The organism is Xylanibacter caecicola (assembly GCF_013166515.1).
Taxonomy (GTDB): Bacteria; Bacteroidota; Bacteroidia; order Bacteroidales; family Bacteroidaceae; genus Prevotella; species Prevotella caecicola.
Genome location: NZ_JABKKJ010000014.1, coordinates 1 through 57671, shown reverse-complemented (window position 1 = coordinate 57671; position 57671 = coordinate 1). Strand labels below are relative to the sequence as shown.

At 44.1% G+C, this 57671-nt stretch carries 47 protein-coding genes, 2 tRNA genes and 1 pseudogene (1 of these 50 running past the window's edge); 24 read left to right on the top strand and 26 right to left on the bottom strand.

The features are described from left to right. Nucleotides 1-846 carry the 5' portion of a 2-isopropylmalate synthase gene (locus HPS54_RS08890; protein ID WP_172345092.1) on the bottom strand. Its footprint begins 648 nt before the window's first position, so 846 of the gene's 1494 nt are visible here — the first part of the coding sequence; the start codon lies at nucleotides 844-846; its stop codon lies beyond the left edge, outside the window. 1019 nt (nucleotides 847-1865) lie between these two features. On the opposite strand from HPS54_RS08890, the gene HPS54_RS08885 reads away from it, so the two are divergent. Beyond that, on the top strand, nucleotides 1866-2435 hold the full coding sequence (locus HPS54_RS08885) for an HU family DNA-binding protein (RefSeq protein WP_172345091.1): 570 nt from the start codon (nucleotides 1866-1868) through the stop codon (nucleotides 2433-2435). 133 nt (nucleotides 2436-2568) lie between these two features. On the opposite strand, the gene dnaB is transcribed toward HPS54_RS08885, so the two are convergent. Then, on the bottom strand, nucleotides 2569-4050 hold the full coding sequence (gene dnaB, locus HPS54_RS08880; protein WP_172345090.1) for a replicative DNA helicase: 1482 nt from the start codon (nucleotides 4048-4050) through the stop codon (nucleotides 2569-2571). A 100-nt stretch (nucleotides 4051-4150) separates the two neighbouring features. On the opposite strand from dnaB, the gene ispE reads away from it, so the two are divergent. The 16 genes from ispE (at nucleotide 4151) to HPS54_RS08800 (ending at nucleotide 17663) form a co-directional block, all read left to right on the top strand. Then, nucleotides 4151-4975 carry a 4-(cytidine 5'-diphospho)-2-C-methyl-D-erythritol kinase gene (gene ispE, locus HPS54_RS08875; RefSeq protein ID WP_172345089.1) on the top strand — a complete coding sequence of 275 codons (825 nt, stop codon included), beginning with the start codon at nucleotides 4151-4153 and terminating at the stop codon, nucleotides 4973-4975. 30 nt (nucleotides 4976-5005) lie between these two features. Then, nucleotides 5006-5521, top strand: a complete 516-nt coding sequence (locus HPS54_RS08870; protein WP_172345088.1) for an NUDIX hydrolase — start codon at nucleotides 5006-5008, stop codon at nucleotides 5519-5521. A 226-nt stretch (nucleotides 5522-5747) separates the two neighbouring features. Continuing rightward, nucleotides 5748-6338 carry a 50S ribosomal protein L25/general stress protein Ctc gene (locus HPS54_RS08865; protein ID WP_172345087.1) on the top strand — a complete coding sequence of 197 codons (591 nt, stop codon included), beginning with the start codon at nucleotides 5748-5750 and terminating at the stop codon, nucleotides 6336-6338. Between the two features lie 43 nt (nucleotides 6339-6381). Beyond that, nucleotides 6382-6975, top strand: coding sequence for an aminoacyl-tRNA hydrolase (gene pth / locus HPS54_RS08860; protein ID WP_172345086.1), 594 nt, complete (start codon nucleotides 6382-6384; stop codon nucleotides 6973-6975). Continuing rightward, nucleotides 6972-7391 (top strand): RNA-binding S4 domain-containing protein, encoded by a 420-nt coding sequence (locus HPS54_RS08855; RefSeq protein WP_172345085.1) that lies wholly within the window; start codon nucleotides 6972-6974, stop codon nucleotides 7389-7391. Before pth ends, HPS54_RS08855 begins: the two co-directional genes overlap by 4 nt. A gap of 32 nt (nucleotides 7392-7423) precedes the next feature. Beyond that, a complete protein-coding gene (purN, locus tag HPS54_RS08850; RefSeq protein WP_172345084.1) occupies nucleotides 7424-7999 on the top strand; it encodes a phosphoribosylglycinamide formyltransferase in 576 nt (191 codons plus the stop codon). 24 nt (nucleotides 8000-8023) lie between these two features. Next, the gene (gene mltG, locus HPS54_RS08845; RefSeq protein ID WP_172345083.1) at nucleotides 8024-9052 is read left to right on the top strand and encodes an endolytic transglycosylase MltG; all 1029 of its coding nucleotides are present in this window, start codon (nucleotides 8024-8026) and stop codon (nucleotides 9050-9052) included. Nucleotides 9053-9401: 349 nt separating this feature from the next. After that, nucleotides 9402-11117: a glutamine--tRNA ligase/YqeY domain fusion protein gene (locus HPS54_RS08840; RefSeq protein ID WP_172345082.1), complete on the top strand. Its 1716-nt coding sequence runs from the start codon at nucleotides 9402-9404 to the stop codon at nucleotides 11115-11117. 46 nt (nucleotides 11118-11163) lie between these two features. Further along, nucleotides 11164-11811 (top strand): DedA family protein, encoded by a 648-nt coding sequence (locus tag HPS54_RS08835; RefSeq protein WP_172345081.1) that lies wholly within the window; start codon nucleotides 11164-11166, stop codon nucleotides 11809-11811. Between the two features lie 651 nt (nucleotides 11812-12462). Beyond that, on the top strand, nucleotides 12463-13818 hold the full coding sequence (ffh, locus tag HPS54_RS08830) for a signal recognition particle protein (RefSeq protein ID WP_172345080.1): 1356 nt from the start codon (nucleotides 12463-12465) through the stop codon (nucleotides 13816-13818). Between the two features lie 67 nt (nucleotides 13819-13885). Continuing rightward, a complete protein-coding gene (gene folD, locus HPS54_RS08825) occupies nucleotides 13886-14764 on the top strand; it encodes a bifunctional methylenetetrahydrofolate dehydrogenase/methenyltetrahydrofolate cyclohydrolase FolD (RefSeq protein WP_172345079.1) in 879 nt (292 codons plus the stop codon). Next, entirely contained in the window at nucleotides 14764-14943 is a 180-nt protein-coding gene (locus tag HPS54_RS08820; RefSeq protein ID WP_172345078.1) for a tetratricopeptide repeat protein, read from the top strand. The genes folD and HPS54_RS08820 overlap by 1 nt, the downstream gene beginning before the upstream one ends. 60 nt (nucleotides 14944-15003) lie before the next feature. Continuing rightward, nucleotides 15004-15237, top strand: a complete 234-nt coding sequence (locus HPS54_RS08815) for a 4Fe-4S dicluster domain-containing protein (protein ID WP_172345077.1) — start codon at nucleotides 15004-15006, stop codon at nucleotides 15235-15237. 4 nt (nucleotides 15238-15241) lie between these two features. Then, nucleotides 15242-16321, top strand: a complete 1080-nt coding sequence (locus HPS54_RS08810; protein WP_172345076.1) for a 3-methyl-2-oxobutanoate dehydrogenase subunit VorB — start codon at nucleotides 15242-15244, stop codon at nucleotides 16319-16321. An 11-nt stretch (nucleotides 16322-16332) separates the two neighbouring features. Further along, nucleotides 16333-17112: a thiamine pyrophosphate-dependent enzyme gene (locus tag HPS54_RS08805; RefSeq protein ID WP_172345075.1), complete on the top strand. Its 780-nt coding sequence runs from the start codon at nucleotides 16333-16335 to the stop codon at nucleotides 17110-17112. Nucleotides 17113-17120: 8 nt separating this feature from the next. Continuing rightward, the gene (locus HPS54_RS08800) at nucleotides 17121-17663 is read left to right on the top strand and encodes a 2-oxoacid:acceptor oxidoreductase family protein (protein ID WP_172345074.1); all 543 of its coding nucleotides are present in this window, start codon (nucleotides 17121-17123) and stop codon (nucleotides 17661-17663) included. A gap of 86 nt (nucleotides 17664-17749) precedes the next feature. Here HPS54_RS08800 and HPS54_RS08795 read toward each other — a convergent pair whose 3' ends face one another. The 8 genes from HPS54_RS08795 to HPS54_RS08760 form a co-directional block, all read right to left on the bottom strand. Further along, nucleotides 17750-18838 carry a UDP-N-acetyl glucosamine 2-epimerase gene (locus HPS54_RS08795; RefSeq protein WP_172345104.1) on the bottom strand — a complete coding sequence of 363 codons (1089 nt, stop codon included), beginning with the start codon at nucleotides 18836-18838 and terminating at the stop codon, nucleotides 17750-17752. 66 nt (nucleotides 18839-18904) lie between these two features. Further along, on the bottom strand, nucleotides 18905-19858 hold the full coding sequence (locus tag HPS54_RS08790; RefSeq protein ID WP_172345073.1) for an SPFH domain-containing protein: 954 nt from the start codon (nucleotides 19856-19858) through the stop codon (nucleotides 18905-18907). A gap of 25 nt (nucleotides 19859-19883) precedes the next feature. Continuing rightward, on the bottom strand, nucleotides 19884-20336 hold the full coding sequence (locus tag HPS54_RS08785) for an NfeD family protein (protein ID WP_172345072.1): 453 nt from the start codon (nucleotides 20334-20336) through the stop codon (nucleotides 19884-19886). Between the two features lie 128 nt (nucleotides 20337-20464). Continuing rightward, the gene (locus HPS54_RS08780) at nucleotides 20465-21325 is read right to left on the bottom strand and encodes a M48 family metallopeptidase (protein ID WP_172345071.1); all 861 of its coding nucleotides are present in this window, start codon (nucleotides 21323-21325) and stop codon (nucleotides 20465-20467) included. A gap of 449 nt (nucleotides 21326-21774) precedes the next feature. Next, nucleotides 21775-23970, bottom strand: a complete 2196-nt coding sequence (locus HPS54_RS08775) for a S8 family serine peptidase (protein ID WP_172345070.1) — start codon at nucleotides 23968-23970, stop codon at nucleotides 21775-21777. Nucleotides 23971-24195: 225 nt separating this feature from the next. Beyond that, nucleotides 24196-24558 (bottom strand): hypothetical protein, encoded by a 363-nt coding sequence (locus HPS54_RS08770; RefSeq protein WP_172345069.1) that lies wholly within the window; start codon nucleotides 24556-24558, stop codon nucleotides 24196-24198. A gap of 381 nt (nucleotides 24559-24939) precedes the next feature. Next, nucleotides 24940-25012 (bottom strand) — tRNA-Gly (locus HPS54_RS08765). A 23-nt stretch (nucleotides 25013-25035) separates the two neighbouring features. Beyond that, a tRNA-Thr gene (locus tag HPS54_RS08760) sits at nucleotides 25036-25111 on the bottom strand. Nucleotides 25112-25438: 327 nt separating this feature from the next. Here HPS54_RS08760 and HPS54_RS08755 point away from each other — a divergent pair. Then, nucleotides 25439-26155, top strand: coding sequence for an SH3 domain-containing protein (locus HPS54_RS08755; protein WP_172345068.1), 717 nt, complete (start codon nucleotides 25439-25441; stop codon nucleotides 26153-26155). Between the two features lie 126 nt (nucleotides 26156-26281). Here the strand turns inward: HPS54_RS08755 and mnmA are convergent, their stop codons facing one another. The 4 genes from mnmA to frr form a co-directional block, all read right to left on the bottom strand. Further along, nucleotides 26282-27358, bottom strand: coding sequence for a tRNA 2-thiouridine(34) synthase MnmA (gene mnmA / locus HPS54_RS08750; RefSeq protein WP_172345103.1), 1077 nt, complete (start codon nucleotides 27356-27358; stop codon nucleotides 26282-26284). Nucleotides 27359-27375: 17 nt separating this feature from the next. Further along, on the bottom strand, nucleotides 27376-28743 hold the full coding sequence (locus HPS54_RS08745; RefSeq protein WP_172345067.1) for an alpha/beta hydrolase family protein: 1368 nt from the start codon (nucleotides 28741-28743) through the stop codon (nucleotides 27376-27378). Nucleotides 28744-28765: 22 nt separating this feature from the next. After that, nucleotides 28766-29698: a ribosome small subunit-dependent GTPase A gene (gene rsgA / locus HPS54_RS08740; RefSeq protein WP_172345066.1), complete on the bottom strand. Its 933-nt coding sequence runs from the start codon at nucleotides 29696-29698 to the stop codon at nucleotides 28766-28768. Nucleotides 29699-29826: 128 nt separating this feature from the next. After that, complete coding sequence (frr, locus tag HPS54_RS08735; protein WP_172345065.1) at nucleotides 29827-30387, bottom strand: ribosome recycling factor; 561 nt, start codon at nucleotides 30385-30387, stop codon at nucleotides 29827-29829. A gap of 205 nt (nucleotides 30388-30592) precedes the next feature. Between frr and HPS54_RS08730 the strand changes: the two genes are divergently transcribed. Continuing rightward, on the top strand, nucleotides 30593-31372 hold the full coding sequence (locus HPS54_RS08730) for a ZIP family metal transporter (protein ID WP_172345064.1): 780 nt from the start codon (nucleotides 30593-30595) through the stop codon (nucleotides 31370-31372). 7 nt (nucleotides 31373-31379) lie between these two features. On the opposite strand, the gene HPS54_RS08725 is transcribed toward HPS54_RS08730, so the two are convergent. The 3 genes from HPS54_RS08725 to gyrA form a co-directional block, all read right to left on the bottom strand. Beyond that, nucleotides 31380-32552, bottom strand: a complete 1173-nt coding sequence (locus HPS54_RS08725) for a tetratricopeptide repeat protein (protein ID WP_172345063.1) — start codon at nucleotides 32550-32552, stop codon at nucleotides 31380-31382. Nucleotides 32553-32779: 227 nt separating this feature from the next. Then, entirely contained in the window at nucleotides 32780-34012 is a 1233-nt protein-coding gene (locus HPS54_RS08720) for a tetratricopeptide repeat protein (RefSeq protein WP_172345062.1), read from the bottom strand. A 33-nt stretch (nucleotides 34013-34045) separates the two neighbouring features. Beyond that, nucleotides 34046-36676 (bottom strand): DNA gyrase subunit A, encoded by a 2631-nt coding sequence (gyrA, locus tag HPS54_RS08715; RefSeq protein WP_172345061.1) that lies wholly within the window; start codon nucleotides 36674-36676, stop codon nucleotides 34046-34048. A 356-nt stretch (nucleotides 36677-37032) separates the two neighbouring features. Between gyrA and HPS54_RS12855 the strand changes: the two genes are divergently transcribed. Continuing rightward, nucleotides 37033-37173, top strand: a complete 141-nt coding sequence (locus HPS54_RS12855) for a hypothetical protein (protein ID WP_216653061.1) — start codon at nucleotides 37033-37035, stop codon at nucleotides 37171-37173. A gap of 152 nt (nucleotides 37174-37325) precedes the next feature. Here HPS54_RS12855 and HPS54_RS08710 read toward each other — a convergent pair whose 3' ends face one another. The 4 genes from HPS54_RS08710 to HPS54_RS08695 form a co-directional block, all read right to left on the bottom strand. Next, nucleotides 37326-38780: a glycoside hydrolase family 32 protein gene (locus HPS54_RS08710; protein ID WP_172345060.1), complete on the bottom strand. Its 1455-nt coding sequence runs from the start codon at nucleotides 38778-38780 to the stop codon at nucleotides 37326-37328. Between the two features lie 83 nt (nucleotides 38781-38863). After that, the gene (locus HPS54_RS08705; RefSeq protein WP_172345059.1) at nucleotides 38864-40636 is read right to left on the bottom strand and encodes a RagB/SusD family nutrient uptake outer membrane protein; all 1773 of its coding nucleotides are present in this window, start codon (nucleotides 40634-40636) and stop codon (nucleotides 38864-38866) included. Between the two features lie 38 nt (nucleotides 40637-40674). Further along, the gene (locus tag HPS54_RS08700) at nucleotides 40675-43731 is read right to left on the bottom strand and encodes a SusC/RagA family TonB-linked outer membrane protein (protein WP_172345058.1); all 3057 of its coding nucleotides are present in this window, start codon (nucleotides 43729-43731) and stop codon (nucleotides 40675-40677) included. Between the two features lie 229 nt (nucleotides 43732-43960). Beyond that, nucleotides 43961-46639, bottom strand: a complete 2679-nt coding sequence (locus tag HPS54_RS08695) for a hybrid sensor histidine kinase/response regulator transcription factor (RefSeq protein WP_338142813.1) — start codon at nucleotides 46637-46639, stop codon at nucleotides 43961-43963. Between the two features lie 280 nt (nucleotides 46640-46919). Between HPS54_RS08695 and HPS54_RS08690 the strand changes: the two genes are divergently transcribed. From HPS54_RS08690 to HPS54_RS08680, 3 genes are all read left to right on the top strand, one after another. After that, entirely contained in the window at nucleotides 46920-48767 is a 1848-nt protein-coding gene (locus tag HPS54_RS08690; protein ID WP_172345056.1) for a glycoside hydrolase family 32 protein, read from the top strand. A 210-nt stretch (nucleotides 48768-48977) separates the two neighbouring features. Then, nucleotides 48978-50159, top strand: a complete 1182-nt coding sequence (locus HPS54_RS08685; RefSeq protein WP_253951977.1) for an MFS transporter — start codon at nucleotides 48978-48980, stop codon at nucleotides 50157-50159. Between the two features lie 20 nt (nucleotides 50160-50179). Further along, entirely contained in the window at nucleotides 50180-51058 is an 879-nt protein-coding gene (locus HPS54_RS08680; protein WP_172345055.1) for a carbohydrate kinase family protein, read from the top strand. 163 nt (nucleotides 51059-51221) lie between these two features. Here HPS54_RS08680 and HPS54_RS08675 read toward each other — a convergent pair whose 3' ends face one another. Both HPS54_RS08675 and HPS54_RS08670 read right to left on the bottom strand, forming a co-directional pair. After that, complete coding sequence (locus HPS54_RS08675) at nucleotides 51222-52823, bottom strand: hemin receptor (protein ID WP_172345054.1); 1602 nt, start codon at nucleotides 52821-52823, stop codon at nucleotides 51222-51224. Between the two features lie 69 nt (nucleotides 52824-52892). Further along, complete coding sequence (locus tag HPS54_RS08670; RefSeq protein WP_172345053.1) at nucleotides 52893-53750, bottom strand: hypothetical protein; 858 nt, start codon at nucleotides 53748-53750, stop codon at nucleotides 52893-52895. 159 nt (nucleotides 53751-53909) lie between these two features. Here HPS54_RS08670 and prmA point away from each other — a divergent pair, with 159 nt between their 5' ends. Further along, the gene (gene prmA, locus HPS54_RS08665; RefSeq protein ID WP_172345052.1) at nucleotides 53910-54791 is read left to right on the top strand and encodes a 50S ribosomal protein L11 methyltransferase; all 882 of its coding nucleotides are present in this window, start codon (nucleotides 53910-53912) and stop codon (nucleotides 54789-54791) included. Here prmA and HPS54_RS08660 read toward each other — a convergent pair. From HPS54_RS08660 to HPS54_RS13105, 3 genes and pseudogenes are all read right to left on the bottom strand, one after another. Beyond that, nucleotides 54778-55551: a glycoside hydrolase family 25 protein gene (locus HPS54_RS08660; protein ID WP_253951979.1), complete on the bottom strand. Its 774-nt coding sequence runs from the start codon at nucleotides 55549-55551 to the stop codon at nucleotides 54778-54780. The genes prmA and HPS54_RS08660 overlap by 14 nt on opposite strands. Nucleotides 55552-55716: 165 nt before the next feature. Then, complete coding sequence (locus HPS54_RS08655) at nucleotides 55717-57357, bottom strand: diphosphate--fructose-6-phosphate 1-phosphotransferase (protein WP_172345050.1); 1641 nt, start codon at nucleotides 57355-57357, stop codon at nucleotides 55717-55719. A gap of 194 nt (nucleotides 57358-57551) precedes the next feature. Then, nucleotides 57552-57671 (bottom strand): annotated as a pseudogene (locus HPS54_RS13105) (IS30 family transposase); the annotation flags it as partial.

The window sequence follows — 57671 nt, the reverse complement described above, 5'->3', positions numbered from 1 at the left end:
GGGCTGCACGGGCATGTTCATGAGGCTGCTTATCATGCGGCTTGTGGGATATATCTTTGAAGTGTTTATGTTGGTCTCTATGTCGATGTCCCTGTGGCATTTCAATATCATCGCTATTTCTTCCAGCGACGTGTTGCCCGCCCTCTCTCCTATTCCGTTTACCGTAACCTCTACCTGGCGCGCGCCGTTCAACACGCCGCTCAGCGTGTTTGCCGTGGCCATTCCCAGGTCGTTGTGACAATGGGTGGAGATTATCGCCTTGTCTATGCCGTCCACATGCTCCATCAGATACTTTATTTTCTCGCCATATTCCGACGGAAGGCAATACCCCGTGGTGTCGGGGATGTTCACTACGGTGGCACCGGCCTTGATTACCGCTTCTACGACGCGCGCGAGATATTCGTTCTCCGTGCGTCCCGCGTCTTCGGCATAGAACTCCACGTCCTCGACATGGCGCTTTGCATACTTCACGGCTGCCACCGCCCGTTCGATTATCTCTTCCCTCGTGGCGTTGAACTTGTATTTTATATGGCTGTCGCTCGTTCCTATTCCTGTGTGGATGCGCTTGTGTCTTGCATACTGCAACGACTCCACTGCCACGTCGATGTCTTTCTCCACGGCGCGCGTCAGAGCGCATATCGTGGGCCATGTCACGGCTTTGGATATCTCAATCACCGAGTTGAAATCGCCCGGACTTGACACGGGGAAACCCGCCTCTATGACGTCCACGCCCAGCTTTTCCAACTGTTTTGCCACTTCAATCTTTTCTACCGTATTCAACTGACAGCCGGGTACCTGCTCGCCGTCTCTCAGTGTCGTATCGAAAATATACAATTTGTCGCTCATACCATTTTTTTCTTTATATTTTTATCAAAAAAAGCCTTTCGCACCATGAAAGTGGGAAAGGCTCCTTGTTTTCTATAGCAAGACTATACGCACACTTTTCCACTTCCGCCCGCTGTACGTAGTCGTAGAATAATGTGCAATATGTTGATGTTTGTCATCATCGCTTGTGTATCTTTGTTTTTATTAATATGCTGCAAAGTTAACAATTATAATCCATATAAACAAATAAACTGTAATTTTTATTACATAAAACGTTGCAGTTTGTAATTTCAAACCGTATAAATGTTTCTTTTGTGTAACATTGGCGGGCAAAGGGACGCACGACGGAGGATAATGAAAGGTGTCTGCAAGCCGTAAGAAAGTTGGTTAAGAAATCTGTAGCATATAGTAGAGAAAGCTGTACTATATAGTAGAGAAAGCTGTACTATATAGTAGAGAAAGCTGTAGCATATAGTAGAGAAAGCTGTACTATATAGTAGAGAAATCTGTAGCATATAGTAGAGAAAGCTGTACTATATAGTAGAGAAATCTGTAGCATATAGTAGAGAAAGCTGTACTATATAGTAGAGAAAGCTGTAGCATATAGCATGGAAATCTCATATATATGATATAGGTGCCTATATATATAATAAGGTGTATGTATATATATATAATAAGGTGTATATAGCCCGGATGGAAGCGTGAAGAGGCGGTATGCCGGATGCAGGAAGGTGCTTCATGATGTACAAATAGGCGGTATGGCATTTGTATTTCACGTTTAGAAAGGTATTTTACACGTTCGATACGATATTTTTCACTATATAAAACAAATTTTCCGAATGCGGTGTAAACAATGTTAACCTGCTGAAAATAAGACGGATAAATGTGCGCGCGTGTTGATAAATAGCCTATATTTGCATCGTGACACAACAAAATACAACGACAATCCTATCAGACGGAAAACCACAAGCGGACCATGACAGGAAAACAAGGGGGAGAGAGAATTTCATTTAAAGTCAAACCTTTTAAATTTTAAAGTTATGGTAGAGCTTACATGGTATCAGAACAACAACAGTTCAAGTACAGGTTACAAGAAATGGTACGTACGCCCGGTGCTTAAAGACATGCTCGGCATCCACGAGATGGCGCAGCACATGGCAGAACACAACACGCCGTTCTCGGCAGGTACGATCGAGGGAATTCTGACAGACTTCTCGAAGTGCATACGCGAGCAGCTTCTCAACGGAAATTCGGTGAAAATCGACAATCTGGCGATATTCAAGATTACGGTGCACAGCCGCGGTTTCAAAAGCATCGCCGGTCTCGACGACAAGACCGGACAGACATCGGTGTCGGCAAAGAATGGCTCGGCGGTCAGGAGAACAAGGATGCTTGCATCGGCAACGGGCGACATGATGAGCGAACAGCTCGGACTGGACGTGACATTCGGTTGGGACACCGAATCGAAAGCCAAGATTGAGGCTGCCAAGGCTGAAATCAAGGAGAACATTGCCCACCTTGAACAGTTGGGCGAGGAGGTTGAGAAAGAGCAGCAGGCGAACGACGGCGACAATGGCGCGAATGACGAAGCCGGAGACGCCGGGAAGTGACGAATAAGGTATAAGGAAAAAGGCTGAAGAGCCGTGCCGGACCAAAACTGGAGGTCCGACACGGCTCTTTGCCGTATTTATGGATTACGTTATTAGTGTGGGCAGGGCGGCAGATGCGCCTTGCTCACGTTGTTTAGAACGGCATGTCCGCCGGTGGAGGCGGTGGCGGAGGCATCATATCGCCGCCGTTGAGTTTCGAACCGATAATCTCTCCGTCCGGTCCGGAGTGTCTGAACGATGAGTCGGGGTTCTGGAAACGCGTGAACTCGCCGCGGAAATCGAGAAGCACGTCGCCCGTTCCGCCCTTACGGTGCTTCGCAATGATAATCTGAGCCTTGCCGTGCAGGTCGTTTCCCTTTTCGTCTTCAAATATCCGATAGTATTCCGGACGGTGTACAAACAGCACCATGTCCGCATCCTGCTCTATGGCTCCCGACTCGCGGAGGTCGCTGAGCTGCGGGCGCTTGCCTTCCAATCCCTCGCGCCCCTCTACGGTACGGTTCAGCTGCGACAGCGCAAGTATAGGTATGTCAAGCTCCTTTGCAAGCCCTTTCAACGAGCGGCTGATAGTAGAGACCTCCTCCTGACGGCTGCCGAAGCGCGCGCCGTTGGCGTTCATAAGCTGCAGATAGTCTATCATTATTATCTCAACCTTCTTCTCGCGCACCAGTCTTCGAGCCTTTGTACGCAGCTCGAAGATGGACATGCCGGGAGTATCGTCCACGTAGATGGGCGCCGACTGCAGCTTTCCGATATTAATATCAAGCCTTTTCCACTCCTCATCGTCCAGCTGTCCGTTAAGAATCTTCTTTCCTTCAATCTCACATACGTTCGATATAAGTCGGTTTACCAGCTGGACGTTGTTCATTTCGAGCGAGAAGAAAGCTATGGGGCGTTGATAGTCCACGGCGATGTTCTTGGCGAGAGACAGCGCGAACGACGTTTTTCCCATGGCAGGGCGTCCGGCAATGATAACAAGGTCGCTCGCCTGCCAGCCCGCCGTCATGTCGTCGAGCTTGTTATATCCGGTGGGAATACCTGTAAGCTCTCCCTTGTTTGCGGCGGCTTTCTGCAATATCTTTATAGCCTGGTCTACAACCGGTTCCACCTGCGTATAGTCCTGACGCATGTTCTTCTGCGACAGTTCGAACAGCGACGACTCCGCTTCCTGCATCAGTTCGTCCACATCCGTCGTCTCGTCGAACGCCTTCGTCTCTATTACTCCGGCGAAAGATATCAGCTGGCGCGCCATGAACTTATGCGCCAGTATGCGGGCGTGATACTCTATGTTGGCTGACGACGCCACATGCGAGCTGAGATCGACGATGTATGTGGGACCTCCCACATCTTCGAGCGTGCCCTCGTGCTTCAATTCCTCGATCACCGTCATTATATCGACGGGATTCTCGTTCATGCTGAGCGTCTGTATGGCTCTGTATATCTTCTGGTTACGCGGCTCGTAAAACGTCTCGGGCTTCAGTATCTCGCTGACAATGGAGAATGCGTCTTTGTCTATCATCAGCGCACCGAGAACCACGCGCTCTATGTCCGTAGCCTGCGGCTGTATGTGTCCGTATGATGTGTCTATGGTTGTTTTGGCTTTTCTTTCCGGCATGTCTTTGGTATTTATGTGAGATGCAAAAATACAAAAAACTTCATACCGTCCGTTAATTACTTGTCAAGTTTTTCGTATTTTTGTACGAAAAAAGATACAGATGATAACATTTCCATGCGCCAAAATCAATCTCGGACTTAACGTTGTAAGCCGCAGAGCGGACGGATATCATAATCTCGAGACCGTGTTTTACCCTGTAAACATATCGGACAGGATTGAGATAACAGTCGCAGACGGGCGTATGCCGGAGGGAAAGGCGTGCGCTCTTACAGTTGAAGGCATGCCTGTGACCGGCAATGCGGACGACAATCTGGTGGTGAAGGCATACAACATGCTGGCAAAAGACTACAGTCTGCCCGATGTGCACATAAATCTTTGCAAGAAAATACCCATGCAGGCAGGAATGGGAGGCGGCTCGTCCGACTGTGCATATACGATACGCCTGCTCAACGACATGTTCGGTCTTGACATTCCGTTGGAAAGGATGATTGGATATGCTGCAAGTCTCGGCGCCGACTGTGCATTCTTCATCAATCCCGTACCATCGTATGCCGAGGGCATAGGCGACGTGCTGCAACCGGTGGACATAGACTTGTCGGGATATAGGATTGTGATAGTAAAGCCCGACATACCCGTAAGCACTCGCGAGGCTTTCTCTCTCATAACGCCCGCAAAGCCCTTCAAATGCTGCCGCGATATAGTGCGACAGCCGATAGACACATGGCGTGACGAACTTGTCAATGATTTCGAGAAGAGCATCTTTGCCTTGCACCCGGAAATAGCAGCCATCAAGCAACGGCTTTACGATACCGGTGCCATATATGCGGCAATGAGCGGAAGCGGAAGCGCGCTGTTCGGAATATTCAAAGACGTGCCGATGGATATCAGGGATATGTTCAAGGACTGTTTCGTTGCTATATTATAAATAAGGTGTTATATTAAAGGATATCGAAGAATGAAAGATAACAATGAGGAGATGTTCCCGGAAGTGGACGAAAACGGCAATATCATAGGCGGCATGACGCGCGAAACGGCACATGGCGGTTCTAAGAGACTTCACCCCGTGGTGCATCTGCACGTATTCAACAGAGACGGCGCACTATATCTGCAGAAGCGTCCGGAATGGAAAGACATACAGCCGGGCAAGTGGGATACGGCGGTTGGAGGACATATAGCATTGGGCGAGAGTGTGGACACGGCATTATTGCGCGAGGCAAAGGAAGAACTTGGAATCTCCCGTTTCTCCCACGTGCGGCTTGGAAGCTATGTCTTTGAAAGCAGTCGCGAGCGTGAATTGGTATATGTTTATAAGACAGTATATGACAAAGAGATAACACCTGATGCAGAGGAACTTGACGGCGGACGCTTCTGGACGTTGGATGAAATAAGGGAGAATATAGGCAAAGATGTCTTTACACCTAATTTTGAAAGGGAAATAATGAGGGAAGAGCTGCATCTGTTTATTGCATAAGACACTCCATTCCAATGATATGAAGCGGCATTATCAATGCGTCAATATCGGCGTTTTATTTTGTAATATAAGGCTTCTATGCTAAAAACTTATTATTTTATTTGTGTTTATTAATAAAAAACAGTACTTTTGCACCGCTTTTTCAGGCAAATCATGAATGATATTTCGTGTGATGGTGGATTAAGCAACTAATTTTAGTAACACTTAATTTTAGAGTAACACAATTATGAAGGAAATTAAAGTTGAAGGTCAGAAAAGAAATGGCCTCGGTAAGAAAGCTGCAAAGCTGTTGAGAAAAGAAGGTCTTGTACCCTGCAACCTCTATGGTGAGGCTAAAGGAGAGAACGGTCTGCCGGTTGCAATGGCATTCACGTCTTCTGCAAAAGAACTGCGCAAGATCGTATACACACCGCATGTTTATGTAATAAAGCTCGTCATCGACGGCGAAGAGCATACTGCTATCATGAAAGAACTGCAGTTCCACCCGGTAACAGACGCGCTGCTTCATGTCGATTTCTATGAGATCAACGAAGAGAAGCCTATTACAATCGGTATTCCTGTAAAACTCAACGGTCTGGCACAGGGTATCCGCGACGGTGGACGTATGAACCTCTCTGTACGCAAAATCAACGTTAAGGCTAAATATCAGGATATACCGGAACATCTTGACATCGATGTTACAAACCTGAATATCGGCAAGAGCATCAAGGTTGGCGAGCTTAGCTTTGACGGTCTGGAGATGGTTACAAGCAAGGAAGTCGTTGTCTGCTCAATCAAGGCAACACGTAAGAGCCAGCAGGCTGCTGCCGAGCAATAATCTGATTTTATTACAGGCATGAACATGCCTATAATACATGAACATGGAGAAATATTTAATTGTAGGTTTGGGCAATCCCGGCAACGAATATGCGGATACCCGCCACAATACAGGCTTTATGGTATTGGACGCTTTTGCAAAGGCGTCCAATATTGTTTTTGAAGATTGCCGATACGGATTTGTCGGAACAACAAGCATTAAAGGAAGGAAAATAATACTTCTAAAGCCCACTACATTCATGAATCTAAGCGGAAACGCCGTAAGATATTGGATGAACAAAGAGAATATCCGCCAGGAGAACCTGCTTGTTATCGTAGACGACCTGTCGCTTCCGTTAGGCACACTCAGGCTTAAAGGCAACGGCAGCAACGGCGGACACAACGGTCTCGGTCACATACAACAGCTGATAGGTCAGCAGTATGCACGACTCAAGGTTGGTATAGGCAATGATTTTCCGCGCGGAATGCAGGTTGAATGGGTGTTGGGCAAATACAGCGAAGAGGACATGCAGGTGCTTTCTCCTCGCATAGAAACAGCATGCGACATTATAAAAAGTTTCGTACTGTCCGGTATCAACATTACAATGAACCTTTATAACGGAAACAAGAAACCGACGGACAAAACAAAAGCACAATGAACGAGGCAAGAATAGACAAATGGCTGTGGGCTGCACGCATATTCAAGACACGCTCTGTGGCTGCAAATGCATGCAAAAACGGTCGCGTTACAATAAACGGCAGCAACGTCAAGCCTGCACGCATAATCAAGACTAATGAGATTATAAACGTAAAAAAGCCACCGATAACTTATTCTTTCAAGGTATTGCAGTGTATAGAGCAGCGTGTCGGAGCCAAACTGATACCGCAAATATACGAGAACGTAACAGATGCAAAACAATACGAACTGCTGGAGATGAGCAGAATAAGCGGATTTGTAGACAGGGCACGCGGTACGGGACGTCCTACCAAGAAAGAACGAAGAAGTCTTGACTCGTTTATAGATCCGACACTATTCGGAATTGATGATGACTGGGACGAAGGCTGGGACGAATAACAAGTGCATATCCATATATCAACATACCATTTATGAAAAATATAGCAGTCTTTGTTTCGGGCAATGGGAGTAATTGCGAAAACATTATCAGGCACTTTGCACATTCCGAGGATGCAAGGGTGTCACTGATATTGAGCAACAGACAAGACGCATACGCACTGACGCGTGCCCAAAAGCACGGTATCAGTACGGAAGTGGTGTCAAAGGAATTTTTCTCAACCCACGACAAGATAATCCCCTTGCTCGAAAAATACGATACGGATTTCATCATACTTGCCGGATTTCTTCTTATCATTCCCGATTTTCTCATAAAAAAATACAACCGCCATATAATAAACATACACCCATCATTGTTACCGAAGTTCGGCGGTAAAGGGATGTATGGCATGAATGTACACCGAGCCGTAAAGGAAGCGGATGAAAAAGAAACCGGCATAACCGTACACTATGTAAACGAAGAGTGCGACGGAGGAGAGATAATAGCACAGTTCAAGACACCTCTTACCGGTAGTGAAAGTGCGGAGGATATTGCTGAAATGATACATAAACTGGAAAAGACGCACTACCCCACCGTTATAGAAAACATAATAAAGAACACTCAATATTAACCCATACCAATAAAGAATATCTATATGAAACGTCCCAAAATCCACAATAAATACATAATGCCGATATTCGGATGCCTGCTGGCAGTATTATGTATAATATATTATTACTTCTTTTCATCAATGTCTGTAGATTCAGATACACATTATATATATATAGACAATGATGACACAGTTGATTCGGTATATACAAAACTGTCCTCCGTATCAAACAGTCATGCCATGACAGGGTTCAGGATACTGTCCGAAATGTCTTCATACAGCAACAACATACGCAGCGGATGTTATGAAATCAAGGGCAGTAACGGTTCTTTAAGCGTATTCAGAAAATTGAAGAACGGTTTGCAGACACCGATAAGGCTTACCGTTCCTTCCGTACGCACAGTAGAACGGCTTGCAGGTTCCATTGCAAAAAAGATGATGACAGACAGCATAACGCTTCTAAAGGCAATGACCGACACTGCCACATGCCGAAAATACGGATACACTCCTGAAACGATAGTATGTATGTTCATACCGAATACATACGATATTTATTGGAACGCGTCGACAGAAAACATCATGGAGCGCATGAAAAAAGAAAGTGACAAATTCTGGAACAGCGAACGAACAGGCAAGGCTGCAGCCATGGGACTAAGCAAAAATCAGGTTATCACGCTCGCAAGCATCGTCGATGAAGAGACAAGCAACAATGGTGAAAAGCCCATGATAGCAGGAATGTATTACAACAGGCTGAAAAAAGACATGCCGTTACAGGCAGACCCCACGATAAAGTTCGCCCTTAAACAATTCGGGCTTAAACGTATATACAACAACATGTTGCATACCGACAGTCCGTATAACACTTACAAAAACACAGGACTGCCTCCGGGACCGATACGCATACCGTCGGTTGAAGGAATAGATGCGGTACTTGACTATGTACATCACGACTACCTGTATATGTGTGCAAAAGAAGATTTCAGCGGTACGCACAACTTTGCCGTAACATATGCGGAACATCTGCAAAACGCCGGTAAATACACGGAGGCGCTTAACAGACGGGGCATAAAATAATCCGGCTCTAAGACTGGCAACAGGTCAACAACAACAGCACAGAATGAATATTATGACTACATCACAGGTACATATAACAAAAAATGCCCGTCTCTTCACAGAGGTGGACATTTATCTCAATAGGTATTAGCTTTTTTAAGGTAAAAAGATTGTATTCAGGATAACGTTTGCAAAGATATGTGTATTTTTTATTAAAAACAAATATTTTTTTATGTTACAAAACATCTTTTTGGGCGTTTATATATAAGGCTCATACTCAAAAACATACAAACGACATACAAAATTAATTGTTTTTTTGCTCATAAAATCGGATTATCGTATCTTTGCATAAATTATTATTTTATTTGTCATGACAAAGAACGAATACGAAAAAAGCGAAGAAAAGAAGAGTCTTAGCTTCGTAGAACAGCTTGTTGAAAAGGATATCAGCGAAGGTAAAAACGCAGGAAAAATACAGACACGCTTCCCGCCGGAACCCAACGGTTACCTGCATATCGGACACGCCAAGGCGATCTGCATGGACTTTGGTATAGCCGAAAAGTACAACGGCACGTGCAATCTGCGTTTTGACGACACCAATCCGAGCAAGGAAAACAATGAGTATGTGGAAAACATACAAAGCGACATAGAGTGGCTTGGCTTCCATTGGGCAAACATATACTATGCCTCAGACTATTTCCAGAAACTTTGGGACTTTGCCGTATGGATGATTAAAAAAGGCATGGCATACGTAGACGAACAGACATCGGAACAAATAGCTGCACAGAAAGGCACTCCCACCGAAGCCGGAAAGCCCTCTCCATTCCGCGACAGACCGATAGAAGAAAGCCTTGAGCTTTTCTATAAGATGAATACAGCAGAGGCTGTCGAAGGTTCAATGGTGCTTCGTGCCAAGCTGGACATGGCAAATCCTAACATGCACTTCCGCGATCCGATAATGTATCGCATTATTCATACGCCGCACCACCGCACCGGAACGACGTGGCATGCTTATCCCATGTATGACTTTGCACATGGACAGAGCGATTATTTTGAAGGTGTAACCCACTCTATATGTACACTTGAGTTTGTCCCCCACCGCCCTTTGTACGACAAATTCATAGATTTCCTTAAAGAAATGAACGGTGAAGGAGACAACCTTAACGACTTCCGCCCGCGCCAGATAGAGTTCAACCGTCTCAACATGACATACACCGTGATGAGCAAACGCAAGTTGCACGCCCTGGTAACCGAAGGCAAGGTGAACGGCTGGGACGACCCGCGCATGCCTACAATATGCGGTATGCGCCGCAGAGGCTATTCTCCGCAGAGCATAAGAAAGTTCATTGACAGCATCGGTTATACAAAGTTCGATGCGCTGAACGACGTTGCATTGCTCGAAGCAGCCGTGCGCGAAGACCTCAACATGCGCTCAACACGTGTTTCGGCTGTACTTAATCCGGTGAAACTTGTCATCACAAACTACCCCGAAGGACAAACGGAAGAAATGGTTTCAGTAAACAATCCAGAAAACGAGGCAGACGGTACACATACCATTACATTCTCAAAGAACCTTTGGATTGAGCGTGACGACTTTATGGAAGATGCTCCGAAGAAGTTCTTCCGCATGACTCCGGGTAAGGAAGTACGTCTGAAAAACGCATACATTGTGAAGTGTACAGGCTGCACAAAGGATGCGGACGGAAACATTACGGAGATACAGGCGGAGTACGACCCGATAAGCAAGAGTGGCATGGAGGGTGCAAACCGCAAGGTAAAAGGCACACTGCACTGGGTTTCTGCCGACCATTGCAAGAAAGCCGAGGTGAGAGTTTACGACCGCCTTTTCAATGTAGAAAACCCCTCAGCCGAAGCTGCCGACTTCCGCGAGCTTCTAAATCCCGACTCTCTTCAGGTAATAAGCAACTGCTATATAGAAGAGTATGCCGCCCAAAAGCAGCCCGGAGACTATCTGCAGTTCCAGCGTATAGGATACTTTATGGCAGACAAAGACTCTACAAACGAGCATCCTGTGTTCAACAAGACTGTAGGTCTGAAAGATACATGGGCTAAAATAAAGCAGTAAACGGATATGCCGAGAGCGAGGCATGCCATAAAGCAAACATAATACAATGAATTGGATATCAACCTTACTGGGCAATCTCAACTACGGTACTATATTTTTCCTTATGATGCTCGAAAGCACCGTAATCCCTGTACCGTCCGAACTCGTAGTGTCTCCTGCTGCATATCACGCGGCAGGAGGCAATCTTAACATTTTTCTCGTAATAGTTTTTGCCACACTGGGTGCAGATCTGGGTGCCACGATAAACTATGTCGTTGCCCTATATGTGGGTCGTCCCGTTATATATAGGTTTACCGAAAGTCGCTGGGGGCGCATGTGTCTCCTCAACAGACAGAAAGTTGAAAAAAGCGAAAAATACTTTTACGACCACGGAGTGGCGGCTACACTCACCGGAAGACTTCTTCCAGGCATACGTCACCTTATCTCAATACCGGCAGGATTGTCGCGCATGCACTTCGGAAAATTCCTACTTTACACCACGATTGGTGCCGGAGCATGGAACTGCATACTTGCCGCCTTGGGCTGGTATCTTCACTCTATTGTTCCGGAAGACCGTCTCAACGACACCATCCTCGAGTATGGAGAATATATAAAGTATGGCATTATTGTCATTGTCGGTCTTGCCTTGCTGTATTTCATCATCAGAAAAATGCTGAAAAAGCAAAGTGGCAGTAAAGCCGAAGAACAGAATTAAATACAACATATATGTGAATTCGGAATAAAAACTTATTCATTATTCCGAATTCGCATAGATAATCGAATGAACATAGTAATTGGTTTCAGACATTCGATTATTCGTTTTTATTTTCCAAGAAAACACGTCTGAAATAAACAAAGCATATCTTTCGCCTTCAAAAAGCTATGCTTTAGCACTCGAAAAGCATAGCTTTAGTACCCTTAAAGCATAGCTTTTTGAAAGCAAAAGGTATCATCTTGACTTTCAGTACTTTACATGACACCTAAAAACGATGCCGATATACTGTAAAAAACAGTTTTCCGATGGCATGAAACACACATGTACACACCAATGTCAGGACGTTATATAATGAATAATATAAACGAAAAACAGGACAAATTATGCACACTCGCAAATAAAATGTGCATATTTAAAATACCATTGAAAATCAAACGTTTAGCGATAAACATACATTCATGATTGCACACGCACCCACCGATGTGCGCATTTTTGATAAAAAGTGTTTTAAAATAGCTTAAATACAATCCGGATTTTTACGTTTTTTATATCTTAATTATTATCTTTGCATAAACGGGGTTGCCCTGTATATGCAGGCATGCAGACTGCATTCACAATGATTGTAAATAATAATGAAACAAAAATAAGGATATGTTTGAAAATTTAAGTGACAGACTTGAACGTTCTTTTAAAATACTTAAAGGCGAAGGAAAAATAACCGAGATTAACGTTGCAGAAACTCTGAAAGACGTACGCAGAGCTTTACTCGATGCAGACGTTAACTACAAGGTAGCTAAGACGTTCACCGACACCGTTAAACAAAAGGCTCTCGGCATGAATGTACTTAATGCCGTGAAGCCAGGACAGCTAATGGTGAAGCTTGTGCATGATGAACTTGCCGAGCTTATGGGCGGTGAGACTGCCGAACTTAAACTTGACGGACGCCCCGCAATCATTCTCATGTCGGGTTTGCAAGGTTCCGGTAAGACAACATTCAGTGGAAAACTTGCAAACATGCTGAAAAACAAGCAGCACAAGAACCCTCTGCTCGTGGCATGCGACGTATATCGTCCTGCTGCCATAGAACAGTTGAAGGTTGTAGGCACGCAAACAGGAGTTCCGGTATATTCGGAACCGGACAACAAGAACGTTGTTGAAATTGCCGGCAATGCCATAAAAGAGGCTAAGGCAAAAGGGCACGACGTTGTGATAATAGATACCGCCGGTCGACTTGCCGTTGACGAGGAGATGATGAACGAAATCGAGACGCTGAAAAACGCTGTCAATCCTTCCGAAACCCTGTTTGTAGTAGACTCGATGACAGGTCAGGACGCCGTAAACACAGCAAAGGAGTTTAACGACAGACTCGACTTCAACGGCGTTGTCCTTACAAAACTCGACGGAGACACGCGTGGTGGTGCCGCACTGAGCATACGCACAGTCGTTACAAAACCTATTAAATTTGTAGGTACCGGCGAGAAAATGGAAGCAATAGACGTCTTCCACCCGTCACGAATGGCAGACCGTATATTGGGAATGGGCGACATCGTCAGCCTTGTGGAGCGTGCCCAGGAACAGTTTGACGAAGAAGAGGCTAAACGTCTGCAAAAGAAAATACAGAAAAACAAGTTCGATTTCAACGACTTCCTCGGACAGATACAGCAGATAAAGAAAATGGGCAACCTCAAAGATTTGGCATCCATGATACCGGGAGTAGGCAAAGCCATAAAGGATGTGGACATAGACGATGACGCATTCAAGGGCATAGAGGCAATAATCCTGAGCATGACACCGAAAGAGCGCACTCATCCCGAGATTTTAAATACAAGCCGCAGACAGCGCATAGCAAAAGGTTCGGGCACGAACATACAAGAAGTGAACAGGCTGATAAAGCAGTTTGACCAGACACGCAAGATGATGAAACTTGTAACAGGCTCGAAGATGAGCCAGATGATGGGTGCGATGAAAGGCATGAAAGGCGGACTGCCGGGAATGCCGAAACTGTAAGCCACACACGGCATCGATGTATAATTGACAGCATAAAAAGACAATTAAACCGGTAAACATACATAATATGCAACTTATAGACGGAAAAGCAACCGCAGCAAAGATAAAGGAAGAAATCGCCGAAGAAGTGAGAAGAATTGTGACAGAAGGAGGAAAAAGACCTCATCTGGCAGCAATTCTTGTTGGTCACGACGGTGGCAGCGAAACGTATGTCAAGAATAAGGTGATTGCCTGTGAGGCATGCGGCTTCACCAGTTCGCTGATACGTTTCGAAGATGATGTGACGGAAGAAGAGCTGCTTGCAAAGGTAGACGAACTGAACCGCAACGATGATGTAGACGGCTTCATTGTGCAACTGCCCCTTCCCAAGCACATTGACGAACAGAAAGTCATAATGGCAATAGACTACCGCAAGGATGTGGACGGCTTCCACCCCATAAACGTGGGACGTATGGCTATCGGACTGCCATGTTTCATATCTGCCACCCCGTTGGGAATAATAACACTTCTCAAGCGATATGGCATAGAAACATCCGGCAAGAAATGTGTAATACTGGGACGCAGCAACATTGTCGGAAAGCCTATGGCACAACTGATGATGCAGAAGCAGTATGGCGATGCGACGGTAACCGTGTGTCACAGCCGCTCTAAGACACTGAAGAAAGAATGTCGCGAAGCCGATATCATTATCGCAGCGATAGGAAATCCGGACTTTGTCAAGGCAGATATGGTCAAAGAGGGAGCGGTAATCGTCGACGTAGGTACAACCCGCGTGCCCGATGCCACACGCAAAAGCGGCTTCCGTCTTAACGGCGACGTCAAGTTTGATGAGGTTGCGCCCAAATGTTCGTTCATTACTCCTGTTCCGGGCGGCGTAGGTCCTATGACAATATGCTCGCTTATGAAAAATACTCTTGCTGCCGGCAAGAAAGAATATTACAGGTAATGACAGCCGAAGATTATTATAATAGAGGTAACGAGTTCAGAAAACGGGGAAACTGGCAAGAGGCGCTCAACAATTATCTTGAAGCCATAGCCTTAGACCCCGACAGTTCTGCTGCCGAGGCAAAGAAAATGGTGGAAAATATCCTTGGCTATTACTGCCGGGATATGTACAACCCTTGAACGGACTATACATAAACAGTTTTTAGTTTCCTGAAAATCAATAACGAAAAACATCAATTTATGAGCAAAATTAAAGGAGCCATTGTTGTCGATACCAACCGCTGCAAGGGATGCGCATTGTGTATCGAAGCTTGCCCAAAGGACGTCATAGCCCTTACGGCAAAGCGAGTAAATGTCAACGGCTATCCATACGCCGCGGCCGAACGTCCCGATGACTGCATCGGATGTGCATCGTGTGCGGTGGTATGTCCTGACGGTTGTATTGAAGTCTATAAGAAAAAAATGGAGGAATAACACTATGGCAGAACAGGATATTGTATTGCTAAAGGGCAACGAGGCTATAGCACATGCTGCCATACGTTGCGGTGCGGACGCTTTCTTCGGTTATCCGATTACCCCGCAGAGTGAGATAATCGAAACACTGTCGCAACTGAAGCCATGGGAAACCACGGGTATGGTGGTGCTGCAGGCAGAAAGTGAGGTCGCGTCGATAAACATGGTATATGGCGGCGCTGGCGCTGGCAAGAGGGTTTTCACATCTTCTTCAAGTCCGGGCGTGGCACTGATGCAGGAAGGAATATCATACATGGCGGGTGCAGAGATACCGGGCGTGGTGATAAACGTACAGCGCGGAGGACCGGGACTGGGCACCATACAACCGTCGCAGAGCGACTATTATCAGGCTACACGCGGCGGAGGTAACGGCGACTATTATACAATAGTGCTTGCACCTGCATCTGTACAGGAAATGGCAGACTTCATGGATCTGTCGTTTGAACTTGCTTTCAAATACCGTATACCGGTAATGATACTCAGCGACGGTGTAATCGGACAAATGATGGAACGTGTGGTGCTTCCGCCATACAAGCCGCGCCGCACAGAGGAAGAGATAAAGAAAGAATGTCCGTGGGCAACATTGGGACGCACAAAGGGGCGCAATCCCAATATTCTTACATCGCTTGAATTGCAGCCGGAGGTAATGGAAAAGCGCAATCTGCGCCTGCAGGAAAAGTACAAGACAATCAAAGACAATGAAGTAAGATACGAGACTCATTTCTGTGAAGATGCCGATTATATAATCGTAGCGTTCGGAAGTGCCGCAAGAATATCGGAGAAAGCCATAGAAATGGCACGCGAGGAAGGTTTGAAAGTAGGTCTTTTCAGACCAATAACCTTGTGGCCCTTCCCGTCGGATGAAATTGCAGAGATTTCAAAGGGCAAGAAAGGGGTGCTCGTAACGGAGATCAATGCCGGGCAAATGGTAGACGACGTACGTCTTGCTACACTCGGCAGTGTGGATGTCGAGTCGTTCGGACGACTGGGAGGCATAGTTCCCGAACCGGAAGAGATTGTCAATGCCCTTAAAACAAAGTTCTAAAAGATACAGCTATGAGTAACGAAATAATATCCAAGGAGAATCAGGTTTACCGCAAACCGGCACTCATGAACGACACTCCAATGCACTATTGCCCGGGCTGCTCGCACGGTGTGGTACATAAGTTGGTGGCAGAAGTTATAGAAGAGATGGGTATGGAAGACAAGAGCGTGGGCGTATGTCCTGTGGGATGTGCCGTTTTTGCATACCGTTATCTTGACATAGACTGGCAGGAGGCAGCCCACGGACGTGCTCCGGCTGTGGCATCGGCGATAAAGAGATGCTGGAACGACCGTCTGGTATTTACATATCAGGGCGACGGAGACCTTGCCTGCATAGGTACATGTGAAACCATACATGCCTTGAACCGTGGTGAAAACATAACAATAATATTCATCAACAATGCCATATACGGCATGACCGGCGGACAGATGGCACCGACTACTCTCATCGGACAAAAGACATCCACATGCCCATACGGCAGAACGCCCGAAATTCACGGCTATCCTCTGAAGGTGACAGAAATAGCTGCCACGCTTGAAGGCACTTGCTATGTGACACGCCAAAGCGTTGAAACCGTGGCGGCAATACGCTCTGCAAAGAAAGCGATACGCAAAGCTTTCGAGGCATCGATGGCAGGAAAAGGTTCCAGTCTCGTGGAAATAGTGAGCACATGCAACAGCGGTTGGAAGATGTCGCCCGTAAAGGCAAACAAGTGGATGCAGGAGAATATGTTCAAATTCTATCCTAAAGGCGACCTGAAAGATAACACAAACGAGTCTCAAATTAAATAGCAACAGTCATGAAAAAGGAAATAATAATATCCGGATTTGGCGGACAGGGTGTATTGTCAATGGGCAAAATACTTGCATACTCAGGACTCATGGAGGACAAAGAGGTGACATGGATGCCTGCCTATGGACCGGAACAGCGTGGCGGAACAGCCAATGTGACTGTTATTGTGAGCGATGAGCGCATCTCATCTCCAATACTTAGCCGATACGATGTTGCCATTGTCCTTAACCAACCGTCGCTTGACAAGTTCGAACCAAAGCTCAAACCGGGCGGAATACTTATATATGACAGCTACGGAATTATCAATCCTCCGAAGCGAAGCGACATAAAAGTGTATTCCATAGACGCCATGGATAAGGCGGCAGAGATGAAAAACTCGAAAGTATTCAACATGATTGTACTTGGCGGACTGCTCAAGGTGTGTTCCATTGTCAGCGAAAACGGAGTGGAAAAGGCTTTATACAAGACATTGCCCGAACGCCACCACAGTCTTATTCCGCTGAATATGGAGGCGATAAAGACCGGCAAGGAGATTATAAAAGAAATGTAAATACTATATGATGCAAAACCAACAAGCCCCGGAATGTATGAAATTACATTCCGGGGCTTGTTGGTTTTGCATATCATAAAGACTGTCTATATACTCTCGGTCAGTATCTGTACAATGCGTTCTGCCGTGCGTCCGTCCCATCGTTCGGGCAAAGCACACTTTTTCCACTTGCCGGAAACCATGTCTGAAACGGCATTTCCCAAACGCCCGGCATCCTCACCGACAAGTACGTTCGACCCTGTCTTGACCGTCTCGATGTGCTCGGTGTAACTGTTAAGCGTTATACACGGAACGCCGTTGAACGTCGCTTCCTCGGCAACATTGCCCGAATCGGTTATCACACCTTTGGCATTTGCCGTGACATAACCGAATTCAAGATACGAAAGAGGCGGCACTATACGTATGTTTTTCAGCTCGCCTGACATGCTTTCAACAACATCACGCGCCATATTGCGCAATGGAGCTATGACCGGAACATCACCTGCCGACGCATCGACAGACCTTATCATGGCACGTATATTGTCGATATCTGCCAGCAATGCCTTGCGATTGAGGGTAAAGACAAGATAATTTCCGACAGACAATCCCATATCGTCAAAAAACGAAGGTCTCACCAAACGCGAACGATTAAAGCGCAAAGTGTCCATAAGTATGTTGCCCACCATATATACATGAGATATTTCGGCGCCTTCACGGCTCACATTACTGTTGCTGCCCATGCCTGCCGTGAAGAGCAAATCGGACAGTCCGTCGATGACAAGGCGGTTTATCTCCTTCGGCATCTTTATATCAAAAGAGCGTGTTCCGGCAACAAGATGTGCAAGAGTGACACCCTGCTTCTTGGTAACAATGGCAGCCGCCATGGTCGAAGCGAGGTCGTCGACGACAATAACCACATCAGTCGGATTGGTTTCAAGATACTTTTCAAACTCCTGCATCACTCTTCCGGTTATCTCATTAAGGCTTATACTGTCTATTCCGAGAAATATATCCGGACGCGATATCATAAGGTCGTCAAACAAAGAAGGTTCTAATGTAGGGTCATTCTCAGATCCCGCATACACGAGTTTATATCCAATCTCCCTGCCGGATGCCTGCGCCTTGTTGACAGCCCATATTATCGGAGCCACTTTCATGAAATTAGGACGGGCGCCGACAACAATACATATATTCAGCATATTACAATATATAAATTAAAAAGGGCGACACACAGAGCCGCCCCTTACGAAAATATTTTAGTTTTACTCTGACTTGAACAAATCCTTTATACCACCGATGCTGCCCATAAGGTTTGTAGCCTCGTATGGCAGATATACAGTCTTGGTCTTGTCGCCCTGTGCAATCTCTTCCAGTGCTTGAATGTATTTCTGTGCAAGAAGATAGTTTGCGGGATTGGTGCTCTTACCTACCGCCTCGGTTATCTTCTCTATTGCTACCGCCTCGGCCTCTGCCTTACGTATGCGTGCCTGTGCTTCTCCCTCGGCACGTAGTATCTCCTGCTGTTTGGCAGCCTCTGCCCTGTTTATCATAGCTTCCTTCTCTCCCTCTGACTGAAGTATCTGAGACTGCTTGTTACCCTCGGATGTAAGGATTGCCGCACGCTTGTTACGTTCAGCCTGCATCTGCTTCTCCATTGCCTGAAGCACACTTTCCGGAGGTGTGATATCCTGAAGCTCAACGCGGTTTACTTTGATACCCCACTTGTTTGTGGCATCATCAAGTACGGCGCGTAGCTTTGTGTTGATTGTATCACGTGATGTCAGGGTCTGGTCAAGTTCAAGTTCGCCAATGATATTACGCAATGTCGTCTGCGTTAATTTCTCAATGGCATTGGGCAGATTGTTGATTTCGTATACGGCCTTGAACGGATCGACAATCTGAAAATAAAGCAAGGCGTTGATCTGTGTCTGCACATTGTCTTTGGTAATAACATTCTGCTTGTCAAAATCATAAACCTGCTCGCGCAAATCTATATTGTCTGAATAGACGTAACGTCCGCGATGAAGGGTAATCATCACTTTGGCACGGTCGATAAACGGAATTATCACGTTGATGCCGGGCTGCAATGTGGCATAATACTTGCCGAGTCTTTCTATGATTTTTGTTTCTGACTGCGGTATGATAACCAGACTCTTTTTCACCAATATCAGTGCGCAAACAACTATTGCGATTAGAAAATAAGATAGAATACTCATGATGTTTTATTTTAAAAATTACTTGTCAGTCAACGGTTTCAACTGTTATTATTATGCTTTCACGCCCAATAACCTTTACTTTTGCATTCAACGGTATTGCCTGACCATCGGCAGAAACGGCTTTCCAATCATCCCCGTCAATGGCAATACGCCCATATCCGCCCGCCTCGACCGGCTCACTTACACGCCCGATACGTCCTATCAGTGCATCGGCATTGCTTACTCTGGCGTCATCATTGCGGTGGAGATACCGAAGTGCAAACGGGCGTACAAAGAATATACACAGCACCGAACATACAGCAAAGACCAAAAGTCCGCCATAAAATCCAAGACCTAAAGCGGATGAAACAGCTGCACATACAGCACCGATAGAAAAACACATGATAAAGAAATCACCGTTGGTAAGTTCGAGTATAAGACAAACAATGGCTACCAACGCCCACATCTGCCACAAATTGGCTGCAAAATAGTCTATCATAACATTATGATTTAATTATTAATGCGAAGATAGTGAAATTATCCGATATATCCAAACATTATATCAAATAACCACAGCCATATCCCGCCAAATTAAAATCCGGCGGGCATAACATTATGGCTGTCACGTTATTTCTGCTTCTTTCCGGATATTCTTATGGTGCCTTGAGACGGCTTTACATTAGCATTATAATACTTCTGAGCTTCAGGAAGCCACTTCTTTATATCTGCAATGCGCTTGGCATCGGACGGATGGCTGCTCATAAAAGCCGGTGTACTGCTCTGGGTTCCGCCAGACATGCGCTGCCAAAAGTCTACGGCAACCGCAGGATTATATCCCGCCATTGCTGCAAAGATCAGTCCCATATAGTCTGCCTCACTCTCATTGCTGCGCGAATAATGCAATCCGGACATCTTGCTTCCCAATCCAAAAACGCCCTGTGCCAGCTCGGTTGTGCCTGAAGACACACCGGCACCGCTAAGAACAGCGCCAAGAAGTTGAGAGCCGTATTGTGCTTTCATCTCCTTGCTAAGCCTTTCTGCCGAATGTTTTGCCACGGCATGTGCAATCTCATGCCCAAGAACTACCGCTAAGGCTGCTTCTGTCTGCGTATAAGGTAACAGTCCTTCATATACAACAATTTTACCTCCCGGCAGGCAGAAAGCATTGGCTGCATTGTCTTGAACAAGGTTGAACTCCCATTGATAATTGCTTGCCTCCGATGCAAGACCATTGTTTTTCAGATATAAAACAACCGCATCGGCAAGTCTCTGCCCCACCTTTTTCACCATAGCCGTATTGGCTACGCTTGAAGAAAGCTTTGCCGACTTCATATATGTTGTGTATTCTTTGTTGCTAAGACTCATGACCTGTTCGTCCGAAACAAGCAGACGCTGTTTGCGACCGGTCAAAGGAACGGTGGATGTGGTTCCGCAAGAAACAAAAACAGACAATACTGCCAAGAGAATTGCAAATCTTATTGTTTTCATTTTATTCATGTATAACTTTAATATCATTATTCAACATCATATAGTCTTGAGACTATAAGAATATTACCTTATGCAAAGATAATGCAAGCCGAGTGCAATGAAACTTGTTTGAAATTGCCGAGGCGAAGCTTATCTTATGCAAAGGTAGTGCAAAAATAGTCTCCCTGCAAAATTAAGCATTCTTTTTACGTATGTTTTATAAGATATTTAATATTTTCAACGGACGCTCAATCAAGGTGGAGTGAAACAACTAATAATATAAAGACATGTTTATATAAAGACAGAAGACCGTCTTCAAAGACGGTCCTGCACTATATACAAAAACATTATGAATTTTATTAAACTTCCGGTCACCTTTTATATCAATGCAAAGGTAATGGAAACCGATGTCAAATACAATACCTAAAAATAATGTTTTCGCCAATACCCACATGTAGGTATTGAACGATCTATTTGCGTATAAGCACCGAACCGGAGAGGGAGGGCTGTGTCGACGAAATCTGCAATACATATACTCCGGAGTTCAACCGGCTTATATCAACCGTGGCATCCGACTGTCTCGAAGGCAGAACGTATCTGCCGCAAATCAATCCCGCAACAGAATATATCTTGACTTCTACTGCTGATAACGGGACAGAGTCAAAACTGAACGACAGTTGTCCGCCTTCATGCAATCTGATGCTTACGCCCGACGGAGCAGAAGATGATATTCCGGATATGCCACTTACGCCAAGTATGTCGAGCAATCCTTTATAAGCATCAATCTCACCATATCCGCAATAATTGTCAGGAGCATGTCCTTTACTGTTCATACGACTGCAAGTACGGGCAAGTATGCCACGGATATCGTCCGGAGCAAGCTGAGGATTTGCTTCAAGCCACAGGGCTATAATACCGCCAACGACAGGTGTGGACATTGAAGTGCCACTTGCAACATTCCATGTATATTCTGTTCCGTTGAACACGGACTTAGCCACTTCACTATGAATATCATATCCCGATGTTTCATTTGCCGTATAGAAATGGCTGAAAGAAGAAACCACATTGGTTCCGGGTGCCATAACCTCGGGTTTCATACGCCCGTCAAAAGACGGACCAACACTTGAATATCCACTACGTACACCGTTCTTTCCCCAATCTAACGCTACCCACTCGCCATGGCTATTCACAAATCCCGTACGATATGACGTGGCACCGGCACATATAACAGCAGGTGCACTGCCGGGAGAATATATACTGTAGCGACTCTCGCCGGCACACAAATCCGGACGTATGGCATTTGTCGTGAGTTCACCGGAACCATAAAAGAGTTCGACATCGGCATCATTGCCAATGAGTTCTGCAGAGAAAGGAAGAGCAAATCCGAACGGTACATCAGACTCTGCCAACACCTCGTATGCCATAACGGTTGCATCATAGCACGACGGATAGCCTTCTACGGTGAACTTTACATCAACCCCGTTGAATGTAAATGTGTGTTCATACTTGCCGTCGGGAGCGGAAAGAACATCGGCTGAGTTCAACGTTACGACGTTCGTACTGCCGTTATCACCGTAAACAGTAAGACGAAGAATAAAGTCATCTGCCGACCTCAATTTAAAATATACACATCTGTCACTGTATCCGAAGAATGTTCCGGCTGCCTCCTGCCCTATCGGCTTACGGAAATAAGTCTTTATATGCCCTTCATTTCCTGCAGAGGCAACAAGGATACGTCCCGGTCCTACAAGCTGTTCAAGTGCTTCATAGAACAGCACATCCTCACCTGAGAAATCCTGATGTGAGCCTTCACTGAATGATATTACACAAGGCTTTCCTGCTTCTTCTGCATAATCGAAGATATATTTGAAACCAAGCGCATCGGTTGCAGACGTGTATTTGTAAAGATCTTCGTCTGCAATGAATATCGTATCCTGCGTCACGGCATTGCTTACAAGACAGATATCACTGTCGTATGCGATGCCTTGAAAATCCTTGTCATAACCACTTCCGGCAGCAATGCCTAAAGTATGTGTGCCGTGTGTCTGTACCAGTCCGTCGCGCGAGCGGGCATATCGCAGTATATCTGCCTCCGTTCTGTAATCGGCACCTACATAAAGTCCGTTGCCGGAATTCCCGTCGGAAAGCTGGTCCCAAAATCTTTTTATACGATATGTACCTGTTGCCATATCATAGAAATTAGGATGCGTCAGGTCAAAACCTATGTCCTGAACGCCCATGACAACCCCCTTACCCGTATAAGCCTGCGGCAACGACTGTCCACGATATGCAGCCGGAGTGCCCACAACAATGCCGGTGGTATCCATAAGCACCGTACACCTGCCTCCTGCTTCTATTCTCTGCACCGCGCGTTCGCATGCAAGAGCATGGAGATTGGCAAGAGGAATGTCGGCTATATAGATATCGCCGAAACGTGCAAGCTGCGTGCATCCGTTGGTAGCAAACACTTGTTCAGCATCCCCTTCCACACGTACAAAGGCACAGATATTGCGTACATGCTGCAACGGAGCACGGTGGTGTGCGCTCACAGCTACATCATTGAGTGCCCGACGCACAAGTGGAGACAACTTTGCAATGTAGTCGCCATCTGCAAGAATACATTGTACAATGAACAAAAACAAGAGAAGAAAGGTCTTTCTTTTCATAAGGAGAGTATTTTTTATATTGTAAAGATCAGGCATAAACAGTATTACCGTATTAGCATTGCAAATGTAAGTCAAAAAAACGGCACATACAAGAAATACGTATAGTTTTATAGCATAATGCCGGAAGGAATAAAGATGAATAAAAAGAGGAACATATCATTTGCGAAAAACAAAAGCCGTCCATCGGAAAATCCGGTGGACGGCAACAATTCTATTTACCTTAAATTACTTATTCAAACCACGGTTGTTAACAGTTGCATTCAGTATCATAAGATACTTGCGGTACTGTTCTCTCGTAAGAACATAGTGCATATAGCGAATGTCTTTATTTATAGCCTTGCTGACCATTTCCTTACGCTCATCAGCATTTGCACTATAGGCATTGAGCATGTCTGCACAAAACTCTGCATGAATGTCCTGTACGCTCTCAAGCTGATCCTGTGTCAGTCCTAAACTCTCAGCCAACTTAGAGTAGTTTACAGTCATGTTGTAGATGTTTGTCTTGTCTACACTGTTAAGATTTTCGTTCTCTGCAAATGTCACAGCCATGCTAAGCACTGCCATAACAGTTAAAAACAATCTTTTCATAATCCTTAATTTTACTTTTTACCTTTGGGCTTCAGTTCTTTCATCACGAATAGCATCCGCCCGTTATCCTTAATTTAATACTAACCTTTTGTCTTTCGACGATGCAAAGGTATATACTTTTCAAGTTACAACATGTCATTTTGTAAAAGTGTTTGCGTAAACAGTATGATAATTTTGATACAAATCAAAGTTTTAACTTTCATTTATCATTCACATTGAGAATGTATGCTTACATTATGTCATAGTTTTATGACACGTAACCCATAGCTTTACGACACATAACCCATAGCTTTACGACACATAACCCATAGCTTTATGATATGTAAAACTATGGAATAGATGAAGAAATAAAACGTTTTGCTTAAAAAAAGTTTCAAGAAGAGCGGTAAACGGGGCTCGAACCCGCGACCCCCAGCTTGGGAAGCTAGTGCTCTACCAACTGAGCTATTACCGCAAAGAAACAAAATCCATGTGATATGGAGCCGATACCGGGACTCGAACCCGGGACCTATTCATTACGAATGAATTGCTCTACCAACTGAGCCATATCGGCAAAGAACACATAAAGCAAAGTGTGCTTTATTCAAATGCGATGCAAAGGTAATATTTATATTTCAAATAACCAATTATAAAGCAGCAAAAACTCTGTTTTAACTTATTTTAAATACCTATAGCAGGTTAGGCAAACAACAAATAAATTTGTTGTTTGTTCTCGACTTATCCGTATATTTAACTCACAAAATTGGCATTGCCACCGCGAACCGGGCTAAAGCCCGACTTTCACTATTTTGTTTTTATCGAATATTCTGAGTATATTTGTACTGATAATATCTAAAGTATAAATTATTTGAACATAAACGCCTTAAACTAAAAACAAAAGATGAAAAGACAGTTTCGTTTACTGCTGACCATGGCAGTATTACTTATTATAATTTCCGGATATGCCTGTGCACAAGGTGAAAAGGCACTCATAATCAAGAATAAGGTAAACCTGAGAGCCGCACCGAGTATCAAAGGAAAAATACAATGCCATGTATATAAAGGCATAATGCTGGAAGTTATAGGGAGAGAAAAAGACTGGATAAAAGTAAAAAACTTCCAAGGCGAAAGTGCATACGTAAATGCAAGTCTTGTAAAAGTACTTAAACCGTCTCCCATACCAAGCCATTTATTCAAAGACAATTCAGATTATTCTCCATACGGAGACATACGTGATGACAGGTATTGCTGCGGGAATTTGACTATTTATGTAAAAGGCAACTACATTATTTTCTCAACAATGTGGATGCGCTATGACTATGACTCCAAATGTGATAGAATACTTCCAGCAGAATATAATGATATAATTGCCGTGAAAAGCGGAGGACAGGTAATATTTAAATACTTCTTGGGGTATACTGAGACTTCTTTCAACGCCTATGAATGGGATCCTGCAACTGTAAGTGCAAGAGAACTGTTGAAAAACGGTGACATCCATCCTATCGGAAAGGACGAATGTCAAGGTATAAAAGAAGATGACGTGGTGTTCTACAATGAAGAGATGAAAGTCCTATGCATAGGTCATGTTGCTTACAGCATGGATAAACCAAAAATGTAATGAAACCGGAAGATGTTATATTTTAAATGTCAAATGTCTGCATGCTGCCACTTGTACAGGCGGACATACAATATTTGACATCTGACATTTAAAATATAACATCTAAAACCTGACGTCTGAAACCCCTCATACGGTAATCTCCGCAGAACCGAAACACCGGTGATGCGCCTCGTCATACACAACACAGAACTGTCCGGGAGCCACTCCCTGTATAAAATCACCGGCATGCACTATATAAGACTTGTCGCCTGTCTTCTCTAAATATGCACGATGATACTCCGGGGTATGGCGTATCTTGAAAGTTACATTAGTCATATTGACAGGTTCTGTAAGGAAATGGAAGCCATGTATGGGAAAGTCTTTCTTATAGGCAGTACGCGGTTCAAATCCTTTGCTTACATACAGTGTGTTTTCCGTAACGTCTTTCTTCACCACATACCACGGTCCGCCACCGAAACCAAGCCCGTGCCTCTGCCCTATCGTATGAAACCACAATCCTTTGTGCGTGCCTATCTTCTTTCCGGTTTCAAACTCAAGAACCAAACCGGGGTTCTCGCCGAGGTAACGTCGTATGTAGTCGTTGTAGTTAATCTTGCCAAGAAAGCAGATACCCTGAGAGTCCTTGCGCCTTGCATTGACAAGATGCTCGCGTTCGGCTATCTCTCGGACCTCTCCTTTACGATAATGACCTATTGGAAATAATGCTTTCTTTAACTGCCAGTCGTAGATTTGAGCCAGAAAATCGGTCTGATCCTTAACGGGATCGGGGCTTGTTACAAGCCACTTCTTACCACCGATTATTTCGGTCTGTGCATAATGTCCTGTTGCAATAAGGTCATATTTATGCCCCATCTTCTCGTCAAAAGCTCCGAACTTTATCAGGCGGTTGCACATAACGTCCGGATTTGGTGTAAAACCGGCACGTACTTTTTCCATGGTATATCGTGTAACTTCGTTCCAATACTCCTCATGACAGTCTATTACTTCCAACTTACATCCATACTTCCGGGCAACAGCCGTTGCCATTTCGAGGTCTTCTTCGCTTGAACAGTCCCACTCCTCCTGTTCTTCCGGTCCTATCTTTATATAAAAGCAATCGGGATGTAGCCCGTGACGTGCAAACTCGTACACCACAACCGAACTGTCTACACCACCTGACAACAGCACTGCTATCTTCTTGTCCTTTATCTCATCTATATTCATAACCGTAAATCCGTCTGTTATTCCAATGACTTTATCCATCCAACAATATCTTTCAACACTTCTTCCGACATTGTCTCAGATATTTTATTATACTCTGTGAGATTGCCGGTCACAGCATGCTGGAAGAGATGGTTAAGTCCCGGATATTCTTTAATTGCATTAAATTTGTGAGCAGGCAAGAGTTTTCTTATTACCGGCAAATTCTGAGCAGCGACAACCTGCGTGTCAAGACTTCCGTTCAGTGCAAAAACAGGACAGGTAACACGTTTTATATCTGATGCAGGATCATATGAAACAAAATAGTCCATCCATGGATTGTCCATATTCATTACCTTTTTCAAATTTTCTTTTGCTTCCTCTGATATATCCGAAGCATTGTCTCTTATAATCTTTTCAAATGCACCGGCATCGGTCAAACCGCCATTATTACTTTTGTACTCGCATATCTTCTCCAATGCCGCACAGTAAGCCTGCACATCAGATGCAGACATACCGGCATACATCAATGCAATACGATTCTGTTCCACCAATATTTTATCTCCTCTGACAGCCGCTCCCGCCATGCTTATTATAAAATCGGCATGCTTCTCAGCACCTAACATGAATGCAATTGTACCACCTTCGCTATGTCCGAGCACTCCTATCTTGCCAAACTTATCCATTGACTTAAGATAATCAATTCCGTTTTTGGCATCACTCATAAACGTTTTTGTCGTGGCTGTTGAGGCATTTCCCGTTGATTTCCCGAAACTTCTGTCATCGTATCTCAACGATGCAATTCCGTTTCGTGCAAGATAATCGGCAATTACAAGAAAAGGTTTATGATCGAAAACTTCCTCATCCCTATTCTGAAGCCCGCTCCCTGTAACCATAAGCACAACAGGAACAGACCCTTTCGCAGCACTTTCATCATAACCTACAGGATAAGTAAGCGTACCGGCAAGCACGGCATTGTCCTCCTGATTGACAAAACTAATCTCTTCTGTCTTATACGGATATGGAGAAACCGGTGTCTGCGGTCTGTCGGACATATAGTTTCCCTTTTTTAAGTCCAATGTAAAATCATATCCTGCCTGCGAAAATACACCTTTTATAATATCGTCTGACAAATGTCCGCCATACGATACACCAAGCAATGGAATGGAAACTTTTACCGAATCTGAAGATATATGTATAACATTTGCAGTAATTCCTTTTACCCCCTGATCAGGACTATCAAGCTTACACGTAACACTTCCGTTGTCTTCATTCTGAAAATGAAACACGATGTTCAGTTTCACCGCACCTACATCCAGCAGACCTTTCCACGAACCGATTATACCTTGCCCATAAACAGTCTGAGCCAATAGCATAATAACGAATAATATAGTATTAAATCTTTTCATAAACAATGTAAAACAACTTAGTCTAATACGCCTCCCTGTATTTTCCTTCTTCTTTGTCATCAAGCATGCTGAGGTAAGAGTTGTATCTGCTTTCCGCTATATAATGTTCCTCTAAAGCCTTTCTTACAGCACATCCCGGTTCGTGCGTATGCGTACAATTATTAAAACGACAGTCTTTTGAGAACGAAAAAATCTCCTTGAAATATCCGCAGATCTCTTCAGGCTCCATGTCAAATGTACCAAATCCCTTTATTCCGGGGGTGTCTATAGCCCAACCTCCACATGGCAATGACAACATCTCACTGAACGTTGTGGTGTGCATTCCCGTATTGTGTGCATCGGATATTTCCGATGTACGCAACGATATCCCCGGTATAAGTTTATTTAAAAGTGTGCTTTTCCCCACCCCGCTGTTACCGCTGAAAAGCGTTATCTTGTCTTTCAGCAGCGGATAAAGCAAGTCGTTACAGTTATCATTGTGGGCAGAAATCGCAACACACTTATATCCGATTGTATCATATAGTTGCATCATCAAATCCTGATAATGCAGTTCCTCTTCCGAAAGAATATCATTCTTGTTGAAAACAAGGATCACCGGAACTCTGTATGCCTCTGCCGATGCAAGAAAACGGTCTATGAAAGTTGTAGATGTTGCAGGATAGTTAACCGTTACAACCAAAAAAGCCTGATCTATGTTGGCGGCAATTATATGGCTCTGCTTTGAAAGGTTCGACGACTTGCGTATTATATAGTTTCTCCTGTCTACTATTGATGTGATAAAAGCCGTACCTTCCTTATTGCATAATATTTCAACCCAGTCGCCAACAGCAACAGGATTGGTGCTACGTATGCCTTTCAAACGAAAATTACCTTTTATCTTACATTCAACAGTTTGCCCGTCTTCCGTCCTGACCGAATACCAGCTTCCCGTGTTCTTTATAACAAATCCTTTCATATCCCGATACATATATATAAAAGAGCATGTCAAAATATAGACTTATCCGTACATCATGTGGAGGAAAACGCTATTTTGACACACCCTTTGCTATAAAAGAAGCGGTGTTTGACACACCTTTTTTATCCCTATACTGTCATTATTTCCTTGTTCTTTACAGCAAGCAGTTCGTCTATCTTTGCGATATATTTATCGTGCAGCTTCTGCAATTCAAGTTCGGCGTCCTTCTCGTTGTCTTCCGAGAGACCGTCTTTTATGGCTTTCTTCAACTTGTCTTTCACATCGCCACGCACATTGCGCACCTCAACCTTTGCTTTCTCGCCAATTTTATTACACTGCTTTGTCAGTTCCTTGCGACGCTCTTCGGTAGGTTGCGGTATCCCGAGACGTATTATCTCGCCGTTGTTCTCCGGAGTAATACCCACATCAGAGTCCATTATGGCTTTCTCTATGTCTCTTATCATCTTCTTGTCCCAAGGACGGATTGCAATTGTTCTCGGATCCGGAGTCGAGAGATTTGCCACCTGATTCAAGGGTACCATTGAACCATAAGAGTCCACTCTCACCCCGTCAAGAATAGCTATATTGGCACGACCGGCACGGATGCGTGACAATTGTTCCTCAAGGAACATTGCCGCCATTTCCATTCTCTCCTCACTTTCGCTTAAAGTTGCTTTTACGTCAATCATGTTATTTCGTGTTTATTTTTATTTTACAAATTTAAATATTATATTCGGAATATGCAACATAATAAACATAAAAACATCCTTAAACACACTAAAACAGCAATTAACGTCTGCCATACTTTACGTTTACCTTATTTAATATGGCACATCACATTTTCATTGCTTTTTTCCATAACTTTGCCGGCTGAACACAAACAATATATAATATATGGAAGTAATAATAGCCGGGCTTTTATTGCCTTTTATCGGAACGGTTGCCGGAGCGGCTTTCGTTTTCTTCATGAACAAGGAGATACCTGTAAAACTTCAGAAAACACTGCTGGGCTTTGCATCCGGTGTCATGGTGGCAGCGTCGGTCTGGTCTTTGCTCATACCTGCAATAGAACGTTGCAACGACATGGGTAAGCTTGCAGTACTTCCTGTTGTTGCCGGGTTTATGCTCGGTATTCTATTTCTTTTAGGCATAGACTATGCCACTCCACACCTTCACATAGGTCTGAGCAAGCCGGAGGGACCGCGATCTAAAATATCACGAACAGCCATGCTTTCTCTTGCCGTAACAATACACAATCTTCCCGAAGGCATGGCTGTCGGTGCCGTTCTTGCCGGAGCTATACAGAACCAAATGGAAATATCTATTGCCGGTGCCATGGCAATGTCATTAGGAATAGCCATCCAAAACATACCCGAGGGAGCTATCATATCCATGCCCATGAGAGCAGAAGGCAACAGCAGGACAAAGTCTTTTATCATAGGAAGCCTAAGCGGAATCATCGAACCTATAGGCGGAATGGCTGTGATACTTCTCGCATCGTTCCTTACTCCCACACTGCCATACATGCTTGCATTTGCAGCAGGTGCAATGATTTATGTTGTCGTCGAAGAACTTATACCTGAAGCATCAGAGGGAGAGCATTCCAATCTTGGTACCATTGGATTTGCAATCGGGTTCGCAACAATGATGAGCCTCGATGTAATACTGGGATAAAAACGGCTCAACTGTTCCTTATCATACGATCTATCTCTTCAAACTGCGCCCCCATGTTCAAGTTGAGATAGATGTTATAAAGTGCTGCCATCCACTTGTCTTTCTGTTCAGGTGCCAATGCCCTGTAGCGTTCCATATATGGCAGTGCCTTTCTGTAATAGGACAAGAGTTTTGTCCTTGTCGCCTTGCTTGCCCTTACAGTCTTCTCAAGATTGAAAGCCATGTTTATATATGCCACTCCTGCATCATAATATGCATCGGCAAGAGTGTCGTTACGGGCTATCAGACTGTCACATACGGCAATACACCCTTCATAGTCTCCTGTATTGAGAAGGACGTTGCTCTTGGCAAATAAAAACAGTTCGTTGCCGGGATTATGTGCAAGAGCACTTTCCACCGTAACAAATGCAGAGTCAAGCTTGTTCACACCATTATAATAATCCATAAGACGCGTGAAGAAGTAAGGCGAGTCTTTATATTCATTAAAGCCACGTGTCAACATTGCCACATAGTTTGCCGTGTCTTTCTTCATATTATAGACCTCGGCAACAAAGCGCAAAGCAAATTCATGTCGCTTGTCATACTGCAACGCAAGCGTCTCATACTTCAATGCCTTAGCCGGATCCTGCATCTTATATCCGCAGTAAAGTGTGAAATAAGCAGCAGCCTTGTTTAACGGAGCATCTTCCCTGTATCCGCAACCGCTGAACAACGGCTGGCGCACACAATCAATAAAGGTATCCATCAGCCTGTATGCCGTATCATATTTTTTATTAAGTGCAAAATACATTCCGCCGTTATACAAATTGTTACGGCATGTATTAAGATACTCGGCATTCCTTTTCCTGTATTTTATCTTTACAACACCTTTTTCGTTTGGACGTGCATCTACGCTGTCAAGACTCTCGTATGCCTCAAACATCTTATGCGCGGTTATAAACAGGGCTGCGGTGTCATACTTCTCCTTAAGATATAGCTTCTCGTTTCCTTGTTCATATTGGGCACGGACTGCTTCTGCCAATGTAAGATAAATCTTTATGTTACTACGATTTACCGAGTCCTTAAGCAGCTTGCGCATACTCTCCTCCGCCTTGTCAAGGCTCTTTCTGCTCTTGATAAACTCCTGTGCCTGCGATATCTCTTTCTTCTGTGCATAGGAAAAAGGTATAAGAAATATCAAAAAAAGTATGATTGTAAACAAACGCGCCATAAAAATATTCTCCCTGTCTTCAAACCTTAAAAACCTTATATACTTATTTTCAAAGAATTGTGCAGATACCGCATGCCCATACAGGGACAGCTATCTGCACAATTCAGAAATCAAAGAAGACCAAGGAACAGAGTGTCTTCGCTCTTTTATATCCAGCCCGTTATAAGCCGGTATCCATTCCTCTGTCCTTAAACTTGTTATTTGGAAAGAATTGCTTCTATTTCCTTTGCCTTGGCTTCATCTCCAAGCAACGAGTAAGCCTGGAACAATGTGTATGCCCAATTCACCATTGCACGGTCCGGATCCTGTGCACGGACTTTCTCGAGATAGCTTACCGACTCTTTGAGATCGTTGTTGTAAATCTCCTGCTTGTCGGGAGTAAGCTGACCGGTACGCTCGTTCGCCTCCTTGTTCTTGAACTCTATAGCCTTTGAGTTGTAGCAGACACCGATGTTATAAAGCACCTGTATGAAAGTAGGATCAAGTTCTACAGACTTCTTGTATGACTTGATTGCATCTTCCCATTTATGCTCTCCCATTTCCATTTCACCTTTGAGCGCCCATGCCATCTTGCTCTCCGGATTCTTTACAAGCTGCTCTTCGATAAGCTTTGCCTTACCTGCATTGTCACCGGTATTTGCATAATATTCTGTCAGAAGTGCAAAGAAACGGTCGTTCTTCGGATCCTTGTTATAAAGTTCTTTTACCTCTTCTGCATATTTCAGCGAGTCTTCCTTTGTCTTCAGCTGTGCCTTCATGCTCAATATCTTTATATCAAGAGCATCTGAAGCCGAAGCCGTGTCCTGCATGGCATAGTCTGCATAACGGCTTGCAGACGGGAAATCCTGTGCATTGTATGCGGCAAGAGAAGCAAAATACGAAATCTGTCTGAAATACGGGTCTTCTTTCTTTTCGCCTCCTTCTGCAAAGAGAGGAGCATCCTTTGTATCGACATACATGCCGAAGTCTGCCATGGCACCGTTAAAGTCCTTTGCGTTGAAAGCATCCTGACCGGCATTGATAAGAGAAGCACGCGCTCCCTGCAGTCTTGTTGCATTGGTTTTGCGGAACTTGGGCTTCACTTTCCCCTTCTCATTGGGCATGTTGTCGTACTTGTCACACTCGATAGCTGCTTTGAGAGCCTGCAACGCGGCCTTGTTCATGCCTTCCTTGTCGTATGGATCGTTTTTCTTTGTGACTTGATTTGTCAGTGCAATCTGCGATTCTTTATCAAACTTGGCAAGGGCAAGATCAACAACTTTGTTATATGCCTTGGCTTTGTCCTCATTGGACAATGAAGAAGCTGAAGACTCTATGAGACCTATTGCCTCGGTATAGTCTTTTGCTCCCATAATCTGCTTTACGGCATCTTGGGCAAATGTCGATGTGGCTGCACATGCCATAATCGCCATAATCATTAATTTTTTCATAACTGTTATGTTTTAAAAGGTTTATTATGTTATTTACTGTTCATTGTTTTCCTCATCATCAAAACTGTCAAGCGGAGTTACTTCTGCACCTGAATTGTCAGAGACATCACCATCCGTTTTCTGCACCGGCATATCAGTCATGCCCGAAGCCCCGATGTTCTCCTCAAGTGTTTTCTGGCTCTCAGCCTCGGCAACAGCCTCCACTTCCGAACTCATCACCTTGCATACGCTTGCTATGACGTCGTTCTTCTTTGTCAGATTGATGAGGCGTACACCTTGCGTGGCACGTCCCATGACACGGCAGTCGGACACCTTAAGACGTATCAGCACACCGCTCTTGTTTATTATCATGAGGTCGTTTTCGTCCGTAACAACTTTTATAGCCACAAGGCGTCCGGTCTTTTCGGTTATGTTAAGTGTCTTCACACCCTTGCCGCCACGGTTGGTTATTCGGTAGTCCTCCACCTCACTGCGCTTGCCGTATCCGTTTTCGCTTACAACCATTATGGTCTCTTCTTCCGGTTTGTTTACGACAACCATTCCTACAACCTCATCGTCGCCGTCGTCAAGGCGCATGCCGCGGACACCCGTAGACACGCGTCCCATGGCGCGCACTGCCTCTTCGTTGAAACGAACGGCACGTCCGTTGCGGTTTGCCAACAGCAGTTCGTTATGACCGTTCGTCAGACGTACACCCACAACCTCGTCGCCTTCGAGGATGTTTATTGCAATCACGCCGTTGGCACGCGGACGGCTGTATGCCTCGAGACTTGTCTTCTTTATAATACCGTTCTTTGTTGCGAATACAACGTAGTGACTGTTTACAAACTCTTCATCGTCCAGACCACGCAGACGCAGGAAAGCATTCACGCTGTCATCGCTCTCGATATTGAGCAGGTTCTGTATGGCACGCCCCTTCGAATTCTTCGCCCCTTCGGGTATTTCATAGCACTTCAACCAGTAGCAGCGACCTTTCTTGGTAAAGAACATCATGGTGTTGTGCATCGTTGCCGGATAAATATATTCTGTAAAGTCCTGCTCACGACTGTGTGCTCCCTTGCTGCCCACGCCTCCGCGTGCCTGCTCTCTGAACTCTGAAAGCGGTGTACGCTTGATATATCCGAGATGACTTATAGTTATCACAACGGGATCGTTGGGATAGAAATCCTCCGGATTGAACTCCTCACTCGAATACTTTATCTCCGTGCGACGCTCATCACCGTATTTATCCTTCACCTCTATAAGTTCATCCTTCATAACCTTCTTGCAAAGTTCCGGGTCATCAAGTATCGACTGCAGGTAAGCTATCTGTCTTTCAAGTTCCTCATACTCTGCATGCAACTGCTCCATGCGCAGACCTGTCAGCTGTGCAAGACGCATGTCGACGATTGCCTTCGACTGCAGTTCATCCAGTTCAAATCTTGCTTCAAGATTGCGCTGTGCATCGGAAGGTGTCTTCGACTGTCGTATAATGTGCACGACCTCGTCTATATTGTCACAAGCTATTATCAGTCCCTCAAGTATATGTGCACGCTCCTGAGCCTTGCGCAGGTCAAACTGTGTGCGGCGTATTGTGACATCATGGCGGTGCTCAACGAAATACTTCACACACTCTTTAAGTGTGAGCAGGCGCGGACGCCCGTTGACAAGAGCAATGCAATTCACTGAGAATGAGCTTTGCAGGGCTGTCATCTTGAAGAGCTTGTTCAGTATGACATTGGCATTTGCCTCTCTCTTCACATCTATGACAATGCGCATACCTTGTCGTCCCGACTCGTCATTGGCATTGCTGATGCCGTCGAGTTTGCCTTCTTTAACCAAGTCTGCGATATATTCTATAAGCTGCGCCTTGTTTACACCGTAAGGTATCTCTGTTATGACAATCTTATCGTGCGACTCGCCGCTTTCAATCTCAGCCTTGGCACGCATCACAATGCGTCCTCTACCGGTTTCGTATGCGTCTTTTACGCCTTGTATACCATATATATATGCGCCCGTAGGAAAGTCGGGAGCCTTGATATACTGCATCAGTCCGTCCGTGTCTATTTCCGGATTGTCTATGTAAGCACAACATCCGTCGATAACCTCACCGAGATTATGGGTAGGAATATTGGTCGCCATACCCACAGCAATACCGTTTCCTCCGTTTACAAGGAGATTGGGAAGTTTGGTAGGCATCACTGTCGGCTCCTGCAAAGAGTCGTCAAAGTTACTCATCATGTCGACCGTGTCCTTATCCAGGTCGTCCATTATGTGCTCTCCCATCTTCGAAAGGCGGCACTCGGTGTAACGCATGGCAGCGGCGGAGTCGCCGTCCACACTTCCGAAGTTACCCTGACCGTCGACAAGAGTATAGCGCATGTTCCAGTCCTGTGCCATGCGTACAAGCGCGCCATACACCGAACTGTCTCCGTGGGGGTGATATTTACCGAGCACCTCTCCTACCACGCGGGCACATTTCTTATATGGTTTGTCGCTTGTATTGCCGATACCCATCATACCATAAAGTATTCTTCTGTGAACGGGTTTGAAGCCGTCGCGGACATCGGGAAGCGCACGCGCCACAATCACAGACATTGAATAGTCTATGTATGACGACTTCATTTCTTCCTCGATGTTGATCTTTAAAATTCTGTCCTGATCAATCGTGTTGCTGTTGTCCATTATTTTGTTTTATTAAAATTCCATAAAATGCCCATAAACAGCATTCTTTTGCGTTCTAAGGCGTTTACGTGTCATTTTTAGTGTGCTAAATTAATACATTTTCCCGACCCGTGAAAGCATTTGTAAGAAAAACATATTAAAATTAAAGTTTATTATATAAGCATCTATGCAATTGAATATTGCAGTTTTTTATATGTATGACAACAATATTACCATATGAATGGAACAGCCGTGATGCAGAGAGTGGTCCGTGTGCATGAAAAGACATTACAATCAAAGACATGACCTTTAGCCTTCAAAAAGCTATGCTTTAAGGATGCTAAAGCTATGCTTTTCGAGTGCTAAAGCATAGCTTTTTGAAAGCAAAAGATATTCGTTTGATTATCAATAAGTTACAAGCAGGTGTAATAATCCGTGATTTATTGTCACAAATTGCACTGTTTGCGGTAAATTGTGCAGCCTATAACGGTTATAATAAAATAAGATTATGCCAATAATAAACTAAAGAGAGACAGAAAAAGATAAAGGAAGATAAAAGATATCACATAACTTCCATTATCTCCCTTTACCTTCTTATTTCGACCAACCGGTTTCTACGTTATTGGTCTTTCAAATCTTACATTTTCATAATGTACATGAAATCATTTATCTACCAAATTGATTTCAATTTCCAAGCCGTCAAATCAACATTAGCCATGCCTAAGGAGAATACACTGCAACCGGTTTGATTGTCCGACGGGAATGTCAAGAAAGAAAGCGTTGCCTCTCCATCATTGACAAATATCTCAACCGAAGATTTGTCCACATAACAATGAAAACGTATTCTGCCATTCACTGCAGGAACCTTGCATGATGACATTCTTTCAAATTTAGGAATGGCTGTTTGTGAAACATTTGTCCTGTCAAGTGTTATGTATTGCGACTGAGGGTCATAACTCAACACCGCTTTTTTGTTTTCTCCCTCACACAGAAAAATGCCTACCGGTTTGTTTCCCATGTTTGAGAATGTTACATCAAGCTCATAAACATTGTTCATTTCTTTCACAAACGGAATTTCTGTCAAACCTGCCTTTATCTTCCTCTTGAACGTATGTCGGGCTCCACGAAGTTTCGAAAGACCATCGAAAGGCTTCTGTATCAAGCGTAATCCCTCCGGAGTATTACGAAGTCTGTACTCGCGAGGAACAGACCATATACCTTTGCCCCATGTAGTAGGAGCAGTTTCGGCATAGTCCCATGTATTCAGCCAGCCTATCGTATATACAGGTGCAGACGAATCGTCATAATCCCGGAATACTCTGGAAGCATAGTAGTCCAAACCTTTATCTATGTACAGCGGATAGTCACCGGTATTATCAGGAATGAACTTAACACCGTCAAACTCTCCTATAAAATATTGTTCACGCATCCAGTTGACAGATACCACCAATACCCATTTCTTACCTGCCGGAAGATTGTCTAAAGGAAGTTGGAACATGTCCGGACATTCCCACGATTTCTCAGAATCACCCAACGGACCAAAATCGCTTAACCAAGTCCAATGCTTCATATCCGTAGAACTGTAAAAAGCGACTTTCTTCTCCAAAGCTTTAGCCACAAGCATTATCCAACGTTTGCTCCCTTCATCCCATATAACAGTGGGATCACGAAATTCTGTACTCCAGATATCAAGTACCGGGTTCCGGTCGTAAAACATGTATGTCATACCACCGTCATGACTGAAAGCAATACTTTGTGACTGCTTTTTTGATGCTTCATCAAACGAGGTAAACACTGCTATCGGGACGTTGTTCCCCCAACCTGCGGTATTATTCTTATCGATGACAACACTGCCCGTAAAAGTCGATATGCCTTCAGGAACTTGCTTTATGGCATGGTCGTTCAACTCGTTCCAATATACAAGGTCGTCAGATACCGCCGCTCCCCAGCTATATGCAAGATACTTACCGCTATGCTTTATTAATCCGCAGGGATCACCAATCCACCTATGCTTTGGAGTGAAATGATATTGAGGTCTGTATTTCTCTTTATACAAAGAATCCGAAACATGTGCCAACAGATTGCATGAAATAAAACATGCAAGACAAACGAAAAAATACTTCATAAAATGATTGGAAATAAAATGGAGCAAGCAAGACCAACCCTGCTTGCCCCATTTGGAATTAATACAATCTTGTTACCTGAAAATCATTCAAACTTAGGATAGCCTGGGTTCTGTGTATAATGTCCCAAAGAGAAGTTATACTGAGCCACCGGTATTGGGAAATACTCTTCTCCTGCATTAAAAGCGGCATTCTTATAGTAAATCCGATTATCCTGCTCCGCATTGAAATAAGCAGTCATCACTTCCTTTGCTATGCCCCATCTCACAAGGTCAAAATAGCGTTCGCCTTCAAGAGCCTTTTCAAGACGCATCTCCGTGCGCAGAGCCTTGCGGGCATAATCCTTAGTCCAGCCTTCAGCCGGATACAGTCCTATCTTATAGTTGGCTGCATCCTTAGACGGATCGTTGAAGTCTTTGACATACGGGCTGTTCATGGCACGGTTTCGAATACGGTTGATAAGTATACGTGCTTCTTCCAGACCCGGTCCCTCTCCTATTTCAATAAGAGCCTCTGCCTTGTAAAGCAACAGATCCGCATATCGTATTATCTGCCAGTTCAGTTCAGATGCGCCCCAGGGCCAACCTTGGAACATATCAGGTGATTCGGGTGAAACCCAGAAACGTTTGGCACAGTTATGACCGTACACACCGCGGTCGCGCACCCACGACTGACAAGGAGTTTTCTTATAAGTCTTATATGTAATGGTAGGACGCCCTACCACAAAATCGAGACGAGGGTCTACCGTAGGCTCAGTGTTATTCAATGTCTGATGCTCATCATCTGTAAATTTTACCGTAGCATAGTCAGGACGTGACTGATAGTCGAAAACGGGAAGACCGTTTTCATCTGTCTGATAAGCATTTATCAAGTCCTGAGAAGGAAGAAAGAAGCCATCACCATGATAAGGACTGTTTCCGCCCGGCGAATTTAAAAGATTACTCCAGTTTACACGACCGGCATCACCGGAACCGTCATTCATAGAAAACTGTATTGCAAAGACAGACTCCGGACCGTTTTCGTTGGCAATAAGGTCCAATCCCTGAAAATCATTCAGCAGGTCATATCCTTTAACTTGGTCTATAAGGCTGACAACCTCACGCAGCAAATCCTTGTTGATATTTACAACAGCATGTGTTTCAGGATCTTGCTCATAGGCTTGATACAGTTTTACCTTGGCGGCATAGGCAAGAGCGATGTTACGATTTATACGCCCCACTTCCGTCTGCCTTTCGGGCAATACATTGGAGGCATCAAGCATATCCTCTGCTATACGTGCAAGGTGCTGTTCGCGAGTAAACTCATCGTTTGTGACATTTACGTAATCGGCTTCTGGCATATTCTCGTCCATATATGGAACCTTATTGAAAAGACGGACAAGTTCAAAATAGAAGTGTCCGCGAAGAACCTTAACCTCTGCTATACGCAAAGCCTTCTCCTTAACCGCGTTTTCATCAGCTTTATTGAGAGCACGCAATGCCGAATTGCAACGTGATATAAGACTGTAAAGGTTAAACCATTTTCCGTCAAGATTACCGTTATTAGACTGTACCTGGAATATCTCCATTTCATGGACTTCACGAATGTCACCTTCGCCGCCACCGCCTTTGTAGGCATTGTCTGCACGCACCTCGCCATAGCTCCAGTTTGTCATAGGACGTACCCACGGATCGCCTTGCTCGTTAGTAAACCCATACAGACCGGCATAGGCTGAGTTTACAAGGAGGTCTATGGCTGCAGACGAGTTCATGACACCGTCTGACAGACTGCCCTGCGGTTTGTTCTCCAAAAAGTCGTCACTGCAGTTTGCAAAAAGGAAAGCAAAACCTAATGCAAAAAATATATTTCTGATTTTCATAGTTCTATTGCTTTTATATTGTCATTATAATATGTTTGTTAGAAACCGAACTGTATACCAAGTGTAAACTGGCGAGGCAATGCATACGGATATCCAAGACCTTCCGGATCGGCTCCTTTGTAGTTTGTGATAGTAAACAGGTTTTGTGCCTGGAAATAAACACGTGCATTCTGTAGCTTCAGCTTGTTGCGCAATGCTTGCGGCAATGTGTATCCCAATGTAAGAGTCTTAAGTCTGAGGAACGAGCCATTCTCGATATGGAACTCTGAAACTTCATGCTCATTGTTTGAGTTGTCGGTTGTAGGAGCAGGCGTATCACAGTTGTAATAACCTGTTTCAAGATAATTCTCGTATGCCAAAGCAGCTCCGTACAAACGCTTTCCATGGTTTCCGTTCCAACATTGGAACAAGTCTGTATAATATTTTGAATTATTAAAGGCATCACGTATGATTGAAGAGAAGAACATATTCAAATCAAATCCTTTCCACTGTGCTCCCAGTGTCAATCCGAATTGCGCTTTAGGAAGATCGCATCCCAACCATGTACGGTCGTTGTAGTTTATCACTCCATTACCGTCTGCGTCAACATATTTTATACGACCTACACCCGGACGACCGAAATCCACCTTGTACTTATTACAATATTCATCAACTTCAGCCTGCGAATGGAACACTCCGTCCGTCTTAAAGCCCATCCATGAGCCAAGAGGCTGACCGACAAGAGAATGGTCTGCATAACCTCCGCCATACGTATAATAGATGTCATCAAGCAAGTCTGTAACTTCGTTCTTTGAAACTGTGAAGTTAAATCCTACTTCATAGTTGAAATCCTTGCTGATATTACTGCGCCAGTTGATTTGTCCCTCTATACCTTTATTGGTCATTTCACCTCCGTTATACCAGCAATATCCTCCTTCTCCAATAGTTCCGATGTAAGGTTTTTCAACAAGCATGTCTTTGGTTGTCTTGTAAAAATAATCCAAAGATAAAGTCAAACGGTTGTCAAAGAATCCGGCATCAATACCGATATTCGTCTGATAAGTTTTCTCCCACTTAAGATCCGGGTTGGTTGTGCGTACACGATATGCACCCGGATAAAGTTTTTTACCGTCTCCGTTCATATTGTAACTTCCGCGGTCAAGGCTCATAAGATACTTGGCATAGAAAGCTTCATTGTCTATCAAGTCATTACCGTTTATACCCCAAGAACCACGTATCTTCAAATCGGAAAGCCAACCCATTGTTCCTTCCATAAACTTCTCGCGTGACATACGCCAGCCTAAAGAAACTGAAGGGAACCAGTCATAATTATGATCTTTGGACAATCTGGAAGAAGCATCACGGCGCAAAGTGAATGACATGAGATATTTATCATCGTAAGTATAATTCAACTTACCGAAACCGGAAAACATCGAATAGTTTGATGCACCGGCTCCCACATTCTTATTTGCGGTGACATTACCGAGGTAAAGATAGTTAGGGTCTTCTATTTCCAGTCCGGTACCATAGCCGAAGAAGCTCTCATTATGATATTTCTTGCTTTCAATACCTACCAAAGCCATTATAGAGTGCTTGTCTATATCCATGTTATACTGTGCCGTGTTTGTCCACACCCAGTCTACATTTTTCCCGGTAGACTGTGTCAGTTTGTTGACATCATCACGCAACCAACGAGGTTCGAAAGTCTTTATGGTTTCATTATAATAATTTACACCTACATTAGTCTTGATTATCAAGTTCTTTATCGGCTCAATCTGAAGATAAGCATTTCCGAATACACGCCAATATTCGTTCTTATTGCTCTTACTGTTTTCAATCAGACGCATCATGTTAGGCGCATCACCAAGTATATCACCGATCTGGTCTACATACACTCCTTCCACATCATATACAGCCTTTGCCGGATGTTGCTTTACAGCATTCTCTTCTGCACCGTCCGGCATATAATGTGCTTTCCACCAGTTAACGGCTACATTTCCTCCAACTTTAAGCCTGTTATTAAGAAATCCGTAATCTGAACTGAAACGGGTATTAAATCTTTGAAAATCCGTACCTTTTACAATTCCGTCATGGTCGAGCCAGTTAAGTGAAAGAGAAGAAGAACCGTTTTCAGATCCTTTCTGCAAACCGATACTATATGTCTGCATCAATGCTGCTCTGTGAATTTCGTCTTCCCAATCCGTGCTTTGCGGCAAAACATCAGCGCCGTTAAGGTTCTTGTATGTCTGAAGTTGAGCCTTTTCACCATTTCCATAAACAGATGATGACGGAGTGGCACCGCCATGTGCATATTTATATGCCGACCAATAAACATCTCCCCACTGATATGCGTCAAGCAGATCCAATCCACTGTTATATGTCTGCCTTGTCAGTGTTGCATCGAATGTGACATGAACCTCGCCTTTCTTTGCACGTTTGGTTGTTATGATTATAACTCCATTGGCAGCCTGTGCTCCATATATTGAAGCAGAAGCAGCATCTTTCAATACTTGGATAGACTCCACATCATTGCTGTTCAGGATAGTTCCGGGATTTTCGCGGGTCATCACACCGTCTATGACATAAAGAGGACCATTCGCATCTCCTCTAAAAGATGATGCACCACGAATAGAAGTACTTGTACTTAAACCGCCCGGAGTACCGTCTGTAGTAATATTCATACCTGCAACACGCCCTTGCAAAGCCTGAATGACATTACCGGTTGGAGTGTCTGATACATCTTTCATCTTTACGACAGATACAGCTCCCGTCAAATCCGATTTCTTTTCAGACGAATAGCCGACAATGACAACTTCGTCAAAAGCCTCTGAGTTTTCTTCAAGCGTAACGACCATCTTGTCTTGTGCCACAACTTCTGCCAACTTAAAGCCTACATAAGAAACTCTCAGCAGCGACTTCTCCGGTACTGAAATCTGGAAGTTACCATCAATGTCTGTTACGACTCCCGCCTTTGTTGCCTCACAAAGCACGGAAGCTCCAATCAAAGGTTCTTTGTCTGATTTTGAAAGCACCGTTCCATGAACAACGATGTTCTGCGCTTGCGCTGCTACAACCATTATAAATAGCAGTAATGCACTAAGGATTAATTTTTTCATGTTATTTGATTTTTGTTAAACTTTCGGCTGCAAAATTATTCTATATGTACAATAGATGTAATAACAGATGTTGTACGGTCTATCAAAATTTAATCAATGCACGATATTTAGTACTAAATGCCTTTATTTTATAATCAGATATAACAAAAGTAATGATGTGTCAAAAGGAAATAAATAAACTTCGCATCTTGACACATCATCACAAATCAATGCTTTAACCAAACGGATATCAGTTTGTGAGTTTGCTTCTTGTCTCTGAAGGTGTTTCTCCGTAATTGTCACGATAGCATTTTGTAAAATATGCCGGAGTGGAGAAACCGGTCTCGTATGCTATTTCACTTATTGTCTTTTCTGTAGATGTAAGAAGATTTCTTGCATGTTTCAAACGCAGACAACGTATCAATTCTACAGGAGAATAATTTGTAAGTGCTTTTATCTTACGATAAAACTGAGAACGCTCAAGCCCCATATCCGATGCAATGGCATCCACCGTCAAATCCGAATTGCCCATTTCTTTCTTGAATATCTCAAGGAAACGGTTATAGAATTCATTGTCAATATTCTTCCCTTCTACCTGAGATTTCATATCTCTATTTATGGTCGGTGTTACCAAAACATTATCTTGCCATAAATCCCTTATTCTTTTACGGTTTGCTATCAGGTTGGCACAACGCGATTTAAGCACAATGCCGTTAAAAGGTTTTGCCACATATCCATCAGCACCACTGTCATACCCTTGTACTCTCTGTTCATCCATGGAGCAAGCCGTAAGCATCAATACCGGAATATGAGATGTTGAAACCTCTGTCTTCATACGTTTACAACATTCCAGTCCATCCATGACAGGCATCATCACATCACAAATAACCAAATCCGGTATATACTTCGCAGCCATTCTTATTCCCTCACGTCCATTGACAGCCGTTATTATATTGTATTCATCTTTCAACAGTTCTCCGACAAGAGTCTGGACGTCCTTATTGTCATCTATAATAAGTATAAGCTGCTTCTCTTTATCAAATACGATATCGGAAGAGACCGGAGCCAACTCTCGTTCTACATCAGGTTCTGTAATATCTGCCTTCAATTCGGAGATTGTCTCGGATACATGCTTGACCGGAAGAACGACTGTAAAAACAGAACCTTTGTTCAATGCACTTTCCACAGAGATGGTGCCTTCATGAAGTTCTACGAAAGCCTTTGCCAAAGACAAGCCAAGTCCGGAACCGTTCGGATGAACTCTGTCTACCTGGTAAAAGCGGTCAAATATGTTTCCAAGGTCACGCTCGCTTATTCCTTCACCGGTATCGGCAACGGCAAAAGTAAGCTTGTTGTCATCACTTTCATAAAATACTGTAATCGATCCGTTATCAGGAGTATACTTGAAAGCGTTGGAGACAAGATTAAAAAACACACGTTCAATCTTCTCGACATCCACCGCTATTTTAACAGGCGTACTTTCTTTTGCCTGCAATGTCAACTTTATATTTCTCTTTCTTGCAATGCTATAGAAAGACTCTAGCCATTCGTTTATGGTCTGACTGAAATCTATTTCAATCAACTTAAGTTTAAGTTTTCCATTCTCATACTTACGGAAATCAAGTATTTGGTTTATAAGACGGTGCAATATCTTTATATTCTTATCCGCTATTTTCATCAACGTATGTTGCTGATGTGTCAGATTATCAGCAGATACAAGTTGTGATACCGGCTCGGATATCAAGGTCAGCGGAGTACGGAGATCATGAGATACATTTGTGAAAAACATCAGCTTTGACTGTATGGCATCTTGAAGTTGGCTGTTCAACGATTTCTGTTTGTCGCGTTCTTCTTCAAGCAACTTGTTCTGAAACATCAAAGTTTTTTGATGTCTGCTGTGCTGCCAATAAGCCCTGAGCAAAAGAAAAGCGACACCGAAAAGTAGGATTATGATAACTATACTTGCATAGAAAAGTGATGTCTGAGACGAATGTTTCGCCCAATAATCATCTATCCGGGCTTTAAGCTGCTTCATCTTACCGGTTTCTTCCTTCAATGTCTCATTCTGCAACAACAAAATATCAGCATTCGTCAAGTCTACTGCAGACGACACCGGAAGTTGTACTTCACGCTGATAAGGCTCTTTCTTCAGTATAGCCAATGCCGTCCTTATCAAGCGATGTCCTTCTGTAGGATAAAGAAATGTTGCGTCAATCACGCTGTCCGCAACAGCCTGAATACCTATATTCGGAGCAGCATCTATACCAATTATCTTTATATCGTCGCGCCCCATTTTGGAAGCAACTTCAGATGCACCGATTGCCATGCGGTCATTATGGGCATATATCAAATCGACATCCGGATATATTTTTAGCAACGAATCAACCACAGGAATAGCATCCTCCTTGTTCCAATTGGCGGGAACACTTGCAAGAAGTTCCCCCTTGCCCTTCTTAAACTCAGCCACAAATCCGTCGTGTCTTCCTTCTGCGGGTGTGGAACCTTTCAAACCGAATATTTCGATAGCCTTCGCCCCGGTTCCCAACATGTGCAGTGCATAATGAGCCGCAGAACGCCCAATTCCTTCGTCATCGACCCCGATACGTGCCGTATATGTATCTCCGATGATGTTCCTGTCAAAGATAATCACCGGCATACCTTTCTTATATACCTTTTTTATTATATGGGTCAGAGCCGCTGCTTCATTCGGAGATACAATAATGATATCAAAACCGTTTTCTGCAAAATACTTTATATCCTCTATCTGTTTTTCATTGCTGTCATCGGCAGAACGGATTTCCACGACAGCGTCTTCGTGAAACATAATCTCACGATTAATCTCATCATTCATTTTTGTGCGCCAGTCATCTTGACTACATTGGGAAACGCCAATCCTGTAAATTCGTTCTTCGTCACATCCGTACAGCATCATGACCAATGCCGCAAACAAACTATAAATAAGATACTTATACATTTTTTTATTAAGGTTTCTACAAAGTTAGCCATTATATTATAAAAAAGCGTGTATTAGGTATTAAAATTGCGGCAATACAACAAAAATGATAATCAATACACGTTTTTTTATATAAGAGATGCTATATTTATATTAGCTTTGCAACATCAAAAAACACGAGATAAGGCAAATGGCTTTTTCTAAGACTCAAATCTAAAAGTATAATAATTCTTTAAATCTAAAAACATAAAAATATATGAAGAAAACTGCAACCGGCTTTTTTAAAGCCATAGTGATGTTGGGATTTGCATTATCATCCCCTTCTGCATCTTATGCCGATGACGGATTGGACATAAAACATCTCGGCGTTAACAACACAATTGTACGTATTACCGGCGATAATCATTATCTTATGCTTCCGGTTCAGGAATCGGCTGATGATGCAAAAATTAATGTAATTGTCAACGGAAATATTGCCAAGACAATTTATGTAAAGCTTGCAAAGTCAAAGACAGATTATTCCGTACCGTTTGATTTGACACCTTACAAAGGTCATCATGTCATACTCGACATCGTAACCCCACAGGGACGAGGCTCCATTCGCGAGGCAAAAGACGACGCATGCTGGAGAGGAATGGAAATGTCCGACACCTTCAATACGGCAAACAAGGAAAAATACCGTCCTGCATTTCACCACACTCCGTTATACGGATGGATGAACGACCCTAACGGTATGTTTTACAATAATGGTAAATGGCACCTTTATTATCAGTATAACCCCTACGGTTCCAAATGGCAAAATCTAAGTTGGGGGCACTCCGTATCTTCCGATCTTGTCAACTGGGAGCACTATCCTACTGCCATTGAACCCGACGGACTCGGATATATATTCAGTGGCAGCTGTGCCATAGACAAGGACAACACAGCCGGATTGGGCAAAGATGCGGTGATAGCACTATACACATCAGCGTCAACAAGCCAGATGCAGAGCCTTGCCTCGAGCACCGACAACGGAACCACGTTCAAGACCTATCCGGGCAATCCGGTTATAACTCTTGAAAGCGAAGCCCGCGACCCGAAGGTTTTCTGGAACGAAAAGAATAAAGAGTGGAATCTTGTTCTTGCTCATGCACTTGAACACGAGATGTTGTTCTTCACTTCAAAAGACATGAAAACATGGGAACTTCAAAGCAGCTTCGGAAAGGGTATCGGTGCACAAGGTGGAGTATGGGAATGTCCCGACCTCTTTGAACTGCCTATAGCCGGAACCGATGAGAAGAAATGGGTTCTTCTATGTAACATTAATCCGGACGGACCATTCGGAGGTAGCGGCACCCAATACTTTATAGGAGATTTCGACGGAAAAACATTCAAGGCAGATACCGACAAGGACGGTAACATCCCGACAAAATGGCTCGACTACGGCAAGGACCATTATGCAACAGTGAGCTGGAACAATGCTCCCGACAACAGAAGAACCGTAATAGGCTGGATGAGCAACTGGCAATATGCGGCAGAAGTGCCAACAAAGCAATACCGCAGCGCCAACACTCTTCCGCGTGAAATGGGATTGTTCCGCGACACAGACGGACAAACATATGCGTCATGTTCACCCTCTCCCGAGTTGAACAAGCTAAGAGACAAGAACATACAGAAAGTAAAGAAGTCGGCAATAGGGAAAAAGAAACGTACATTTGCCCTTCCGAGTGCAAACGACGGAATATGCGAAATAGTATTGGAAATAGATGCAAGGAAATCTAAGGAAATAGTCATGACACTATCCAACAACGATAATAACAAAGTGTTGATGAAATACAATCCGAAAGCAAGAACCTTTTCATTCGACCGTAGAGAAAGCGGCATAGTTGATTTCAGCGAAAGCTTTCCGGCTGTCACTACAACTCCGACATACGAGAATAACGGGAACATAACACTAAGAATTTTCATAGACCGTTCAAGCATTGAGGTCTTCGGAAACTCAGGACACTTTGTCATGACAAACCTGGTATTCCCCAACAAACCTTATTCTACATTCTCCATTATGTCTGACGGAGGAAATGCAAGATTAAGCAATCTCAATATATATTCTTTAAAAGTAAAATAATAAGTAGATGTTAAAAATTAAACGTATATATTAATCCGTAGATGTTGCTTTTACTTTATCATTATCTTGCACGTTCTTTCGGGCTGTTTTCTCATGTCTCATCAGTCGTGTAGCCCGCTACACTCTTTCTTAGGACATGAAAAAAACATCACCAAAATAACGTACAATATAATAATAATTAATTTCTAACATCTACTTAAATCTACAACAATGAAACAATCACTCGTAACAAATCGCAAGTCCTTTATGCTACAGATAATACCTGTAATGCTATGCTTCTTTGTAATGGGATTTGTAGACCTCGTGGGTACAGCATCAAACTATGTTCAGAAAGATCTCGGACTGACAGATTCGCAGGCAAACCTCTTCCCCTCTCTCGTATTTTTCTGGTTTCTGATATTTTCTGTTCCTACAGGAATGCTGATGAACAAGATAGGTAGAAAGAAGACGGTTCTGTTGAGCATCGTAATTACAGCCGTATCACTCTTTATCCCGTTCTTCGGCAGCGGATATATTCCCATGCTGCTGTCTTTTTCATTGCTTGGAATTGGAAATGCAATAATGCAGACATCGCTGAACCCATTGGTGACAAACCTTATCAGCGGCGACAAGCTCGCATCCACACTCACATTCGGACAGTTTGTCAAAGCAATCGCGTCTTTCCTCGCTCCTATTATCGCGGCCTGGGGTGCCACCACTGTATGTCCCACATTCGGTCTCGGTTGGAGAGTTCTGTTCGTGGTATATGCCATTATCTGCTGCCTTTCCATCTCGCTACTTGCAGCAACACCTATCGACGAGGAGCATCCCGACAAGGCTTCAAGCATAAAAGAATGTATTAAACTTCTATACCGTCCGTTTATCCTTCTTTGTTTCCTCAGCATCATGTGCCACGTCGGCATCGATGTCGGTACCAATACCACAGCACCAAAAATTATAATGGAACGTATAGGGCTTCCTCTCGAAGAAGCCGGGTTTGCAACCGGGATATACTTTATATTCCGTACAGCCGGTTGTTTTTTCGGAGCATTCATCCTACGCAACATATCACCCAAGATATTCTTTGGAATAAGCGCTGTCATGATGTTTGTCGGAATGCTGATTCTTTTTACATGCAACACAATAACAGCCATATATACGGGAATAGCCATGATAGGATTTGGCAACTCAAATATCTTCCCGGTAGCATTCTCACAAGCCCTGCTGTATTCTCCTGATAAGAAGAATGAAATATCCGGACTTATGATAATGGGACTTTTCGGAGGTACTATATTCCCTCTTGCCATGGGATATGCAGCTGATGAGACGGGACAGGCAGGTGCCATAGCCGTAATGACATTGGGTGTTGTATATCTGCTATATTACACATTAAAAATAAAAACGTCTAAATAATAACTTAATACATAAAAATCATGAAAGATATAATCGTAGGAATGGGCGAAGCCCTTTGGGATGTTCTTCCGGAAGGGAAAAAAATAGGTGGTGCACCTGCAAACTTCGCCTATCACATTTCTCAATTCGGACTTTCAAGCTGTGTGGTAAGTGCTGTCGGCGATGACTTGCTTGGAAACGAAATCATTGCCAACTTCACGTCAAAAGGACTAAACAGTCTTATTGAGAAAGTTCCCTATCCAACCGGAACCGTGCAGGTTGAAATCGATCAGGCAGGGGTTCCGCAATATGAAATAAAGGAAAATGTGGCATGGGACAATATACCGTATACCGAGCAGCTTGAGGATATTGCCAAAAAGACAAAGGCTGTTTGCTTCGGTTCATTGGCACAACGCAATGTCGTGTCACGGGAGACAATAAACCGTTTTCTGGATGTCATGCCCAAGGATAACGACCCTTTGATTGTATTCGACATAAATCTCCGTCAAGGTTTTTATAATAAAGAGATTTTGTGTAATTCCATGAAACGGTGCAATATCCTGAAAATAAACGATGAAGAATTAGTTTTGATTAGTCGTATGTTCGGTTATCCGGGCATCGATCTGCAAGACAAGTGCTGGATTCTTCTCGGCAAGTATAATTTAAAGATGCTTATATTGACATGCGGTATCAACGGAAGCTATGTTTTCACACCGGGCAATGTTTCTTTCCTCCCCACTCCGCAAGTTGAGGTCGCAGATACTGTTGGAGCCGGCGACTCTTTCACTGCCGCATTCATTGCAAGTATAATTAAGGGGAAAAGCATTATGGAAGCCCACTCTTGTGCTGTGCAGACATCAGCATTTGTATGTACGAAAAAAGGTGCCATGCCAATACTTCCGCCCCAAATCATAGAGTAAGAAACCCACGAAAACACGGCATTTTTCTCCGATGTTCTAAAACATGGCATTTCAGGCTCCAAGAAACCCTGTTTCAGGGTCTGAAAAACGGCTTCTTAGAATGCAAAACGTCACGGGACAAATATCTGTGTCCCGTGACGTTTATATATGACAAATAATCGTCTTAGAAATGATATCCGAGAGTGAGAAGAACCTGATGACGCTTGTTGTCAACTTTTACGGCATCGCATACATTCTCACTAATTCCAAGTTCTTCGTTTCCAAAATAATTTGTAAACGGACTGAACTCACCCGACTGTACAGTATATTGATATGCAAGGTCCAATGAAAGCTTGCCGACATTGTACCCGAAGCCGCATGTTATGCGGTTGGTGGACTTCCAGTTGGTATAATCCGACGTCGAGCTGTAATATGTTCCGGGCGACCACAAGGTAACATCCTTATATCCATCCTTTTCGTACATCGGTGATACATAGTTGTATCCAAGACGTATTGCAAGATTTTTCATCGGCTTGTATTCGGCACCAAGCTTAAGAGTGCTGACACCTTTCAATGTCTTCTCCGTATGGTCGTTCATCTCATCGTCACTGCTGCTGCTTTCCGTATCGTAATACCAGTCGTAACCGGTGTTTATACGCGTGTCCGTAGAGCCGTAGTCTGCATATTCGTATTCGGCGCCAAGAGCAAGATAGTCGCCCACAGTGGTTCCAAGACCAAGTCCGAACTTCCACGGAGTCGTGAGCTTGAAATCGTAAGAAGAGAAGACATTGCCGTCGGTCATCGGCAGGGAAGTACCGGGAACCGAGGCTCCGCCACGTGGATTTTCCGCAACTGAGACCACCGTTGTATTCTCTGTCGTCAGGTCATACCATATAGGTGTTGCCACTGAAACGCCGATACGGAACGGGGAATTCTCAAACGGGCGGAAGATTGCACCTGCCTTTACGTCAAATCCCGTACCTGTTATGCTGCGGCTGTCTATAATATCCACTGCATCAAAACCGCTTCCGGCTGTCCGTACCAGAGACTCCGAGTATATGCTGCTGCCCCTGTAGTGCACATCGTGTATGCCTACGGTCAGTCCGAGATATACCCTGTCGTTGATATTGCCGCTTACATTGAAGTCATAATCACTGATATAGCCTGTATTGGCACGCCCGAACTTGTATCCGTCTGCCTCGGTATACAGGAATACCGGCTCATTATTTGCATTTTCCGAATACAAAAGGGTGTTGTAATACAGATAATCGAGAGCGTTGAATGTCAAATCTTCGCTATATACCTCACCGGATGAAGTAGACAAGTCAAACAGTCCCTCTGCCCCCTTTGCATAAGAAAGCTTGTTCTGCGAGGCTCCTTCAAGGCGTCCGGCTGCCGATAGGATTTGATTGAAGTTCTTGCTCTTGTGATAATTGAACGCCACATTGATGAAAGAGTTGCGCCCGCTGCGTGCCGAGTAGACAAAACCCGCCTGGTCAAAGCTCATTTTCGTCTTGTCTCCGATCGAGAAATTATTGTCTGTCTGCTGCGATACCACACCGAAAGACACGTTCGCCGTGGAATGGCGGAACAGTCCTATACCGGCAGGGTTGGTTCCGATGGTTGATATGTCTGCACCCAGCGCCCCCATGGCACCGCCCATGCCGACAAAACGTGCCGTACCGTTCAAGTCATCGCCCAGCAACTTTGCATTTTCATACGTTTCCTGTGCCGATGCAGAGAGTGCGGCAATGACACAAAATGATGTAAATAGATGTCTTTTCATATTCTATAACTTTTTGTTGTTCATATAAAAGGAACCTGTGGCATAGTGTCACAGGCTCCGTAAATATCATTAACGTCTGCCGCCAAACGAACCTCCGCGGCTACCGCCACTTCCAATACTTCCGCCTCCACGGCTACCGCCGAAGCTTCCACCACGGCTACCGCCGAATGAACCGCTGTTATAAGAGGGCGACTGATGGTTGTTGTTGTACTGCGGACTGTTGTTATTGAAATTATTGTTGCGGTCGTTACGTTTTGTCCCGAAGTTACGGTTGACATTTATGTTGCCACGCGAGCCGCCGAAACGTCCATTGCCGGTAGTTTTTCCGCGCGAAAACGAACCGATATGCGACGTGCCGGTCAGTCCGCGGTAGGGTCTGTGCGTCACGCCTGTCCATATAGGATGATACCAATGGTTGTGCCAACCGCCATAAACCGGATGATACCAACCCGTATACCATGGATCATACCACGGGTCATACCAACCTGCATACCACGGACTATACCAACCCCAACGGGAATACCAATATGGTGAACCGTAATAATACGGATAGTCCCAGGGACTGTTATACCAGTAGAAATCGTCAAAACGGCTCATCCTGCGGCTATAAGCATAATCGTCGTCGTCATATCCGGCTGTTTTTCCGGAAGTTATTATACGTGATATGTCTGTACCGGACGGAACCACAATGGTGTCATTGCCGAGAGTGTCGCTCCCGAGAACCTGATAATAGCTGCTTAATCCGTGACGGTTATATTCGTCTATATCACGGTCGCTGCCGCTATAATAAGTCGTTTCGGGAATATCACGTACTTCTGCCTGCTTTACTTTATCCTTCTTCTTGGGGGTAAAATAGAGGTCGTCCTGTGCAAAAGAGCAGACAGGAACAGACAGGATCAATGCCGATAAAAAGATAAGTTTTCTCATTTTATTATCTCCTTTGTTGTTTTATACATTTTCGTATAATGCAAAATTATCATGTATCTGTATGCAAAAATAAGGAAAAACCCTAAAGGTATATAGGTTTTTCCCTATTTTTTATACTTTTGCATGTAAAATTAAGATTTAAAATTAGGATATAGATATATGAAATACAATATAATAAAATTCGACATATCACGTAAAGACGGTGATAATATCGACGAAACAATTATGCAGGACGCAAGAGACCTGCTGGCTGCACTTGCAGGAGAAGCGGGATGCGAGTCGTTCGAAAACACGGAAAACGGCATAAACGGATACATACAGACAGATATCACTGACAAGAATGCCATAGACGCGGTTTTGGATTTTTTCCCTTTCAACGAAATAAGTGTGGCATACACCATAAGCGAAGCTGAGGACAAGAACTGGAACAGACAGTGGGAAGACGCCGGATTTGAACCAATCGCCATAGGCAACAGATGTATGATACACGATACAAAACACCCGTTATCGCCCGAAGCCGATGCGGATATAGACATAACAATCGATGCCCGGCTGGCTTTCGGAACCGGAACTCATGAAACAACAAGGATGATTGTAACCCAACTGCTTGACACCGACATGACAGGCAAAAGCGTTCTTGACTGCGGATGCGGAACGGGCATCCTCTCAATCGTGGCATCCAAATGCGGAGCATGCTGCATAACCGGATATGACATAGACGAATGGAGTGTAAGAAATACAGAACATAATGCCGCAATAAACAACGTGAGCAACATTAACGTTTTACACGGCGACGTAAATATTGTGGCTGAAGACGGACAAATGTTCGACATTGTTCTTGCCAACATCAATAGAAACATTCTTATTAACGACATGCCAGTAATAAAGAACAAAATCAAAAAAGGAGGAATGTTGATTATCAGCGGGTTCTACGAAAGCGATGAACAAATGCTTAAGGATAAAGCCGCCACGACAGGACTTACATTGGAGAAGACCGAAAGGGAAAACGGCTGGAGCATGATGGTCTTTACTTTGGTATAGTAAGCTGCTTCAAGTCGTAATAACTGCCGTTGTATATATTGAAATCCACATACCCTTTTATACCGGGAAGACGTCCGGCATCAGTGTGCTGCCAGAACTTCCACGGACCGTTGTACTTCACTTCGTCAACGTAATAGTGGGCAATCCAATAGGGATAATCATCGAAAACCGGGTCACTTAGATACGACATCTTGAATTTATGATACGTATATATGATTGGTTTGACATGATACCGATCTTCCACTATGTGCAGCCATGTAAGTATGTCACGGCGAAAATCTTCCACACTGACATCCTTCGGTTTGTGTTCCACATCAAGTACGGGCGGCAGATCTCCGCTCTGCAACTTTACTTTATTCAAGAAAAAATACGCCTGGTCTCTTGCAGACGACTTATTGCTCCAGAAATGGTATACGCCACGTATGAAACCGTACTCGCGTGCCTGACGGAAGTTTTCTTCAAAATACGGATCTATGCGCGTACTTCCTTCAGTTCCTTTTATCATTATAAATCGCACCGGACACTTCTCTATCATTGCGTTCTGCAAAAGGGTCCAGTTTATATCTCCTTGATAGTGACTTATGTCTATGCCACGTATCTCATAACCGTCGGGATATTTGGGTTCTCCATAAATTGCACGCCAGCGAAAGCCGAAAGGACCTACGAAAAAATAATAAAAAGCCCAGATGTAAAGGGCTATGACAGCCAAAGCGCCAACCCACAACGTGCGGCGGCGGCAACTGCTGAAAATGCCTTGCATGGAATAAACGCCACGACGACGCGTGCCTTTGCGCTGCCGGCGGCGGACATTGGATGTACGCTTTGTCCTGTGAGTGGCTTTTGTCTTCTTCTGCATGGCTTATATAAATAAATGTGTGCCGCCGGCTTTATCCGCCCGCGGCACAACAATCGTCAAATCAAATTATTATTTATGCTCAAGTATAAGGGTCATTGTCGGGCGGTCACACACTTCCGACGGTCCCCAATACTGTATCGGACCGGGATATACATAGCATGTTTCCTTTGCCCATGTGTCACGCACTGCGGCGAAAGCCTTGAACGGTGCCCCGTCAAGTTCGACAAGAGCCTTGCGTATCACAGGTTTCATCTGTCCGTTGCGACGCTCCATGTTCATCATCATGGTAATGGGCACACCGCCTGCCTGCCACTCTTCAACGGGAGCAGTAGTGTTCTTTACCACAGCCATATAGCCTGTCTTGCCATTGGCGATAAGCTGTGCGGCACTCGTTCCAAGTGCATAGCAGTAGTCGGCATCAAAGTTTGAAGGCGTGGCACAACGTCCTTCATATCCGAAGAAATGATGCTGTGCAGCAAACTTGCCTGTATATTTGCCCTCTGCCGCCCACTGCTTTAATTTGGCGGCACACATCTCGGAGATAAGTTTCTCCGTCTCGATGAGCGAAACCTGTACGTTGCCATGCGGATCGCGGTCTAATGAAAGCTGGCGTGCCACATCGGCGGGAAGCGTTTCGAACGTAGCTTTGTTTGCATCACTAAGATGCGATATTATATATTGACGCTGTGCATCCGCATCAAGATCCTTATAGTCTGCTCCATGTGCAGCCAACAAGTCGTTAAGTTCGGCAATAAGCCTGCCTATTGCAGGTACAAACTCTATAAGTCCTTCCGGTATAAGAACCACGCCGAAATTGTCTCCGTTTGCCGCACGGTAAGCCACCGATGTACATATCTGCTCTACTATTTCGTTCAGCGTCATATCCTTTGCCTCGACTTCTTCCGATACAATACAGATATTCGGCTGGCACTGCAGGGCACACTCAAGGGCTATATGGCTGGCAGAGCGTCCCATAAGCTTGATGAAATGCCAATACTTACGTGCGGAGTTACAGTCGCGCTCGATGTTGCCTATCAGTTCCGAATATGTCTTTGTAGCCGTATCAAAGCCGAAAGATGTTTCTATCTGGCTATTTTTCAAGTCGCCGTCGATGGTTTTCGGACATCCGATAACCTGTACACCGTATTGCTTTGCCGCATAATATTCAGCCAGAACACAGGCATTGGTATTTGAATCATCGCCTCCGATTATCACAAGCGCCTTGATGTCGAGTTTGCGTATTATCTCCAATCCTTTTTCAAACTGTTCTGTTTCTTCCAGTTTTGTACGTCCTGAACCAATCATATCGAAACCGCCCGTATTGCGATAATCTTCTATGAAGTCTGCCGTTATCTCCATATAATTGTGACTTACAAGTCCGCCGGGACCAAGAATAAAACCGAAAAGGCGGTTCTCCGGATTAAGTTTCTTAATCGTATCAAAAAGACCGGTAATGACATTATGACCGCCAGGTGCCTGCCCTCCGCTGAGAATAACACCGACATTCATTGCCGCAGCATCGCTCTTTTCGGCTGCAACAAACTCTATAAGCGGCATACCATAAGTGTTTGGAAACAGCGTCTTTATCTCTTCCTGATTGTCTGCACTCTGTGTTGGAGCACCTTCCTTTATGCCTACAGCACCACGCAGCGCAATGGGCAATTTAGGAACATAAGAGGCTCTCGCCTGCTGTAATAAACTTTTTTCCATAAAAATCAATTTATTCGTATTCTATATATGTGTATATTTTATATCACTTGTCGTTCCATGTCTCATTGTATCGGTATCGCGCAGACGCATTTGAGTGCATCCGCATCTGCAAATATAGCTCTTTTTCATCATATTATAAAATAAAAACGTATTGAAAAGCATATTTGGCAGGACATTTTATGTATCTGGTAGTTTCAACTGGCAAGTGCAAAATTAATGATTTGTTTGAAGAATTCTTCTTTCGGGGTTGAGAAATTTAGTTTCTTTCTCGGTCTGAGGTTCAATTTCTTTCCCACTTTCTTGATATAGTTGTC

What these genes read in the sequence shown, in the direction of transcription:
- HPS54_RS08885 (WP_172345091.1), top strand. Translation starts at nt 1,866, where the DNA reads ATGGTAGAGCTTACATGGTATCAGAACAACAACAGTTCAAGTACAGGT.
- dnaB (WP_172345090.1), bottom strand. Translation starts at nt 4,050, where the DNA reads ATGCCGGAAAGAAAAGCCAAAACAACCATAGACACATCATACGGACAC.
- ispE (WP_172345089.1), top strand. Translation starts at nt 4,151, where the DNA reads ATGATAACATTTCCATGCGCCAAAATCAATCTCGGACTTAACGTTGTA.
- HPS54_RS08870 (WP_172345088.1), top strand. Translation starts at nt 5,006, where the DNA reads ATGAAAGATAACAATGAGGAGATGTTCCCGGAAGTGGACGAAAACGGC.
- HPS54_RS08865 (WP_172345087.1), top strand. Translation starts at nt 5,748, where the DNA reads ATGAAGGAAATTAAAGTTGAAGGTCAGAAAAGAAATGGCCTCGGTAAG.
- pth (WP_172345086.1), top strand. Translation starts at nt 6,382, where the DNA reads ATGGAGAAATATTTAATTGTAGGTTTGGGCAATCCCGGCAACGAATAT.
- HPS54_RS08855 (WP_172345085.1), top strand. Translation starts at nt 6,972, where the DNA reads ATGAACGAGGCAAGAATAGACAAATGGCTGTGGGCTGCACGCATATTC.
- purN (WP_172345084.1), top strand. Translation starts at nt 7,424, where the DNA reads ATGAAAAATATAGCAGTCTTTGTTTCGGGCAATGGGAGTAATTGCGAA.
- mltG (WP_172345083.1), top strand. Translation starts at nt 8,024, where the DNA reads ATGAAACGTCCCAAAATCCACAATAAATACATAATGCCGATATTCGGA.
- HPS54_RS08840 (WP_172345082.1), top strand. Translation starts at nt 9,402, where the DNA reads ATGACAAAGAACGAATACGAAAAAAGCGAAGAAAAGAAGAGTCTTAGC.
- HPS54_RS08835 (WP_172345081.1), top strand. Translation starts at nt 11,164, where the DNA reads ATGAATTGGATATCAACCTTACTGGGCAATCTCAACTACGGTACTATA.
- ffh (WP_172345080.1), top strand. Translation starts at nt 12,463, where the DNA reads ATGTTTGAAAATTTAAGTGACAGACTTGAACGTTCTTTTAAAATACTT.
- folD (WP_172345079.1), top strand. Translation starts at nt 13,886, where the DNA reads ATGCAACTTATAGACGGAAAAGCAACCGCAGCAAAGATAAAGGAAGAA.
- HPS54_RS08820 (WP_172345078.1), top strand. Translation starts at nt 14,764, where the DNA reads ATGACAGCCGAAGATTATTATAATAGAGGTAACGAGTTCAGAAAACGG.
- HPS54_RS08815 (WP_172345077.1), top strand. Translation starts at nt 15,004, where the DNA reads ATGAGCAAAATTAAAGGAGCCATTGTTGTCGATACCAACCGCTGCAAG.
- HPS54_RS08810 (WP_172345076.1), top strand. Translation starts at nt 15,242, where the DNA reads ATGGCAGAACAGGATATTGTATTGCTAAAGGGCAACGAGGCTATAGCA.
- HPS54_RS08805 (WP_172345075.1), top strand. Translation starts at nt 16,333, where the DNA reads ATGAGTAACGAAATAATATCCAAGGAGAATCAGGTTTACCGCAAACCG.
- HPS54_RS08800 (WP_172345074.1), top strand. Translation starts at nt 17,121, where the DNA reads ATGAAAAAGGAAATAATAATATCCGGATTTGGCGGACAGGGTGTATTG.
- HPS54_RS08790 (WP_172345073.1), bottom strand. Translation starts at nt 19,858, where the DNA reads ATGAGTATTCTATCTTATTTTCTAATCGCAATAGTTGTTTGCGCACTG.
- HPS54_RS08785 (WP_172345072.1), bottom strand. Translation starts at nt 20,336, where the DNA reads ATGATAGACTATTTTGCAGCCAATTTGTGGCAGATGTGGGCGTTGGTA.
- HPS54_RS08780 (WP_172345071.1), bottom strand. Translation starts at nt 21,325, where the DNA reads ATGAAAACAATAAGATTTGCAATTCTCTTGGCAGTATTGTCTGTTTTT.
- HPS54_RS08775 (WP_172345070.1), bottom strand. Translation starts at nt 23,970, where the DNA reads ATGAAAAGAAAGACCTTTCTTCTCTTGTTTTTGTTCATTGTACAATGT.
- HPS54_RS08770 (WP_172345069.1), bottom strand. Translation starts at nt 24,558, where the DNA reads ATGAAAAGATTGTTTTTAACTGTTATGGCAGTGCTTAGCATGGCTGTG.
- HPS54_RS08755 (WP_172345068.1), top strand. Translation starts at nt 25,439, where the DNA reads ATGAAAAGACAGTTTCGTTTACTGCTGACCATGGCAGTATTACTTATT.
- mnmA (WP_172345103.1), bottom strand. Translation starts at nt 27,358, where the DNA reads ATGAATATAGATGAGATAAAGGACAAGAAGATAGCAGTGCTGTTGTCA.
- HPS54_RS08745 (WP_172345067.1), bottom strand. Translation starts at nt 28,743, where the DNA reads ATGAAAAGATTTAATACTATATTATTCGTTATTATGCTATTGGCTCAG.
- rsgA (WP_172345066.1), bottom strand. Translation starts at nt 29,698, where the DNA reads ATGAAAGGATTTGTTATAAAGAACACGGGAAGCTGGTATTCGGTCAGG.
- frr (WP_172345065.1), bottom strand. Translation starts at nt 30,387, where the DNA reads ATGATTGACGTAAAAGCAACTTTAAGCGAAAGTGAGGAGAGAATGGAA.
- HPS54_RS08730 (WP_172345064.1), top strand. Translation starts at nt 30,593, where the DNA reads ATGGAAGTAATAATAGCCGGGCTTTTATTGCCTTTTATCGGAACGGTT.
- HPS54_RS08720 (WP_172345062.1), bottom strand. Translation starts at nt 34,012, where the DNA reads ATGAAAAAATTAATGATTATGGCGATTATGGCATGTGCAGCCACATCG.
- gyrA (WP_172345061.1), bottom strand. Translation starts at nt 36,676, where the DNA reads ATGGACAACAGCAACACGATTGATCAGGACAGAATTTTAAAGATCAAC.
- HPS54_RS08710 (WP_172345060.1), bottom strand. Translation starts at nt 38,780, where the DNA reads ATGAAGTATTTTTTCGTTTGTCTTGCATGTTTTATTTCATGCAATCTG.
- HPS54_RS08705 (WP_172345059.1), bottom strand. Translation starts at nt 40,636, where the DNA reads ATGAAAATCAGAAATATATTTTTTGCATTAGGTTTTGCTTTCCTTTTT.
- HPS54_RS08700 (WP_172345058.1), bottom strand. Translation starts at nt 43,731, where the DNA reads ATGAAAAAATTAATCCTTAGTGCATTACTGCTATTTATAATGGTTGTA.
- HPS54_RS08695 (WP_338142813.1), bottom strand. Translation starts at nt 46,639, where the DNA reads ATGCTGTACGGATGTGACGAAGAACGAATTTACAGGATTGGCGTTTCC.
- HPS54_RS08690 (WP_172345056.1), top strand. Translation starts at nt 46,920, where the DNA reads ATGAAGAAAACTGCAACCGGCTTTTTTAAAGCCATAGTGATGTTGGGA.
- HPS54_RS08685 (WP_253951977.1), top strand. Translation starts at nt 48,978, where the DNA reads ATGAAACAATCACTCGTAACAAATCGCAAGTCCTTTATGCTACAGATA.
- HPS54_RS08680 (WP_172345055.1), top strand. Translation starts at nt 50,180, where the DNA reads ATGAAAGATATAATCGTAGGAATGGGCGAAGCCCTTTGGGATGTTCTT.
- HPS54_RS08675 (WP_172345054.1), bottom strand. Translation starts at nt 52,823, where the DNA reads ATGAAAAGACATCTATTTACATCATTTTGTGTCATTGCCGCACTCTCT.
- HPS54_RS08670 (WP_172345053.1), bottom strand. Translation starts at nt 53,750, where the DNA reads ATGAGAAAACTTATCTTTTTATCGGCATTGATCCTGTCTGTTCCTGTC.
- prmA (WP_172345052.1), top strand. Translation starts at nt 53,910, where the DNA reads ATGAAATACAATATAATAAAATTCGACATATCACGTAAAGACGGTGAT.
- HPS54_RS08660 (WP_253951979.1), bottom strand. Translation starts at nt 55,551, where the DNA reads ATGCAAGGCATTTTCAGCAGTTGCCGCCGCCGCACGTTGTGGGTTGGC.
- HPS54_RS08655 (WP_172345050.1), bottom strand. Translation starts at nt 57,357, where the DNA reads ATGGAAAAAAGTTTATTACAGCAGGCGAGAGCCTCTTATGTTCCTAAA.